Source organism: Hymenobacter sediminis (assembly GCF_003231285.1).
GTDB lineage: Bacteria > Bacteroidota > Bacteroidia > Cytophagales > Hymenobacteraceae > Hymenobacter > Hymenobacter sediminis.
This window is the reverse complement of the sequence record NZ_QKNS01000007.1, coordinates 115,344-173,014: the sequence shown is the minus strand read 5'-3', so window position 1 is coordinate 173,014 and position 57,671 is coordinate 115,344. Positions and strand designations below refer to the sequence as shown.

Sequence of the window (57,671 nt, the reverse complement as noted above, 5' to 3'; positions counted from 1 at the left end):
GTCCTGGAAAAAGTGGCGGGCTTTGGCCCCGTCGCCAAGGCGGGCGTAGAGCAAAGCAAAGATGGCCTGGGTCATGGCGGGGGTGCCTTCGTTCGGCACGCGCGTTTCGTAGTAAGCTAAGTCCTTTCGAATCTGGGCGGGGTCGGTGATGACGCCGAGGGGGTAGGCCAGCAGGTTCACGTCGCCTTGCTTGATTCCCTCGCCGCGGTAGCTGGCGTGCTCCTGGGTTACGCCGTCGGGCAGGCGCAGGATGGGGATGTTCTGGGCCACCTGCTGCCAGTCGGGGTTGGCACGCAGACCTAGTAGGCGGGCCGCGGCGGCGGCATTCTGCAGGTTCACACGGGCCGCGGCGTTAGTGAAGGCGTCGTTATCCACGTTTTCGGCCCACTCGTCGGCCGCCACCACATTCTTAATGTCGTAGTGGCCCGGGCCGTTGCGCTCCACCCGGCTAGCCCAGAAATCAGCGGTAGCCGACAGGATAGGCCAACCTTTTTCGCGCAGCCAGTCCTTGTCCTGGGTCACGCAGTAGTACTGCCAGGCAGCCAGGGCCACGCAGGCGGAAATATGGTGCTCAAAGGGCCCGCTCAGCGCCCACACGGGCGTTTCCTCCACGCCGGTATCGGCACTTTCCCAGGGGTACATGGCACCCTTATAGCCGTGAGTAAAAGCGTTGCGGCGGGCCAGCTCCAGGCGGTTGAACCGGTACTCCACCAGCGACTTCGCAATTTCCGGGTGCAGCACAGCCAGCACCGGAAACATCCATACGTCGGTATCCCAGAATACGTGGCCGTTGTAGCCCAGGCCCGAAAGGCCCATAGGCGAGGGGGAGTAGTCGGTGCCGGCGCGCGAGAAGCTGTAGAGGTGGTAGAGCATGCTGTGCACGTCCTGCTGGGCCTGGGCGTCGCCGGTTATCTGAATGTCGCTCTGCCATAGCTCCTGCCAGGCTTTGGTATGGAAGTCCAGCAGGCGCTGGCGGCCTTCCAGGCGGGCAAAAATGGTCAGGCGCTCGGCCTCATTCAGCGGGTCGGGGTGGTGGGCCGAGGTGATAGAGGAACCCGCCACGGCGTAGGCGTAGGTCTGCCCCGCCTTCAGCGCCTTGCCGAATTTCATGAGGTGCATGTTGTTGTCCCACATCTCATGAATAATGCGCGGCCCCTGCCCGTGCGGCTCCTCAAACAGAAAGCTGGTGCTGGCGCAAAGCAGCAGCTTGCCCGTAGGACTCCGGGCCGATGAAGTGAGCAAACTCAAGGTGGTGTGCGGCCGGTCAATTTCGTTGTAGTAGTTCTGCACCTCGCGCAGGGCGTCGGGCGCTTCCATTACACTGGCTGCCGTAAGGGCCACGTCCTTTTTGGCCGTAATGGACACGTCCAGCAACACCGTGTGGGGCAGGTGGCGCAGGGCGTAATAGGTGTAGCTGATGGTGGCTTTGTCGGCGTAGTCGAAGGTAGTGGTTAGGGCAGCCCGCTGCATGTCGAGCTGCTGGCGGAAGTTGCGCGCATCCTGGGGGCCGAGGCGGTGGCCATCCACCTCCAGGTACATATTCAGCAGGTTGAAGCTGTTGAGAAAGTTGCTCACCCGCCCGCGCCCGTACTGGTCGTAGGCCCCGGCCAGCACCACGCTCTTCACCTGAAACGGCCCCGGTGCCGATACAATGCCCAGCATGCCGTTAGCCACCGTGACGCCGTAGTAGTTGCTTGGCTCAATCCGGTCGGCGGTAATCCGCCAGGGGTCCGGGGTTTGAGCCGCCAGTGGGAGGTAGCAGGTGAGCAGCAGCCAGGTACAAAGCAGGATTTTCAACGGGCGAGGGGGTAGAAAGAAGGAATAGGAAGAGACACGCCGTTGCCCGCCAGCCCCATCTTCGCTAGGGCTGAACGCGCGGGCAAAATGGCACCCAGCTAGGTAGCCTGAATGGCCAGTACCCGGGCCTCGAAGGCTTCGTTGGGCAGGAAAGAACGGTTCTTGACGCGAGTTTTGTAGGCGTACACCGTATGAATAGAATAGCCCAAAATACGGCTGATTTGCTCACTATCGTTGATGCCTAGCCTGATTAGGGCGAAAATGCGCAGCTCCGTGGTAAGCAAATGCTCATCGGCCAGCTGAATTCGGTCGGCCTCCGTGAATAAGGCGTTGAACTCGCTTACAAAGCTGGGAAACAGGTGAATAAAGGCCGTGTCGAAGCCCTTGAACAAGGCCGTGCGCTCCGATTTAATATCAATGTCTTTTACCATCTGCTGGGCAGCCGCTACCTGCTTGGTTGTGAGCAGGGTAGTTAGTTTCTTCTGCAAGACTTCCAGCTTATCAATATAGCGGGAGGTGTTGTTGAAGTAGTAGCCGATGTACTCTTCCTTGATGTGGTTGGCGTAGTTCAGTCCTTGGTTAAGCTCCCGAAGCTTGCCGTTCAGTTCTTGCTCTTTTTGGTGGAGGATGTGGAGTTGCGCATTGTTTTGGTGCAGCTCCTGATTGGCTTGGGCCAGCAGGCGGCCGGTAGCCTGTAGCCGCCGCAGCTGAAAGTAAATGATAAAGGCCGTGCCCAGCAGCAGCGTAGCCAGCACGCCAATAGCCAGGGCCGATTGCTTGGCCTGCTGACGCTGCTTTTCCACGATGGATATTTTCTGCCCGTCTATTAGCGTCGATAGCGGCGAAATTTGGAACAGGCGCTGCCGGGCTTGGTAGAAGTTGGCTGTTTTGCGGGCCTCGCCGATGTACCAGAAGGCCCGTTGCAGGTCGCCGCGCTGGTAGCAGTAATCCGCCACCTTAAAAAGCGCAATTCCCTCCTTCGTAGCCGATTTAATATCGTTAATGGCCGCCAGCGTCATCAGTTGCAGGGCCTTTTCGCGCTGTCCGGCATCATCGTAGAGCTTAGCCAGGGCACTAGCGTTGACGGCTATCTGGTGGGGAGAGAGGGGTAGGCGCTGCAGCCGGGCAAAAATGGCCTGGCCTGTTGGCAAGTCGTCTTGCTGCTTGGCTCGGTACAGCTGCTGTGCTAGATGTGCGTAGGAGCCTGATCGGCTAAATCGGGCTGCCGTATCGGCGTAGGTGTAGGATTTGGCCGTGTAGTAAGGCTGGTAGTAAGTGTCCTGATCGTACTCGGCCAGCTCAATGCATACAATGCTATAGATTTCGTAGAACTCGGCCTTGTAGCGAGGACTCAGCAGCCGCACATTAATGCTTTCGAGCGTGTCAAAAGCATCTTTAAACAAGCCACCTGAGCGCAGTGTGTAGGCTAGTTTGGTTCGGGCAATCTGCAGCTTGGCCGGGCTCTGGAGCCGCCGAGCCAGCGTCCCGAGTTTAAGGCTGTATATAAAAGCTGAATCGTAGGTAAATACTTGGTATTCATCGCAGATGCGTAAAGCCAGGTTGAAGCTGGCGGCCGCGTTGTCCTGATTTGCGCGCAGCTCCGACTTAAGCATGAACAAGCGGTCGAGCCGCTGCTTGTCATACTTGGCTTGGTGAACCAGGGTTTGATCGAGTACCCGGAGCAGGCTATCAGTTTGACTAGGGCTGGCCCAGCCGGTTAGCGCGCGCAGTACAAGGCCGCAGAGAATAATAAGCCGGACACTATTTACAACACAGCGAGGTAGCATAGATCAAGAAGCCGGGCGGGTGGGAAAGACGCAGTTCTTCGTACGGGGTAGCCGACGTCTTCCATTAGAAGGCGCGGGGCTGCTATTGCTATAGGGTGTCGGGTAAGGGGAGGGCGGAGTATACTTCGGCGCGAGGAAGTTATGGATAGTCTTGATAAGTTACAAAACTCAGCCATATAGATTTCTAAAACGATACAGCTCGACAGTAAACTAGCGACTCAAAATGAGCAATAGCTGATGCTTAAACGAGCTACTAACACGAAAACGACTAATACACCACTAACAAGATGATTATATTCTTGATGATGTTGTGGTTATATAATATTTTGATAATTAGGTATTTATCATAAAGCTTGAATTGAGAATTTTGATATTTGGTTGATACACATTTTCAGAAAGGGGGGGAAGCAGATTCATTTGCCAAACACCGCCCTACCGCCTATTGCAACCGATTGCGGAACTGGAGCTTGACTGAGCCCGATTTTTCTGCTCCACATCTTAGCAGATCCAAGTTTTGGGTAGGCTATAAGGGGTTTGCAAGTGACCACAGCGCTGAAATTCAGCACTAATAAACCTGCTTCAGCTACCAGGACCCTGATTGAACAAACGTGAAGAATGGACTGCGGTGAGAAACAGCAGCCACCTAACTGGTGGCCCTCCTGTCCTCACCTGAGTGGCGAGCCCTAGCTCAATAACAATCCAGCGCTAGCCATTAGCACCCAGTCTTAGCAGACTGGAGGTTCTTAAGCAGCAATACATACTGGGTGACTATGAAAAAGTTGAGCGTGAATGATTTAGCCTTGGGAAATACCAAGCCTAGTTAGATAAATAAGTTTTTGCCGCTAGGGCTACCCTAGGCCATTACCAAATACTGTCGGCCACGAGCCAGAAACCACTGCATCCCACGGCAACGCGGTCCAGTTCTTACCTACTTCCTCCCACTTTATTCTTTCACTTATGAGCAAAAACGGGTACAAATGGTATACCTCCCACAAGCAGTTGGGAGGGGCTACAACAGGTAGCAGCCAGCTCGGGCGGCTGGCGTTACTGGCCCCCAGTGTGATGCTGAGCCTGCTACCCCTGCTGGCTCAGGCACAAGCTACGCGGGCAGTTTCCGGCAAAGTAGTTGATGCGACGGGGGCAGGCCTGCCGGGCGTAACGGTGATTGTGCCCGGCTCAACCGTCGGAACGAGCACCGGCTCCGATGGCTCCTTTCAACTGGAGGTGCCTACTACCGCCACGGCACTTTCCTTCTCGTTTGTCGGCTTCACTACTCAGCGGGTTGACATTGCGGGCAAATCCTCGCTGCAGGTTACCCTCCGCGACGACGCCAAGGCCTTGGAAGAGGTAGTAGTAGTAGGGTACGGAACTGTGAAAAAAAATGACGTGACCGGGGCCGTGGCCGTTATCGGGGAGAAAGACTTCAACCGAGGCACTTTCACCTCGCCCGACCAACTTATTCAAGGCCGCGTGTCGGGGGTGCAAGTAGGCAACAACAGCGGCCAGCCGGGCGGGCCAGCTACCATTCGCATTCGGGGCAACTCAGCCGTAACCGGCACTGGCCAGCCTCTGTACGTGGTGGATGGCGTTCCGCTTGATGGGCGCTCGGCCCGGCCCGGGCTGGTGGCCTCCACCGATATTGGTGCTGGTGCCGATAGTAACCCGCTCAATTTTCTTAACCCCGATGATATTGAGACGTTCACCGTTCTCAAAGACGCCTCGGCTACAGCTATTTACGGTTCGAGGGCGGCGTATGGGGTAGTACTCATCACCACCAAGAAAGGCCAACTAGGCACGCCGGTGCTCACGGTGGGCGTATCCGGTGGCTTTTCAAGGCTGTTGCGCCGGCCAGATTTTCTGGATGCCGGCCAGTACCGGGAGGCCATATCCTATTACGGGGTGCCGACTTCCACTGATAAAGGTGGTGATGTGGATGCCCTGGATGAAATCCTGCGCACCGGCTACTTGCAGAACTACAACTTGGCCGTGAGCGGCGGTGGCGAAACCGGCCGGTATCGCATCTCACTCGGGTACCTCGATCAGGATGGTATTGTGCGCAAAACCGGATTTAAGAAGTACAGCGCCAACCTCTCCACCAACCTACAGTTTCTGCAAAGTAAGAAGCTGGGGCTCGATGTGAACCTGAACACCAGCCAGTTCCGGGAGCAGCTGGCCCCCATCACGACCGATGCCGGCTTCCGGGGCAGCCTCATCGGGCAGGCCTTGCAGTGGAACCCAACCCAACCCCTGCGCAACCCCGATGGCTCGCTGTTCGTGCAGGCCGGCGACGTGGTGAATCCGCTGGCTAACCAGGAGTATTTCAACGACAACTCCCGCGTAACCACTGTTTTGGCTAGTATCGCGCCGTACTACAAGTTTACCGACTGGCTGGAATATCGGGCGCTGTTGAGCGTAAACTATAACACGGGGCAGCGGCGCACTTCCATCGACCAGCGCCTTATCAACTTTCCGGATCTGATTGACAAAGGCTTCGCCGCCATCAGCGGCAATGAACTAGTGACGCAGCAAATTGCGCATACACTCAGCTTCAACAAGTCTTTGGCCGATGCCGTGAGTTTGAACGCATTGCTGGGGTACGAGTACACGAAGTTTGCCAACTCGGGCTCCAACACGAATGCGTTTGGCAACCCGGCGGTAGGGGGCTTTGGGGTGTTTGGCCTCGACTACACCAACTACATTCAGTATTCGGCTACTGGAGCCCGCAACATCTCCTCGTTCGTTGATCCGTCGTCGCAGCTACAGTCGGTGTTTGGGCGCGCCATCCTCAACTTCAAAGACCGCTACGTGCTGACCGGCACCCTGCGCCGCGATGAGAGCAGCAAGTTCGGCCCCAATAACCGGGTAGGCTACTTTCCCTCCTTTGCCATTGCCTGGGACCTGAGCCGGGAGGCTTTCTTCCCGGCCGAGCAGCTTACCCAGCTCAAGCTACGGGCCGGCTACGGCCGCACGGGCAACCAGGAGTTTCCGGCGGGTGCAGCTCAGTTCCGCTACACCCTCGACAACAACGGGGCTCAGTCGCCGCTCAATGATGAAAACGCCGACCTGAAGTGGCAGTCGGATGCCCAGTTCAACGCCGGCATCGACGTAGGGGCCCTTGACAACCGCCTCCTGTTCACGGCCAACTACTTCTACAAAACCACTACCGACCTGCTGTTCCCGACTACCCCGGGCGAGCCTAGGCCCTCCAACGCGGCCATCCGCTGGGAAAACCTCGACGGTAAAATCGTGAACAAGGGGGTAGAGCTGGACCTAGGAACCGTGCTGGTACGCAACGACAAAGTTGAGGTAGGCTTTAACGCCAACGCCACGTTCATTCGCAATGAAGTGTCAGACTTAACCGGTGCGGCTATTCCCACAGGTGCCATCAATGGGCAGGGCCTTACAGGAGCACTGTCGCAAAGTATTCGCAACGGATACCCTATCAACGCTTTCTTCCTACCCCAGTACACTGGCCTAAACGAACAAGGACTGTCCAATGCCTTCGGACCCATTGCGTACTCTGGCAGTCCTAACCCGCGCACGCTGCTAGGCTTGAGTGCTAATGCCCGCTACGGAAAGTTGGCCCTGATTGCGAATATGACCGGCGTATTCGGTCAGTATATCTACAACAATACCCTCAACGCGGTGGGCAACGTGGGCCAGATTGGGGCAGGTAAAAACATTGCCCTCTCCACCTTTGAAAACTCCATCAAGGAAGCAACGGGTAATCCATCGGCGGCTTCTACGCGCTACCTAGAGAAGGGCGACTACCTGAAAATGTCCAACGTTACGCTCTCCTACGAGTTTGGCAACGTGGGCAGTTTTGTGAAAGGAGCGCGGGTGTACGTGACGGGGCAGAACCTGTTTGTGATTACCGACTACGATGGGTTTGACCCAGAAATCAACACGGTGAAGCGGGGGGCTAATCAGGTGCCTTCTATTGGCATTGACTATCTGCCTTATCCTAGTGCGCGCACCTTCACGTTCGGCGTCAACTTCTCCTTGTAGGCTCTAATTTCTTCCCACCATGAACTACTCTAAGATTGTTTGCACGGCTGCCGTTTTGGCATTGCTACAGGTGGCCAGCAGCTGTGAGCTAAATGAAACTCTGGAAGGACAGCTCACGCAGGACCAGATTCCGCGCGGCAACCCGGCGGCCCTACTCATCGGGGTGTACAATTCGCAGCGCGACCCTATTCAGGGCTGCGTGAGCGTGTTCGCGCTGCAGGAAGTGTCCACGGATGCCCGTATTATGCCTACCCGCGGCCCCGACTGGGATGATAATGGCAAGTGGCGTGCTCTGTACAACCATACCTGGGACCCTAACAACGAGCGGGTACGTGACACCTACACCCAGCTTAACGGCATCATTTACGCCGCTACCGACATACTGCGCTTCGATCCTACGGTGCAGCAGCAGGCCGAAGCGCGGTTTCTGCGGGCTTGGGCTAGCTACCTGGTGCTAGATCTGTACGACCAAGTGCTGTACCGGGAGCCGGGCGAACGGCTTAGCGAACTGGCCCGGGTGCGCAAAGGCACAGAGGCGCTCAATTACATTGTCAGTGAAATTACGGCGGTGCAGAAAGACTTGCCCGACGGCCCTGCCGGTCGGGCCTCTAAAGATGCTGCCCGGGTGCTGCTGATGAAATGCTACCTTAACAAGGGCGTGTACGCTAACCGGCAGGCTCCCACCTTCGCGGCGGCCGACATGAACCAAGTGGTAACGCTGGCCGACGAAATCATCAATAGTGGCAAGTACTCCTTTACGGCCAACTTCTTTGATAATTTCGCCCCCAACAATGGCGCCATCGGCCGCGAAAACATCTTTACCCAAGAAAATACATTCGGCAACAGCGGCCCCACCCGCGACTTCTGGAAGTTTATATCGCACTACAACATGCGGCCAGTAGACGGCTACAACGGTCCGGCCACTACAGCTTCCTTCTACGACCTGTTTGAGACTGCCGACAAGCGCCGGGGCGTAGCCTATGATATTGAAGGCGGCCCCGCTAACCCTGGCCGGCGCATCAACGTGGGCTTTTTAATTGGACAGCAGTACAACCTGACCACCGACGCTGCTCTTACCACCCGCGGCGGGGCACCACTGGCTTTCACCAAGGAAATTAATCTGTTCGAAACTGGTGCCGACCTCGAAGCCAAAGGTATTCGGCCCCTGAAATATCCCGTCGATTATGTGAGTGAAGGCAAAGGCGGTAACGGGTGCGAAAACGACCACGTGAGCTTCCGGCTGGCCGATGTGCTGCTGATGAAGGCCGAAGCCATTCTGCGGGGAGCTACGCCTACCAGCGCCGGCACGTACGGAGGCACGCCGCTGGCCATTGTCAACTCGTTGCGGACGCATCCTTCGCGCGGGGCCAGTGCCTTAAGCTCGCTCAACCTCGATGTGTTGCTCGATGAGCGGGGGCGGGAATTATACGGGGAATCGTGGCGGCGGCAAGACATGATCCGGTTCGGTAAGTTCCTGCAAGCCCGCAAAGACAAGCCCCAGAGCGACCCGAAATACCTGATTTATCCTGTACCACAAACCCAGGTGGATGTAAACCGCAACATCACCCAAAACCCTGGTTACTAACCCGAAACCTACGGGCGAAACAGGAACAGCGGCTGGCGTCAGCGGGCCGCTGTTCTTGCTTTGAGGGGGTAGGGTAACGGCGCCCGCCGTTACCCCCACACCTAGTCACCTCGTAGTACCGGGGTAGGCGAGGGCCTAGCTGCGCCTCCACTCTTCCAACCAGCTTTCTTTATTGCTTATTCCATGTCCTTGCCTTCCGCTTTTGCTCCGGCCCAGCATCCAGTCGCTCAAAAACCACCCTTCACAGAGAAGCGCTACGTACCCACGCTCATGTTCGTCACGTCGTTGTTTCTGCTCTGGGCCATTGCCATAACCATGGGCGACGTGCTCAATAAGCACTTTCAGAATGTGTTGCATGTGAGCAAGGCCGATTCCGGGCTGGTGCAGTTCTCCATCTTCGGGGCCTATGCCGTGATGGGCATTCCCGCGGGCTTGTTTATGAAGCGGTTTGGGTATCAGAAGGGGGTGTTGCTGGGACTGGGACTGTACGCGCTGGGGGCCTTTCTGTTCGTGCCCGCGGCCAACGCCGCATCCTTCGGATTCTTCCGGGGGGCGTTGTTTGTACTGGCTTGCGGACTGGCTACTTTAGAAGCCGTGGCGCACCCGTTCATGGCTGCGCTGGGTCCCCAGGCTACCAGCGACCAGCGCCTGAACTTCGCCCAGTCGTTCAACGGGCTGGGAGCTGTGCTGGGGCCACTCATCGGCGGGCATTTCATCCTGAGCGGGACGCACCCATCCGGTGATCTGACCTCCGTTAAAACCCTGTATATTTTCATCGGTAGCGTTATTCTGGCTATTGCAGTAGCCTTTGCTTTTGTGCGGGTGCCTGTTTTGTCAGTAGAACACACTCCCGAGTTGCCCGCCGAAACCGAGGCCGGTTACTACGGCGGCACCGCCGAGGCACTGAAGACACCGCCGGCCCGGCAGCTGTGGCAGCACCGACACTTCATCTGGGCTTGGCTGGCACAGTTTCTCAACGTAGCGGCGCAGGGTGGCACCTGGGCATTCTTTATCAACTACGGCGTTGAGAAAATGCACCTCACTGATGCGGTGGCGGCTGGTTACTTCGCAGTTTTTATGCTGCTGATGATGGTGGGGCGCTTCACGGGGACGGTTTTGATGCGGTTTATTGCGCCCAGTAAGCTGCTTGCCGCTTTTGCGCTGGCCAATGTGGTCATGTGCCTGCTGGTAGCTCAGGGTTGGGGGTGGCTCTCCTTTGGGGCTTTGCTGCTGATCAACTTCTTTTTCAGCATCATGTTCCCAACTATCTTCTCGCTGGGCATCAAAAAGCTGGGCTTCCTGACACCGCAGGCCTCTTCTATTATGGTTATGGCAGTGGCAGGCGGAGCATTATTCCCCTACCTGATGGGTAAAGTGGCCAACCACGACGTAGCTGCAGCGTACTATTTGCCCATCCTGTGTTACGGCTTTATTGCCTTGTTCGGGCTTCGGCTCTACCGGGTGCGCCCGCCCCGGCCTGCAGAGGTAAGTGCCCACCCATTTCCTTAGTGCTATGCTGAATCTGAAGAAAGTCTGCACTGGTATTGTGCTGGTATTGCCCCTGTTGGCTTTAGGGCAGCCTACGCCACGCCAGCTCTACCCGGGGCTGTTCGAGGCCGTGCAGATGGGGCAGGTGTACCCCGATGGCAAAACTTTCGTGGATATGCTGCCCACCGTGGCCCCAAGTGTGGTGCTGGCCGCCTACCAAAAGGAAAAAAGCCGCCCGGGGTTTGATCTGAAGGCCTTCACTAAGCGCTACTTCTACCTGCCCGCCGCCGATACAGCCGTGTACCATAGCAACGTGCAAGCCGGCATTCGGGCCCACCTCGACACACTCTGGACGGTGCTGCGCCGCCCGGCCCAGCTGCAAGCCCCCCAGTACTCCTCCCTGATTCCGCTGCCGCACCCCTACGTGGTGCCGGGTGGCCGCTTCCGTGAGGTATATTACTGGGATTCGTACTTCACTATGCTGGGCCTGCGGGAAGCTGGCCGCCAGGACATGGTCCGCAACATGGTGGACAACTTCGCCTACCTGCTGGATAAGCTGGGCTTTATCCCCAATGGCAACCGTACCTACTACCTCACTCGCTCACAGCCGCCCTTCTTCGCCCAGATGGTAGGCTTGCTGGCCGAGGGCCCCGACTCCGTGGCCGTACTGGCCCGCTACCAACCTGCCCTGGCCCGGGAATACGCCTACTGGATGGCCGGATCCGAAGCTCTTACCCCCGGGCAAGCCGACCGCCGCGCCGTGCGCCTGACCGGGGGCGAGGTGCTAAACCGGTATTGGGATGACAGCGACCTGCCACGCGAAGAATCGTACCGCGCTGATGTGGAAGCGGCCCGCCTTACCAAGCAGCCGCTCCCGCAGTTCTATCGCAACGTGCGAGCCGCTGCCGCTTCAGGCTGGGACTTCAGCACGCGCTGGTTTGGGCCCGATGGGCAGCTAGGCTCCATTCGCACTACCGACTTGGTACCCGTGGATCTGAACTGCTTGCTGCTGAACCTGGAGCAAGCCCTAGCTCGGGCCCACCGCGTTGCCGGGCAAACTGCCCAGGCCAATAGCTACCGGCAAAAGGCCCTGGCTCGCGCCGCCGCCATCCGTCGCTACTGTTGGGACCCGGATGCAGGCTGGTTTATGGATTACGACTGGCGCCAGCGCCGCCTGGCTACGGCGCGCACCCTGGCCGGAACCTTCCCGCTCACCTACGGGGTAGCCACCCCGGAGCAAGCCCGTCTAGCGGCCCGTCGCCTCGAAACGGAATTTCTGGCCCCCGGCGGCCTGCTCACTACCACCCGGGCCAGCACCCAGCAGTGGGACGCCCCCAACGCCTGGGCGCCCCTGCAGTACATGGCCGTGACCGGCCTGCGCCGCTACCAGCAAACCGGCTTGGCCGAAACCGTTTCCCGCCGCTGGATTGAGCTGAACGTGCGCGTATTCAACCAAACTGGCAAGCTGATGGAGAAATACAACGTCAAGGATCTGAACCAGCCCGCCGGGGGCGGCGAATACAAGCTCCAGGACGGCTTTGGTTGGACCAATGGCGTGTTGCTGAAAATGCTGAATGAGCAGAAAGCACAGTAGAGTAGCTTGGGCATCACCTCTAGTAATAGTTTTCGCTGCAGCAAGTCGGTTTAAATAACCAAAAAGGAGCCGTTCACTACTGGTTCAGGTGTTGAGCAGGGGTAGGAAGCTCTGGAACATCGGGTCTGTTCTACTGATATGCATCTGGGACAGTGCTTTAGGAGCGGTAGGCTGGGGTGGCCAGCAACATGGGCGTTATGGTTGCGAGGCATGCGAGGGGTAGGGAAGAATACAGGGTAGGTAAATGCTGTGGGGCTGGAGAAATACCAGTTAATTTGAGCACCCCTGCACTATCCCATCCTTTCTCCCATTCCATGCAAACTCGTCTGTTACTTCCTCTGCTTGCCCTTACCGCTACCGTCGCCACGGCCCAAACCAAGCCTGTTAAAGTAGAAGTCCGCCAAACCCAGGGCCGCTATGAGCTGCTGCGTGGTGGAAAGCCCTACTTTATCAATGGGGCTGGCGGCGGTCAGTTTCCGGAGCGCGTGAAAGCCTACGGTGGCAACTCCATCCGGACCTGGAGCACCCACAACGCCGACAAAGTGCTGGCCGAAGCCCAGAAAAATGGCCTCACCGTGATGCTGGGCCTCGACGTGGCCCGGGAGCGGCACGGCTTCGACTACAACAACCCCCAGGCCGTGGCCGAGCAACTGCAGAAGCTGCGCGCCGAGGTGCTCAAGTACAAAGACAGCCCAGCCCTGCTGTTCTGGGGCATCGGCAACGAGCTGAATCTGGAGTACACCAACCCTAAGGTGTGGGACGCCGTGCAGCAGATTGCCCAGATGATTCATGAGGTGGACCCCAACCACCCCACCAGCACCGTGCTAGCCGGCCTCAACCAGAAGGAAGTTGACTACATCAAGGCCAAGTGTCCGGCCGTGGACATCATCAGCATCAATACCTACGCCGGCCTGGGCGAAATTCCGCAGCAGGTGCGCACCACCGGCTGGACTGGCCCCTACGTGGTAGCGGAGTGGGGTCCCACCGGCCACTGGGAAAGCCCTGTTACGCCTTGGAAAGCCTCTGTAGAGGAAACGAGCAGCCAGAAAGCCGCTGTGTACCAGAGCCGCTACGAGGCCTCCGTGGCCAAAGACAAAACCCAGTGCCTGGGCACCTATGTGTTCCTGTGGGGCCAGAAGCAGGAGCGCACGCCCACGTGGTATGGCATCTTCACCGAGGATGGGAAGGAGTCGGAAGTGGTGGACGTGATGCAGTACCTCTGGAGCGGCAAGTGGCCCCAGAACCGCGCCCCGCACCTGACCAGCTTCAAGCTCGATGGCAAGCAAGCCACCGACAACGTGCAGCTGCAGCCCGGCCAGAGCTACCCCGCCGTAGTGGCTGTATCTGACCCCGATAAAGACCCACTAACCTACCGCTACGAGCTGCTCCCGGAAAGCACCGACCTCAAATCCGGCGGCGACCGGGAAAGTCGGCCCGTCGCCATTCCGGGCCTCATCCCAGCCGGTGCCAAAGCCCAGACCACTCTTAAAGCCCCCACCAAGGAAGGTGCCTACCGCCTGTTCGTGTACGCCTACGACGGCAAGGACAACGTAGCAACGGCCAATATTCCATTTTATGTGAAGGGCAAGTAGGCCGAAAGCGCTTTATTACAACCGCCTGTCATTCCGAGCGGAGGGAGGAATCTCGCGTGCCGGCGTCAAAGCTAGTTTTGCAACATCAGCACGCGAGATTCCTCCCTCCGCTCGGAATGACAGGCGGATTAATAATTATAATCTCGATAACAACCACGTATGATGCCTTTCACCCTCCGCCCCTGGGCTCCGGCCGATTTGCCTAGCCTCGTCCGCTACGCCAACAACCCGGCCATTGCCCGGTACATGAACGACCAGTTTCCGCACCCCTACACGGAGGAAGACGGCCGCGACTTTATCGCCCTGGCTACCGAGGAAAACCCGGTAAACATCATGGCAATTGAGGTAGGCGGCGAAGCGGTGGGCGGTATTGGGCTGCATGTGCGCGCCAACATTGAGCGCAAGAATGCCGAGCTAGGCTACTGGCTGGGCGAGCCATTTTGGGGGCAGGGCATCATCACGGAAGCCGTGCGGCAGATGGTAGACTACGGCTTCCGCACCTTCGATATCACCCGCATCTTCGCCCGGCCCTTCGGCACCAACCCCCGCTCACAGCGGGTGCTGGAAAAGGCCGGCTTCGTGCTGGAAGGCCGTTTCGAAAAGACATTCTTCAAGCACGGCGAATACATCGACGAGCTGATTTACGCCGTGCGGCGCCCATGATTCGCTTGGAAACGCCGCGCCTGCTGCTGCGCGACCTCACCTTGGCTGATGCGCCCGGCATTCTGGCCCTGGATTCTACCCCCGATGTGCTGCGCTACGTGCCCAATAAGCTCATCAGCACCCTTCCCGAGGCGGAGGCCATCATCCGCTACATCCGGCAGCAGTATGAGCGCAACGGCATAGGGCGCTGGGCCGTGGTGCGTCAGGATACGCAGGAGTTTATCGGCTGGTGCGGCCTCAAGCTAGTGAACGACAGCGAGGTGAACGGCCGCACCAACTACTACGACATTGGCTACCGCCTGCTACCCCCGCACTGGGGCCAAGGCTTCGCCTCCGAAGCCGCCCACGCTACCCTGCACTACGGCCTGGAAGTGCTGCAACTCCCGGAAATCAATGCCACCGTGATGCACGAAAACACCGCCTCCCGCCGGGTGCTGGAAAAGCTGGGCATGCGGCTGCAGGAGGAATTCACGGAGCCTGATGGCAGCTTGTGGTGCTGGTATGGAGTAAAGAATGCTTAGGTACGGAACTCTGTAAGAGCAAAAAAGAACTGTCATGCTGAGCGCAGTCGAAGCATCTCTACCGCTTCGTCCTCACAGAAAGGAGTAAGCTAGCGGTAGAGATACTTCGACTGCGCTCAGCATGACAGTGCCTTTACTAGCGTGACAGAGGCATTACCTACCTACATCCGCTCCAGCAACTCATCGAAGGTGCGTAGCAATTCGGCGCGGTGGTCTTCGGGTTCGGCTTCCAAGCGCTGCTCGAATACCTCGCGCTCCGTGTAGTCGTGGAGGCTGCGGGTGAGGGGCGTATCGTCGGTTTCCTCGGCCTCGCCGAGGGCGCGGAGCTTCACGAGGCGGAAGTGGCGGCGGGCCAGCACCTCCAGGTGGCGGCGGTCCAGTTCCTGAATCACTTTGAGCAGGGCTTCGGCTACTTCCAGTTGGGTCAATTCGGAGTGAATCTGCACGTCGGCCCAGGCGGGGAGGGGGTAGCCGGTGTTATCGTAAGTAGTCAGGCCCTGAGTTACCTCATCAAGGGTGCCGTGGAAGCGCACCAGCCGCCGCGCCCCCGGCACCGGTAGGCTTTGCAGCTCCGCCAGCTTACCTTCCCGGAAGTCGAGCAGCAACACCTCCTTGGGGTGGTCGATTTCGGAAAACGACAGCGGAATGGGGGAACCCGAATACCGGATATGCTCCCGTCCGCCTACCCGCTGCGGGCGGTGCAAGTGCCCCAGGGCCACATAGTCGAATACGGCAGGGAAGTGGTCGGCAGTAATCTGGCCTAGGTTGCCGACGTGAATAGTCCGCTCTGAATCGGAAGGGGCGGCACCGGCGGCGTAGAGGTGGCCGGTAGCCAGCACGGGCAGGCCCAGGTCCTTGAGCTGCCACACCTGCTCTACCTCCGCGCAGCGGGTATAGTGATCGGCAATGCCTTGCTTGATGCGCGCCTCCCGCTCCTCGGCCGTTTCGCCGGGCACCGAGAGTCGAATGTCCCGGTCGCGCAGGAAGGGCACGGCGCACACTACCAGGCCGGGCTTGCCCTGGGCATCGTCTAGCACCAGCACCTGGTCCTCGAAGCAATCGGGCACGCAGCCCACTACGTGCACCCGCAGGTGGCGCAGCAGGCGAGCCGGGGCGTTGAGGGTAGCGGGTGAGTCGTGGTTGCCGCCTACCACTACAATGTCGCGGCAGGTGGTGCCGCGCATGCTCAGCAGAAAGGAGTAGTACAGCTCCAAAGCTTGGTTGGAAGGCGAGCCGGTGTCGAAAATGTCGCCGGCTGCTACCAGCACTTCTACTTGCTGCTCGCGCACGGTTTGCACCAGCCATTCCAGAAAATGACGATGCTCCTCGGTTCGCTCGTGGCCCTGAATAAACCGCTGGCCCAAGTGCCAGTCGGCGGTGTGTAGTACGCGCATGACTACGAAGATACTCCTGTCAGCCGGAAGAAGAAAGGCTGTTCTGCGCGGTTTGAGCTAGCAAGCGAGCTAGCAGTAGAGGCTATTCTGTTATATTCTTTTCCCAAATCGTACGCCTGAACTCGGCCGTGCTAAAAAATACCTGACCATCATTTACCGTATTGCCCCCGAAACCACCTAGAAACCCCAACCTATTGCAGTCCGCATCCAGCACCTCGGAGCTACCATCGGCTATGCAATTGCCGGGGTTAAATACGTACACCGTCTTACCCTGAAAGAAGTATTCATTTACACTAACTCCGTCATCACAAACGGATTCTCTTTCCAGGTTGATAACGCTCTGCCGAATGCAGCTAGGAGTACCTTTGGCAATGTCTGTTTCATCACAGGCAGATAAAAACAAGTCCGCGGCCAGCATGGGGTATAATGCTTTTTTCATTAGGAACTGTGGGTTAGATGAAAACAGCAAGACCAAACTCGCCGGGGCTGGTCTTGCTCGGCGTATTAAGTGTGCCGAAAGGTTGTAGTAACTCAGGCCTCGCACGGAGTCTGCCATAGGCAAAGCATAACGCCAGGCTTATTGCTCCCAGATAGTGCGCTTGTACTTGGCATTGCTGAACGGCTCCCCATTGATTTTGAGGTTAACAACAAATCCTCGGCCTCCTATGTAACCCAGGGTATTGCAGTTCTCATCGGTGATTTCTGCGCCGGATACAGCGCATTTGTCGGGGTTGAAGGAGTATACCGTCTGGCCCTGAAACGTGTACTCCAGCACGCTGGCCCCTCCTTCCTTGCAGGTAGAGATTCTGGCTAGGTTGATGATCTTCTGCCGCACGCAGCTGGGTGTTCCCTTTTCTATATCGGTTTCGTCACAGGCAGATAGCAAAAGTGCTGTTGCCAGCATCGGGTATACCGCTTTTTTCATCGGGGCTTATTATTTGATAAACAGAAAGACCGAACCTAGCGGGTCCGGTCTTTCCGAGAGTATTAGCCTAACCAAAAGGTTGCACTACCACCTATACCGTTGCCGACTGGGGCTGGAAGGTACTGATGGCTTCGCCTAGGTCATAGATGGGTGTGCCCGCGGGTAGAGCTGCCTGCAGAATGCTGGCACCGGCCGCCGAGCGGTAGCCGCCGGCGCAGTGCACCAGCACGGGCTTATTCGTCGGAACTTCCTGGACCCGCTCCCGCAGCTCGGGCAGCGGAATCAGCAGGGCATTCTCGAAGATGGGCTGCTGGGCTTCAGTGCGGTTGCGGATGTCCACAATGGTGTAGTCTTGGGGGTGCTGGCGCACGTGCTCCACGTCGGTATCAGGGCTGGTGACGGGCAGTTCCCGCGGGGCCAACAGAGCACCTTTGATGTTGCCTTCATACCCGATTTTCGCTGTTTTGCGGATAACTGTATCCAGGGCAATCTGCGAATCGGCTATGAGGTAGAACGGCTCTTGCGGACCCACGATGGAGCCCAGCCAGGTTTCAAACTTGCCACCGTCCATGAGGTTGATAGCACCGGGAATATGGCCGGCCCGGAACAGTTCAGCCGGGCGAGTATCAATAACTACTACCCCTGGCTCCAAAGCAACGCCCGAGTGCAGGCGCGGTACGGCCCGTACGCTGTCCTCGAACGAAGGTGCACCGTTCTTGTTCAGCAGCACGTCGTGGCCGAAATATTTGGGCATGAAGGGCTGATCTTCCAGCAAAACCTTGATGAACTCCTCCTCCGACATGGGCTGCAGGGCGTAGTTGGTTTTCAGCTCCTTGCCAATGGTGCTGTCGAGGTCGGGGCTGGTGGTTTTGCCGCAGAGCGAACCAGGGCCGTGGGCCGGGTACACGCGGGTAGTAGCCGGCAGCGTCATCAGCTTCTGGCGAGTGCTCTGGTAGAGCTGGGCCGCCAAATCCTCGCGGCTGTGGCCGCCTACGTTGTCGTCTTCGCGCAGGTCGGGGCGGCCTACGTCGCCTACAAATAGGGTGTCGCCGGTGAATACAGCGCGGCTCTGGCCCAACTCGTCCATCAACAGAATGCTGATAGAATCAGGCGAGTGGCCGGGGGTATTGAGGGCGTGCAACTCCACCGTGCCCAGCGTAATGCGCTGGCCGTCATCAAACGGCTGGTGGGGGTAGCTGGCCTTTACCAGCTTGCTGGAATAAATGGTAGCGCCGGTTTCCCGGGCAATTTCCAGGTGGCTGCTGACGAAGTCGGCGTGGGGGTGCGTTTCGATGACGGCAATGATCTTGGCATCATGCTCGTCGGCGAAATCGTAATACTGTTGAGGGTCGCGGGCCGGGTCGATGATGGCCACCTGGCGGCCGCTGCGGATGGCATAGCTCGCGTGGGCTAGGCCTTTGTCGTAGAACTGCTGAATCTGTACCGAACCGGTACTACTAGGCAGAGGACTCATGGGGTGTTGGATGTGGTGGTGCCCCCGAGCTGGCTCAGCCGTTGCTCGGGCGCATATTTTCAAATATAAGCAAGAAGAAAAGCCTGCCTATTGGTTCCGGAAAATATTAGGGGTAGCGCATAAACGGCCGAGCTTGGCTTTGGCCCTGAGCGCGGGGTAGTAACCTGGTTGATCCTGAAAAGGTTGGTGGCCCTGTTTTGCCGCACCGCCAGGCCTACCCGGCACGCAACCACCAACCCCAGCCCGACCTAGGTGTGCTTGCAGTAAGCGGAAGCTTTGGCTGAATAGCTAGGGTAGGGATGAGGGCTTGATGGGCAGAATAGGCCAGTGGCGCAAGCATCTATTTTGTTAGTGAGGAGTCTTTGCCGATAAGTACCGTTGGGCTGAGCGCCTAACTTCATCTAGGTTTCATCACGCTGCCCAAATCTTTCTGTTGGCATCCGAGCCAAGTCCCGCTGTCCGGATAAAGGGCTATATTCGGCCCACGTAGCTGCTTGCAGGCGGCTTTTTTTGCAAATTTCATAATCCCCGTCTCACCTCTTTCTTTTCTCTCATCAACCTGTATGGCAAATATTTTCGCCAAAAAACCGCTGGCCCAGCTGCTGGGCGAAGCCAACTCCTCGGGGGAAGGCTCGCTGAAGCGCACTTTGGGCGCGGGTAACCTCGTGGCGCTGGGCGTCGGGGCTATTATTGGGGCTGGTTTGTTTGTGCGCACGGCAGCTGCCGCCGCGCAGGCCTCAGGCCCGGGCGTTACGCTGGCCTTCATTGTGGCCGCTATTGGCTGCGCTTTTGCCGGCCTCTGCTACGCCGAATTCGCTGCCATGATTCCGATTGCCGGTTCGGCCTACACCTACGCCTATACCACCATGGGCGAGTTTGTGGCCTGGATTATCGGTTGGGCCCTGATTATGGAATATGCCCTGGGGGCCGCTACGGTAAGTATTGCCTGGAGCGAATACCTGAACAAGCTCTTAGAGGCGTTCCATCTTTCGCCTATATCCTACGAGTGGAGCCACTCGCCGTTTGAAAGCGCCGCTGTAGATGGCGTGATGCACACGGGCGTCATCAACCTGCCTGCGCTGCTGGTTATTGTGGCCCTTTCGCTGCTGCTCATCAAGGGCACGCAGGAGTCGGCTATGTTCAACGCCATTGTGGTGTTCCTGAAAGTGGCTATTGTATTGGTATTCATTGCAGTAGGCTGGCAGTTTATCAACCCCACTAACCACGAGCCCTACCTGATTCCGGAAAATGCAGAGCCAGTGAAGAATGCGGCTGGTGCCGTAGTACGTGAGTACACAGGCTGGAACAAGCACGGTTGGGGCGGTATTCTCGGCGGTGCGGCTATTGTATTCTTCGCCTTTATTGGGTTTGATGCTGTATCGACGGCCGCTCAGGAAGCGAAGAACCCTAAGCGCGACATGCCCATTGGCATCCTCGGCTCTTTGGCCGTTTGCACCGTGCTGTACATTCTGTTCGGCCACGTACTGACCGGCGTAGCCAACTGGCGCGAATTTGCTGACCCTGCAAAGGGCGGCGAGGCTTCCGTAACGTATGCCATTAAAGCCCACATGCCCGGCTACGAGTGGCTGGGAACGGCCGTGACTATGGCTATTCTGCTTGGTTTCTCCTCTGTAATTCTGGTAATGCTGATGGGGCAGAGCCGGGTGTTCTTCTCCATGGCGAAGGACGGTCTGATGCCTAAAGCCTTCTCCGACCTGCACCCTAAGTTCCGTACCCCTTACAAGTCGAACTTGGCGCTGCTGATTTTCGTGGGCGCTTTTGCTGCCTTTGTGCCTGGCTCTTTGGCAGGTGATTTGACCTCCTTCGGTACACTGCTGGCCTTCGTGCTGGTGTCGGCGGGCGTTTGGATCATGCGTAAGTCAGATCCCGCGCAGCCTCGTCCGTTCCGTGCGCCGCTGTCGTCGCCGTCGTTCCCCTTCGTGCCCATTATGGGCATGGTGGTATGCCTGGGCATGATTGCCGCCCTGGATGAGTTCACCCTGAAAGTGGCCATGGGCTGGATGCTGCTCGGCTTCATTGTGTACTTCATTTACGGCAAGCGCAACTCCAAGCTGCAGCAGGGCATTGTAGTGGTGCCCACCGAAATGGAGGAGCAGGCTTTCATCGAGCCCGACCCCAAAAACGCCTAGTACTTTCTGCATTGAAACAAAAGCCCCGCCGAGTTTTCGGCGGGGCTTTTTCTTTGTCTCCTATCGGGGAATAAGTTATTTGGCTGGCTTCACTTCGCTTTGCAGCTTCAGCACCTTGTCGCCATTATCCTGCACAATAAGAAAAGCGGGATTATCAGGGGTGCCGTGGCGCGTGATTTCAGCGCCCTGCAGCTTGCGGGTAACCGACTCTTTGTGCGTTTCCTCAATCTTGCCGGTGGCCGTGCCGGTGCCGTATTTCCAGGTTACTTGGGTGCCTTTGCGCATAATGGTATGGGAAATGTCGGGTTTTGGTAGTTAGTTGAGCTTCATCTTCAACATACTGAACTGGTGCAACTCCGGTTGCCGAAGTGGTTCTTTGCTGCGCCTGGGGTAGGGCTTTGCTCATTCCGGGTAGTTTTCTCGCGTCACATCCTACCTATTCCACATACCTCTACCACATGCGCATTGACCTTCGCCGGCTGGGCCTGGCCGGCGGCTTGCTGACGGGCAGCCTCACGGTAGCCTATGCCCAGCAGCCAGCTACCTTTCCCCGCAACGGCGTGTACGACCAACGGCCGGGCCTGTACGCCTTCACCCACGCCACCATTTTCACCGATTACAAAACCCGGCTCAATGATGCTACCCTCCTGATTCGGGATGGCAAAGTGGAAGCGGTGGGCACCAAGGTGAAAATTCCGGCCGGAGCTGTAGTTCAGGACCTGAAGGGCCGCTTCATTTACCCGGGCTTCGTGGATTTGTACGCCGCTTACGGAGTCCCCGAGGTGAAAGCCCCTGAGCGCCAGGGCCGCCGCAGTGGCCCCCAGATGGAAAGCACCAAAGCTGGTGCCTACGACTGGAACCAGGCTATTCATCCGGAAGTAAACGCGGCCGAGCTATTCCGCGCCAACGCTGAGCAGGCCGATGCCTACCGTCGCCAGGGCTTTGGGGCGGTGCTCACCCACCAGCCCGATGGTATTGCCCGCGGTACGGCCGCGTTGGTAAGCTTGAACACCAGCCGCCGCGAAAGTGAAGTGCTGCTCCAGGACCGTGCTGCCGCCGCTTTCAGCTTTGATAAGGGTAGCAGCACGCAGGATTATCCGTCGTCCTTAATGGGCAGTATTGCGTTGCTGCGCCAGAGCTACCTCGATGCCGACTGGAACCAGCGCAACCCCACACGGGAGCAGAACCTGTCGCTCAGAGCCCTGAACCAGCAGCGCAGCTTACCGGCTATTTTCGAGGTGCGCGACAAGCTAAATGCCCTGCGGGCCGATAAGCTGGGCGACGAGTTTGGGGTGCAATACATCATCAAAGGACACGGCGACGAGTACCAGCGCATTGCCGACATCAAGGCCACCAAGGCCCCACTTATCCTCACCCTCAACTTCCCCGACGCCTACCAGGTAGATGACGTGTACGACGCCGCGCGGGTAAGTCTGCAGGAGCTGAAGCACTGGGAAATGGCCCCGGCTAACCCCGCCATGCTGGCCAAAGCTGGTGTGCCCTTTGCGCTTTCCACCGCCGACCTCAAGGATAAAAAGAAGTTTCTGCCCAACCTGCGTAAAGCCGTGCAGTACGGCCTCACGGAGGAACAGGCCCTGCAGGCCCTAACTGCCATTCCGGCCACCCTGGTAAAAGCCGAGGATAGGGTAGGAGCCCTCAAACCTGGCATGGAAGCCAACTTCCTGGTATGCTCCAACCGTCTGCTGGCCGAAGACAATGTGCTGCTCGACAATTGGGTGCAGGGCGAGCGGTATCAGCTCAGCACGTTGCCCGCCGACTACCGGGGCGTGTACACCTTGCAGGTTGGGCAACAGCCGGGGGGTAGGCTGCTGCTGGCCGGCAAGCCCGAAGCTCCGGAACTGAAGATTGTGGGCGCAGCCGGCGACACCGTGAAGGGAACGATGAGCGTGAATGGGGAACTTGCTACCCTCGTCTTCAACCCGAACCCTAAAGCCAAAGGCAGCGGCGCCATCCGGCTGAGCGGCTATTACACGGCCGAGAGCCGCACCTTCCAGGGCGACGGCCAACTGCCCGACGCTACCACCGTGAAGTGGAGTGCTCAGCGCCTGGAGGAAGCTACCCGCACTGCCCGCCGCGACTCCATCAAAGCGCCCGTGCCGCCCCAACTGGGTGCAGTACAGTACCCCTTCGTGGCCTATGGCCGGGCGGAGGTGCCAACTCAGCAAACCATTCTGATCAAGAATACAACCGTGTGGACCAGTGAGGCGGCTGGGAAGCTCGAAAACGCCGATGTGCTGCTGCAAAACGGTAAAATCGCCCGGATTGGGCGCAATCTTTCCGTTCCCAGCGGCGGCCGCAGCATCGATGGCACCGGCAAGCACCTAACGCCCGGTATCATTGATGAGCACTCCCACCTGGCTATTTCCGGCGGCGTAAACGAGGGCACCCAATCTGTAACTTCCGAGGTAAGCATTGCCGACGTGGTAGACCCCGAGGACGTGGACGTGTACCGCGACCTGGCCGGCGGGGTAGTAGCCGCACAGCTGTTGCACGGCTCGGCCAACCCCATCGGCGGGCAGTCAGCTCTGATTAAGATGCGTTGGGGCATGACTCCGGAGCAGATGAAGATTCAGGGCGCGACGGGCTTCATTAAGTTTGCGCTGGGCGAAAACGTGAAGCAAAGCAACTGGGGCGAATTGAATACTGTGCGTTTTCCGCAAACGCGCATGGGCACCGAGCAGGTGTTTGTAGATGCCTTTACCCGCGCCAAGGAGTACGAGCAGGAGTGGAAAGCCTGGAATAAGCTCAGCAAGGCCAAGCGCAAGAAAGGCGAGGCCCCGCGCCGCGACCTGGAGCTGGAGGCCCTAGTGGAAATCCTGAACAAGCAGCGCTTTATCACCTGCCACAGCTACGTGCAGTCAGAAATCAATATGCTGATGAACGTGGCTGACCGCATGGGTTTCCAGGTGAACACGTTTACCCACATTCTGGAAGGCTATAAAGTGGCCGACAAGATGAAGGAACGCGGCATTAACGCCAGCACTTTCTCTGATTGGTGGGCTTACAAAAATGAGGTGCGCGACGCTATTCCCTACAATGCCAGCATCATGCACGATGTAGGCCTGAACGTAGCCATCAACTCCGATGACGCTGAAATGAGCCGCCGTCTCAACCAGGAAGCCGCCAAAACGGTGAAGTACGGCGGTCTTTCGGAGGAAGAAGCGCTGAAGCTGGTGACCATCAACCCCGCCAAAATGCTGCACCTTGATAAGAACATGGGCAGCATCAAGGAGGGCAAAGACGCCGATGTGGTGCTCTGGACCGATCATCCGCTGAGCATTTACGCCCGCGCGGAGCGCACCTTCGTGGACGGCCGCGAGATGTTTAGCCTGGAAACCGACCAGCAGCTGCGTCAGCAGATGCAACAGGAACGCTTGCGCATTGTGCAGAAAATGCTGGAAGCCAAGAAAAGCGGTGCTACTACCCAAATGCCTACCGCTCGGCCCAATAAGCACTACCACTGCGACACCATGGGCGAGGAGAAAGAGCTGGATCAGTAAAGGCTCCTTGTTCAGCTTACCATCGTCAGTTCTGCTGTGCTTGCTGACTTCGTTGCTACCCCCCTTTAATTAGCCAAAGGCAAAAAGCTCGCAACGGTATGGGCTCCAACTCAAGCGGGACGCTTGGAACTACCACGACATAACTTCATGAAACGTATACTTCTTTCTCTGGCCTTGCTCGCGGCTACCCCCGCACTGGCCCAGGTACCTGCCCCGGCGCCGGCCCAAAGCAAGCCGGTCCTGCTGCTGGGCGGTACTCTGCACGTAGGCAACGGTACCGTAGTACCCGATGCCGCCGTGGCCTTCGATAAAGGCCGTATTACCTACGCTGGCGCCCAAGGCGGCTTCAGCCAAGACCGCGCTGCTTACGACGTGATTGACGTGCAAGGACAGCAAATCTACCCCGGCCTAATTCTGCCAAACTCCACGCTGGGTCTCACGGAGGTAGAATCGATTCGGGCGACGGTGGATGCGCGCGAGGTAGGCGAGTTCAACCCTAACGTGCGCAGCCTTATTGCCTACAACACCGATTCCGACATCATCCCGACGGTGCGCACCAATGGCGTGCTGCTGACCCAAGTGACGCCCCGGGGTGGTATTCTCTCGGGCCAAAGCAGCGTGGTGCAGCTCGATGCCTGGAACTGGCAGGATGCCCAAGTGAAAGCCGATGACGGGCTGCACCTGAATTGGCCAGCCATGATTATCAAGACCAGCCCTAACGAGGATGCCCAAGTGCTGGAGCGCCGCGAAAAAGCCCGCCAGGAGCAGCTGCGCCAGCTGGAAAGCCTGCTCACCGAAGCCAGCGCCTACCGCCAGCAGCCTGCGGGCCGCAAGGAAAACCTGCGCCTCACTTCCCTGGCCGGCCTGTTCGATGGCTCCAAAACCCTGTTCATTCACGCCGATTATGGCAAGGAACTGCTCGAATCGGTGCGGTTTGCCAAGCGGTTGGGCGTGCAGAAAGTGACCATCATCGGGGCCCGCGACGCCTGGATGATGCTGGACTTTCTGAAGCAGAACGACGTAGCCGTAGTCCTCTCACGCATTCATGCTCTACCTCGCCGCGACGGCGACGACTACGACCAGCCCTACCGCCTACCCAGCCTGCTGCAGCAAGCCGGCGTGCGGTTCTGCCTAGATTACGAAGGCGACCAGGAAACCTCCGGTGCCCGCAACCTGGCCTTTATTGCGGGCACCGCGTCGGCCTACGGCCTTACCAAAGAGCAGGCCCTAGAAGCCGTAACCCTTAGCCCAGCCCGTATTCTGGGGGTAGAAAAAGATTATGGCTCGGTAGAAGCTGGCAAAAGCGCTACCCTAGTGGTTAGCCGCGGCGACCTGCTTGATATGCGCACCAACGACGTTACCCGCGCCTGGATTGACGGCCGCTCTTTCCGCCTCGATACCAAGCAAACCTACCTGCGCGACAAATTTCGCGGTAAATATGGCCTGAAGTAGGCAGGCCTACCGGTAGAGCCCGGCTGTGTGCAGTTGGCCTTATCCAGTGGGGTAGGGCCACGCATGCAGCCGGGCTTAGTGCATTTATAAGGGTAGGTTTCACGATGGATTTGGAATATATGATATGACTTATATTGAGGAACAGGCAGGATTATGGTATCTTTCTTTATAGGCCCGCGGCTATGAAACGGGTATATCTGTAATCATCTGTAATACAAGTATGTATGAGTGAGTCATTGCCAGAAGATGAGTTGATTTCCCTTTTGTTGGTTGATGATCATCCGGTGGTAGTGGAAGGCCTAAAAGCTATGCTGTTCCCGGAACCCAGCCTGCGGGTGGTAGCACAGGCGTATAGCGGCCCCGAGGCGCTAGATATTCTGGCCACCCGGTACCCGGAGGTGCAGGTAGCCGTGCTCGATTTAAACATGCCAGAGATGTCGGGGATTGAGCTGACTCGTATTATCCGGACCCGATGGCCTAACATCAGGGTGCTGATTCTGAGTATGTTTCATGACCACGCTACGGTTGCGGAAATGCTGGAAGCGGGCGGCTCGGGCTACGTGCTTAAAACCGCTACCCGCACTGAACTGACAGAGGCCATTCGGCAGGTAGCCCTCGGCCGCAACTACTTCAGCCACGATGTAGCGGCTACCCTGCTGCAAAACCTGCACATTCCGGCCACGCTGGAAGCCAACCGCCCCGCCGACCTAACCAACCGGGAGCGGGAAATTCTGGGCCTGATTGCCCAGGAGTATTCCAACCAAGCCATTGCTGAAACGCTTTTCATCAGTGAGCGGACCGTGGAAACCCACCGTCGTAATCTGTTTGCTAAAACCAACTCCAAGTCGGTGGTGGGTCTTATTCAGTATGCCTTACGGCATAAGTTAATATCTTGACTGCTAGTGGTATGTAATAAATAAGGTGCAATATTCCTGTCAGGTTACCACTGGCAGGGAAGGAGTTGCGATAAGGTGGGCAGGGAAGAATTCAGTGGGTAGGGCGAGGAAGAAAAGCGTACGGAGAGAAGAGAAGTCGAAGGAAACAGCTCAGTTTATTGGGCAACTAGGTGCAGGTAGGTAGAGGGATAGAAAAACAGGGTTTAAAACGTCCTGGAAGTCGTTTTCTGATGATTTAGAAACAGAAATGGACTGTTGAGCAGGAAGCTGATGCTGAAGATTTCGAGGGGCAAGGAAATATCCGTACCAGTACGTAGATAAAATCAGGGGTGCTACTGATTTACATTTAACGAAGAAAAAATATACCTTAGCATCGTTCAATCAAATGATAATATGTTTATATTTGATCTGGGCAAAAGGCGCTATGTAGCGTTTAAATGCAGTTTTTTCTCACTTAACCACCGCGTTGCCAGTGTCAAAACATCTTACTACTAACGAGAAACACGCCATGCCTTCGAAGATCCTCTCCTTCATCTGCCATGTGCCCGGTATGATTCCCGGGGCGTATCCTTCCGTTCCAACCAGCTCAACTGCCAGCCCCAAAGCGGCGGAGCGAAAAACCGAAACCAAATCGGGGGGCGGTCATTTCACGGCTATTTATGAGAACGACCGGTTCGTACGCTTTAAGTACATCAATAACAACTAGCGGCCTAGTATAGGCACTCCTTCTCCACTCTATATTCTACCGCCGTCGGCTACCCTGGTGCCGGCGTGCAGCCTGGTATGCAACTCCACACGAAAAGGCGCCGCTCTCCGTTCAGGGGGGCAGCGCCTTTTGGCTTTCTGCCCGTGGCAGCCCGGATTTCGGGCTAACTTGCGCTCCTGTCCTTCCGTTTTGCGTGCATGATAAATTTGTTGTTTCGCCGTGTGCTGCTTCCGCTCACGCTGCTTTTTTCGACTACCTTCTCACTACAAGCTCAGGTAAATTTCATTCCTGATGAAAATGCGTGGTATGGGGTTATTGCCCGCAGCAGTGGCCGCTCCTTGGATATTACCAACGCTTCAGCCGAGGCCGGCGCTACCGGCATTCAGTGGGAGTTTACCCACGCCAACAGCCAGCAGTGGCGCTTTGTGCCTGCCGCTAAGGGTAGTGATTTTTACCGCGTAGAGGCCCGCCACAGCGGCAAATGCCTGACCCTGGAAAAGCCCGATGAGGGAGCCGCTATTGTGCAGCGCCCCTGGACCGGCAGCTTCTACCAGCAATGGAAACTGATTCCTTCCGGTCCCATCGGCAGCTTTATGCTGGTGAGCCGCGGCAACGATAAGTGCGCTGCCTTGGCGGCAGCCGATAAGTTCAACGGCACACCCGTGGTCGGGCAGCGCATCCAGAACCGGGCTACCCAGCAGTGGAAGCTATTCAAGCTCCGTCTCAACGTAGACAGCACCCAGCTGGGCTTTGGGTTGCCCGCACCGCTTTCGGCCCTGAACACGCCCACCGGTAACGAGTTGCAGCCCGTCTTGTCGCCGGATAACCGCACGCTGTATTTTGTGCGCACCCGCTACGCCGGCAACACGGAGGGTGTTACAGAATCTGGCGACATCTGGACCAGCACCTCCGCCGACGGGGGGCGTACCTGGGGGCCTGCTACTCGCCTCGATGCCCTGAACACTACCCAGCACAACGGAGTTATGGCGGTAACCAGCGAGGGGAAAACCCTGCTGGTGCGCGGCCATTATGAGCGGGACGGCACTTTCCGCGACGACGGAGTGAGCCAGGTGCCGCGCGGAGCTACCGGCAAACAGGCCCAACCTGCACCCCTGACCATTGCCAACTACTACTCGGCCGGCCCGGCTACGTCGTTTTTCATGACTCCTGACGAGAAAATACTGCTGCTTTCCCTGGAGCGCGGCGACTCGCAGGGGGGCAACGACCTGTACATCAGCCGGCAGGGTGCTGACGGAATCTGGAACGAGCCAGTGAGTTTAGGACCGGTGATTAACTCGCCCGGCTTCGATTTCGCGCCTTGGCTGGACCCCGATGGCAAACTGCTGTACTTCAGTTCTTACGGCCACGCGGGTTACGGCAGCTCCGATATATTTGTGAGCCAGCGCCTCGACGAAACCTGGACCCGCTGGAGTGAGCCTCGCAACCTGGGCGCCCCGCTGAACGGCCCCGGCTTTGATGCCTACCTCAGTCTGACGGCCGATGGCAAGCAGGCGTACTACGTGTCGTCGCAAACGGCCAATGGTCCGGCCGACCTGTTCCGGACCGTAACGGGGGTAGCCCCCAAGCCTGACTCCCTACGGCCCGTACCGCCCGTGGTATCGCCCACTGTGGCGGCTCGCTCTTTATTGAGAGGCCGGACGCTGGATGCTAAAACCCGGCAGCCCCTGGCCACGGAGGTAAAAGCCATTCGCCTGGGCAACGACCTGGCCTTCAACGCCACCGCCCGCACCGACGTGGCTGGCGGCAACTACCAGCTTACGCTGCCGCCCGGCCGCTACCGGCTGCTGGCTTCCCGCGTGGGCTACCTCACAGCTACTGATACCATCACGGTGAGCGGCTCTCAGAACCTGGAGTTGCTGCTGGTGCCGGCAGCGGTAGGCTCTAGTCTGGAGTTGCCTACCCTCATCTTCGCGCAGGGCAAATACACCTTGCTGCCCGCTTCCTACACCGAGCTGAACCGCCTGGCCCGCACCCTGCAGGACAACCCTACTGTGAACATCCGGCTGGAAGGCCACACCGATAATCAGGGACGGGCCGACCTGAACGTGAAGCTCTCGGAGGAGCGCGTAACGGAGGTGAAGCGCTACCTGGTAAAGCGCGGCGTACCGGAAAACCGCATCAGCACCGTGGGCTACGGGGGCAGCAGGCCGCGCGCTTCCAATGATAAGGAGGAAACCCGCAAGCTGAATCGGCGCGTAGAGTTTACGATTGTGAAGTAGAGGCTAAGGTACCTGACCTCTGGTTGCTGAAAAGACCGTGTTCAGAACGGCGGTAGTCTGATTCAAAAAGAACAGGACGTCAGGTACCCCAACGCCATCAAAAAATATATACCTAAGCTCTCAAACCAGCATGCAGGCCCTTATTCGTAGCGAAGTAGTACTGCCCAACCTGCCTTCTGCCTCGGGAGTAGAGGTAGTCGGCAGCGTGGCCTACGTCATCGGCGATGATGCTCCGTTCCTCTACCAGCTGAACGCCGCCACCCTGGCCGCCGGTGAGCCCACTCGCCTTTTTGAAACGGCCCACTTCAGCACCGGCCGCATCCCGAAAGAGCTGAAGCTGGATCTGGAGTGCATGACGGCCCTTACTACCCCCGCTGGCGAAACCGGCCTGCTGGCGCTAGGGTCGGGTGCCACGGCGGCGCGGGAGCAGGGCTTTTGGGTGCCCTTATTGAAAACCGGTGGGGTAGGGAACGTGTACCCAGTATCATTGAGCGGACTGTACGCTGCCCTCCGGGCTTTGCTATCCCCCGGCATCGTCCTGAACCTGGAAGCCACGGCGGCCACCGCTACGGAGCTGCTGCTGTTTCAGCGCACGGTAGGCTCGGCTACTGGTAACCTGCTGTTTCGGGTGCCCCTGGCCGCTACCCTCGACTACCTGCACCACCGCATCCAGCAGGTACCGGCCGTGCAAAAGCAACTGTTCGAGCTGCCCGTAATTGACGGCAAACCGGCCGGCTTTTCGGGTGCTACTTGGCATGATGGCCACCTGTTTGTTACCGCTTCGGTAGAAGACACCCAGGATGCCGTGCAGGACGGTGCGGTGCTAGGGTCGTTTGTTGGGGTATTGGAGTTGGCCAAGCCTTCTGATAAGGTGTTGCCGGTGCGGCTGGCCCGGCTGGAACAGCCTGGCGGCAAACCGTACCGGGGCAAAGTGGAAAGCGTGACCGTGCGTCGCAAATCGGGCCCGAAAAGCTACGAGCTGCTGCTGGTAACCGATGATGATGCGGGCGGCTCTACGGCCGTAACGGTAGCGCTGAGCCTATAGGACGGGGCTAGCCACCAGTTGTATAGTTTTTGGGGGGTAGGCAACCGGTGCCAGTGAAAACGCATCCGGCAGTCTGGAAGTCATTCCGGGCGGCCGGATGCGTTTTTTATTCACCCTGAACTAGTGCTGTATGCCGTATTCCCGACTGAAACAACTATGTAGCGGGGCCCTGTTCCTGCTGGCGCTGGGCGTGTATTGGTCCACCCTGGAGCCTACTGCTTCCTTCTGGGATGCGGGCGAGTTCACGGCCAGCGCCTACAAGCTGCTGGTGCCCCATCCGCCGGGCGCCCCGCTTTACCTGCTCGTGGCTCGCCTGGCCTCCCTCTTGGCCTTCGGCGACGTGACGCGGGTAGCGGTGCTGGTGAATATGGTATCGGCGGTGGCCAGCGCCACTACAGTAGCGTTGCTGTTTGGCATCATCACCCATCTGGCCGAAAAGCTGGTGCCGGTTTCCAATAACGAGCCGTTGCCAGGAGCCTCAGTAGGGTTGGTGCTGGGCAGCGGGGTAGTGGGCGCCTTGGCCTTCGCCTTCTCCGATTCGTTCTGGTTTAACGCCGTGGAGGCCGAAGTGTATGCGCTTTCTACGCTAGGCACGGCCCTGGTGGTGTGGCTGATACTCCAGTGGGAAAAGCGGGCCGACCTCCCCGGCGCCGACCGGTGGCTGGTGCTGATTGCCTACGTTGTGGGGTTAGGAATTGGGGTACATTTGCTTAACCTACTGGCTATTCCGGTGCTGTGCCTGGTGTGGTATTTCCGCCGGACGGCCCAACCTGCCTGGCGCGGCATTCTGCTGGCGTTGGTGGCGGGCAGCCTGCTGGTGCTGGTAGTGCTGGAAGGCATTATTCCGGGGCTGCCTACCCTGGCCGGGGCCAGTGAAGTGTTCTTCGTGAATACGTTTGGGCTACCCTACAACTCGGGGCTGGTGCTGTTTCTGCTGCTGTTTGGTGGATTGTTGCTGGCAGGGTTCCGCTTTGCCTACCGCTCAGGGCACGTAGGACTGCACACGGGCCTGCTGGCGCTGGTGTTCGTGCTCATCGGCTACTCCTGCTACCTGATAGTGCCCATTCGCAGCTCCTTCAACCCTACCATCAACGAAAACGCGCCCAACGAAGTACTGTCCTTTGTGAGCTACCTGCGGCGTGAACAGTACGGCGACCGGCCCCTGCTCTACGGCCCTCATTTATTTGCCCAGCCGACGGCCCAGGAAGACGGTGCCCCGCGCTACACCCGCCAAGATGGCCGGTACGTCATCACCGACCACCGCCCCGAGCTGCGCTACGAAGCCACCGATAAGATGCTGCTCCCCCGCATTTACAGCGGCCCCGCAGGCACTACCCCCGAGCTGGTGCGCCAGTACCGCAAGTGGGTTGCCGGCCTGGAAGAGGGCCAAAAGCCGACGATGGGCCAGAACCTGAGCTTCCTGTTCAAGTACCAGATGGGTCACATGTTCTGGCGGTATTTCGGCTGGAATTTTATTGGGCGGGAAAGCGACGTGCAGCACGCCGGGGTGCTGTGGCCCTGGGATGCTACCCATACCGTGCCCGCCAGCGTGGCCGAAAACCGGGGGCGGAATGCCTTCCTGGCCTTGCCCTTCCTGCTGGGGGTAGGGGGCCTGATCTGGCAGCTGCGCCGAAATCGGGAGCAGGCCCTGGTAGTCGGGCTGCTGTTCGTGCTGACGGGCCTGGCCATTGTATTTTATCTCAACCAGCCGCCCCAGGAGCCCCGCGAGCGGGACTACACGTTTGCGGGCGCCACGCTGGCTTTCTGCATCTGGATTGGGCTGGGCGTACTCGCTCTGCACGCCGCGCTCAGCCGTTTGCTTTCGGCCAATAGGCTTCGGGTAGGGCTGGCTACAACTCTCGGTTTGGTAGTGCCCACGCTGATGGCAGTAGAAGGCTGGGACGACCACAACCGGGCTGGCCGCTTTAGCTCCGTTGACTACGCCAAAAACGTACTCAATACGCTGGCCCCAAATGCCATCCTGATTACTGAAGGCGACAATGACACCTTTCCGCTGTGGTACGCCCAGGAAGTGGAAGGCGTGCGGCCCGATGTGCGGGTGATGGTGTCGAGCTACCTCAATACCGACTGGTACGTGGAGCAGATGCGCCAGCGCAGCTACCAATCGGCGCCGCTGCCCCTGTCCATCAGCACGGCCCGCTACCGCCAGGGTACCAACGACTACCTGCCCTTCGTAGAAAACCCGGCCGTGCACGAGCTGAATGTGCGGGAATTTGTGCAGTTGGTGGAGCAGAACAGCCCCTTACTGCAGGTTAGCTACGCCGATGGCTCGAAATCCTTGCTTTCCTACCCCACCAACCGCCTCGTACTACCCATCGATACGGCCGCAGTCCGGCGCAGTGGGGTGGTGCCGGCCGAGCGGCAGGGACAGGTGGTGCCGCGCATGGCGTGGGAGGTAACGAAGAGTGCGCTAGAGAAGAAAGACCTGGCCTTGCTGGATATGCTGGCCACCAACAACTGGCAGCGGCCGGTGTACTTCGCCAATACCGTAAGTCCGGGCAACCGCTTGGGTCTGGAGCCTTATCTGCAGCTGGAGGGCTTAGCGTGCCGGGTAGTGCCGTGCCGGGCGCCGGCGCAGCAACCAGAACTGCGCCTACCCGAAGAAGGCGTGGTAGCCAAAGAGTTGCTTTATGACTCCCTGATGCGCAAGTACAGCTACCGCAACCTCAACAACCCGCGGGTGTACTACGATGAAAACCAGCGCTTCACCCTGGCCGCCTACCGCCAGCAGTTTGCCCGCCTGGCCCGCGCCTACGTAGAAGCTGGCAACCAGCCCCGCGCCCGCCAGGTGCTGCAGAAGTGCCTCGCGGTACTACCTGATACGGCCTTGCCCTATGATGCCTACACCCCCGACCTGGTGCCCTCCCTGGTAGCGGTGGGTGAAACCCAGCGGGCCCGCGAAATCATGGATACCCTTACTACCCGCACCACCCAGCACTTGGCCTACTACGCCGCCCGCCCCGATGCCGCCCTCTTCGACCGGGAAATCGGGATGCAGCTCTTCACCCTCCAGCACCTTTACCTGGCCGCCGCTGATACCAACGACGCTGCCCGCGCCAACCAGCTGGCTGGTATTCTGCAGCAGTACGGGGGGTAGAAGAGGCGTTTCTTATGCTCCAAAAAAGCGAAGTGGAAAATCTGAATAAATAGCAGGTTTTCAGGAATCAAGCGGGGTAGGAAAGCGTTAGCCAACCAGAACAATTTGGCTTGTTTCTCTTACCCTATGATTCTGTTCAACACTCGTTTTCTGTACCCCGTTAGTGCCGTGAAATTGCAGGAGCAGCAAGGGCTGCTACCAGCCGAGTTTCTGCAAACCATTCAGGCCTTGCAGCCTTTCCTGGAAAAGGAAAAAGCTTACGGCGACATCTGCACCACGCAGGTGACCTCGCCCCGCGGCCGCCAGTTGGTGGTGCACTACCGCAAAACCTACTCGCCCGAAAACGGCTTTGTAGTCGAAATTTTGGACGCTGAGGTGGTGCAGCCGCTGGCCAATGCTGCCTAACAGGATACGGCCTGTTCTACCGTCTGAAACACACGCAAAGGCCCGGCTGAACTCAGCCGGGCCTTTTTGTATAATTGGTAGACTAAGCGCCGCGCCGCCAGATAAAACCATCCAGCACGTAATGGGTGGCCTGGGGCAAAGCCAGCAGTGGCACTAGCAAACTAAGCCAGATGGAGTCAGTAACGGCTGGAAGCTGCTGAAACCAGCCAAAGATGGGGGCATGTTCGCGCCACACCATTCCATCCCAAATGCCTTCTTCGAGATACGCCAAGCCAAATAACAACCCCAGGAACAAGCCCACCCCATAGCGGCCCTGCCACCAGCGCCGACCAGCGCCGGAGGGCTCTGATGACGAAATGGGGGTAGGCTGGCTGGTAGTCCAGATAAGGGCCAAGTACGGAATGCCGTGGGCTACTACATTAAGCAGCGTGAAGGCGAGGTCGCCGTTGAAAAGCACAATGCCTACGTACCACGAGGCCGCCGTGCCCAACACCAGCAAGTTGCGCGGCAAGTTAAGATGGCGCGTAACCTGCCAGCTCCGGGCCTCCTTCAGCAGATACAAGCCTAATAAGCCCACGTAAAGAACCAATAGCAGCTGGCGGCCCAGTGGCCAGTCGAGCTGCACGAAGTCACCGTCGATAAACCAGTTAAAGTTGCGGGGCGGGGCCAGGTGCCACCACAGCAAAGGGTACAGCGTAGCCGCGTAAATCACTATCTGGTCTAGTAGGCGGTGGTCGGTTCGGGCAGTTTCTTGTCGGCTATAAAGGCGCAGGAAACCGTATTGCTGACGGATAAAGTGAAATACGGCCGCATACGCCAGCACCCGCCAGAACCATAGGCTTCCGGCCTGATGCAACGCCACGCCCGCCACGTAACAGCTCAGCGGCACTACCCAGAGCAGGTGCCGGAACCGACGGCGGCGTACCGGATCAAGGTAGGTGCGGAACAGCGTGCTGTATACGTGCGCTACGTCGATGAGTACTACCAGCCCGACCCAGGCCAGTACCGGCATCTGGCCTGAGGCCCGATACGTTGCCGGCAGCGCGGCCACAATAAGCAGCGCCAAAAACGGCGGACCCAGAATCCAGAGGCCATCAAACCACGCCGACCGAATCCAGGGCTGGCGAAAAAGGGTGGTTGCGGGCTGAACGGTAGCGGTGGGCATCAGGCTGAAAAACGATAGCCGAAAGTAACGTTTCGGCTACAATAGCTCACACACGAATAGGCCGCTAGTGCCAACTGCAAGGGTAGCACGCAAGCCTATGAGAGAGGTTAGTTCGATGTGGAAGTTGAAGGCTGGTAGTTAAGAGGAAGAAACTCGCCGATTTTCTCAAAGGCCCAGTACTCCTCCGTCAGGACTTCCAGCGGATTAGCCGGCTGACCATTGGCCTGCAGCAGCACGCGCGGAGCCAGCAAGTGCAGCACTGAAACCTGAGTAGTGACCGGAGGCGGCGCGGGCCGGCCCAGCGGAGCCGTGCGGGCCAAGTGCTGCGCATACATAGGGTCTGGCTTTTCCCGGGCATAGGTGACCTGCAGCAAGTCGGAGAATGCCAGTCCTACGCGGCCTGAATCTGGCAGGGTTTGCCGAAATGCAGCGGTAGGCAGCGGTTTGGTGTACAGGTATTGCAGCTGGGGTGGTACCCGCGCCAGCAGGTTAAGAGAGTCATCGAAGCGGGCTGGGTTGAGGGGGCGCCGCCACGGAGCCTGCTGCCGCATAACCGCCAGTAAACTATCGGCCTGAGTGCGGGCCGGGTTGTCTACTCGCCTCAGGCGCAGCACCTGAAAGCCTTCTTCCGTAACACGGTTTTCGTACACACTGCGCAAAAAATGCGTCAGAGAGCCTAAGTAGGCGGCGCGGCGGTTGGCTTCCCATTGGCGCTGCTGCCGGGCCGAGCGGGTACGCAGGGGTTCCATAATCGGCCAGCCGTAGAAAGCCATCCATTGGCCCCGGAAATTCAGCCGAAAGTCGAGGCCGTAGTATTTGATGCGGTAGCCCAGGGCGCGGTTTTCTACCGTCAGAAACTCGGCGCAGGTGGCGCGCAGCTCGTTGTCCTTGGCATCATACTGCACGCGCACGGCTTCCGGGTCGAGGATGCGGCACTGGCGCGAAAAGCTAGTGCTGCCCAGAAACGTTTCGGCAAACTTGCGGTAGTCATCGGGGTTGTTGGGGGTAGCCCGTACCACTACTTCGCCCAAGGCATTGGCCGCGGGCGGCAGCCGGAAGGTAAGCTGTTGCGGTGTTGTGCTGATGGTAACTACTTGGCGCCGCAGCTTATAGCCTAGGTAGGAGGCCACTACCTCGTAGGTGCCGGGCGGCACCTGTTCAAACACAAAGCGTCCTTCCTTATCGGTGCTGTTGCCCAGGGTAGTATTCGCGAGGAACACCGTACCAAAGGGCAAGGGCTGCCGTGTAAGCGAATCGAGCACTACTCCGCTTAGCCGGGCCTGCCCAGAGGCAGGCACGGCCAGCCAGCTGAGCATTACCAGCAGTAGGATAAGCAGGCTGTGCAGGAATGGGGAAGGGTGCCGCATAAAACGCCAGAAAATAAAGCCACGGAACCTGCCGCCATCCAGTTGCACCAAGAAAGCAGGGCCCTTGAGCTTCTAATTACGAAATATTCGTAATAATACGATATTTTCGTAATTAGATATCCTTGTAATGAAACGAGTAACAACTTACGCTAATGCTGCTACCTCTGCGGCGGCGCGTAACCCCTGGTAGAACCCCTCCTCGAAGATAGAAATACCGCTTAAGTCAGTATGGGCGAAGAACAACTTGCCCTGCCAGGGCTGGGCGGCTTGCCTGCGGGCGGTGCCCCACACAAAGCCGGGGGTAGGGGCTACCATGCCGTGCCCCCACACCCATACATCGGCGCGCTGCACGTGAGGCGTAAGGCCGGGGTGGGCGGTTTCCAGCTCGGCCAGAATCCGGCGTACCCATTCATCGTAGGGGGTTTGGTAGGCTTGCTGACGGGCCTCAGCGGGATTGTCGGCCGGTAGGGGAAGGTAGCAAGTAATGACTTTGGGTCCCGCCGCATTTAAACTCAGGCTTTGGTGGCTGGCATTCACGTAGCCCACGGAAGCCGTGCCATAGAGCACATTATCCCAACTCAGCGGAGCCCCCGGCCCCTGCGGCAGGCCATCCAGCGTGAGGTTGATAACCCCCCACGGGGCCCGGTGGCACGGCAACGTGCGGTGGGCCGCAACGGGCAGCGAGGTCAGCAACCGTTCCGTAATGAACAGGGGAGTAGCCAGCACCACCTGCCGAGCCTCCACGCGGGAGCTTTGCCGGGAAACCACATCATAGCAGCTCACGGCCAGACCGGTAGGCGTTTCCTGCAGGGCGTATGCTACGGTGTTGGTCAGGATAGGGGAGGTAGCCTGCCGGCGGAGCTGTTCGGCCAGAAAGCCGTTGCCCTCGGGCCAGGTTAGCACATCGGAGGCCGCCGCGTTGTGGGCGCGTCCCTTGCGGGAGGCAAAGTAGTGCAGCCCGGCCCACGCCGATACCTGGGCGGCCGTAGCCCCGTAGTCGTCCTTGCAGCTATAGTCGAGGTACCAGCGCAGGTGGGGGCTGGTGAAACCCTCCTGATCCAGATAAGCAGCAAACGGAACCTGGTCCAGCTTCCGAAACTGCTCATCGGCCGACGATTCGGCCACCGGAATCCGGAAGGCGTCGCGACCATCGGCGCCGGTAGCTAGGCGCAGCGAGTCAATCAGCTTAAAAAACCGGGCAATTTGCTGTTTCTCTTCCGGAGGTACTCCTAGCTCCGGCACCAGCCCATTCTGCCAGTGCCCGCGCAGGTAAAGGCGCTCCTCGGGGTCGTGGCAGAGGTAGTACTCGTTGTAAATAGGCAGGCCTGAAACCCCGTCAGTGCCCGTAATGACGCCTGCTTGCCGCAGAAACCCTAGTAGCTCCTGGTTGCGCGGGTCGGGGATGGGCAGGTAGTGGGCCCCCCAGGGGTAAGCGGCTACTTCGTTCTGGCCGGCGCGGGAGTTGCCGCCGGGTTGCTCATCCAACTCTATCAGTAGCACCTGCTCGGGCCGGAAGCCGCGCCGCTCTAATTCGCGCCGCGCCGTTAGTCCGGCTACCCCGCCACCCACAATCAGCACTTCCACCTGCCGGGTATGGGTAGGGGACGGCAGCCGAGAAGCGTCGCGCAGCAAATGCCCCGTGGTGTGGTTGGCTCCGTGCAAGCTGCCCCGAATGTGGCTACGGCTGGTGCCAGGCGCGCAGGAGTGCAATCCGGCCAGCGGAGCCAGTAGCAGCCCCGCGCCGCCTGCCGCGGCCTGCTTCAGAAAGTTGCGCCGGGTAGGCATGAGTGGAGAGATAGTGAAATTGTAAAATGGTGATGTTGAGGGTTCAACAAGGCTTTCTGCTTGGGCCCGACGCTGGAGACGCCTAACTAATTTGGCGCTTGCGTCACTCATAACGGCCGCCTACCCTCTGCGCCTGGCCTAACCCTCAGCAAGTATCAGGAAGAAGCCGACCGGTCAGATGGCGTAGCCTTCCATCCTGGGTAGTTCTAATGCACGTACGGGCCCCAGTCATCCTCAAAGTAGCGCACCAAGGCCTGGTTATTAAGCTGGTTGACCTCGGTCGGAATTTCACTCATGTCGGGCGGGAAGAAGCGCATGTCGCGGATGGTGGCAGGCGTGATATAGCGCAGGCCGGGGGGGAGGGGGCCGGCATCGGGGCGCCAGTGCGCGTTGCGGCCGGCCATCACGAAGCCCCATTCCCCGAACGAGGGCACGTAGCAATGGTAAGGCAGGGTAGTAAAGCCGGCCGCCTGCAGCGTATGGTTCACGCACCAGAACGACTGCCGGGCCACATAGGGCGAAGTGCTCTGCACCACTACCCAGCCGCCGGGCGCCAACCGTTTTTCCAGCTCTCGGTAGAACGCCACCGAGTACAGCTTCCCAATAGAGTAGTTGCCCGGGTCGGGGAAATCCACCACAATGCAGTTGTAGCGGGCCGTATCGTGGCGTACCCATTGGTAGGCGTCGCCATTGATGACCTCTACTTTGGGGTGAAGCAGGGCGCGCTTGTTCAAACCCAGCAGCATTTCGTTCTGCCGAAACAGCCGGGTCATGCCCGCGTCAAGGTCCACGAGGCGGATGCTTTGCAGCTGGGGGTATTTCAGCAGTTCACGCACGGCCAAGCCGTCGCCGCCGCCCAGCACCAATACGCGCCGGGCCTGGGGTAGGGCCTGCATAGCGGGGTGCACCAGGGCCTCGTGGTAGCGGTACTCATCCAGGGAGCTGAACTGCAGATTGCCGTTCAGGAAAAGCCGCAGCTCGCGCTGGTTTTTAGTAAGTACGATGCGCTGGTAAGTGGTGCTCTTAGAGTAGATAACCTGATCCTGGAACGCCATGCCTTCGGTGTAGGTCTGGATGCGCTCCGCGTAGCCAAAGCAAACCACCAGGGCGAGCAGGGAAACCACCAAGCCACCCGCCAGACTGCGCCGAAATGGGCGGGTTTCGGGGAAGCGGTACAGGGCCACGCCGGCCACTACCACGTTCAGGGCCCCGAAGAGCAGCGACGTCCGGATAAGGCCCAGCTGCGGTACCAGCACCAGCGGAAAAATGAGCGAGGCCAGCAGTGCCCCGATATAATCGAAGGTGAAGACCCGGGAAACAAGATCCTTGAACTCGAAGCGGTTCTCCAGAATCCGCATCAGCAGCGGAATTTCCAGTCCCACCAGCACCCCGGTCAGGCTCACCAGGGCGTAGAGAATCAGCCGGAAGGAGGTGACGTACTCAAACAGCACGAACAGCAGCGGAGCCGAAAAGCCGCCCACTATCCCCACCATAATTTCCAGCCGGATAAACCACCGCAGCAATGACCCGCCCAGGTAGCGCGACAGCCAGGAGCCAATGCCCATGGAGAACAAGTAGGCCCCGATGATGGTAGAGAACTGCGTTACCGAGTCGCCGAGCAGGTAGGAGGCCAGCGTGCCCGCAATCAGCTCGTAAATCAGCCCGCAGGTGGCAATAACAAACACGGAGCCCAGCAGCAGAGCCGGGTGGTAATCGGCCGGGGCGGGGGGTAGGGCCGCTGCCGGAGCAGCCCGCCGCGCCCGGCGCACGGGCACTTTATCCATGAATAGCCGAGCTGATGATCAGGGCCACGGCAATCATGAACGCCGCCGCCACAATGGCCAGAGCCGTGTTGTGCTCCTCCATAATCTCGCGCCAGAGCGTGCGTGGGGTCATCTTCTCAAAAATCACGAAGCTGATAACCAGAATAGCAATGCCGATGACGGAGTAAATAACCGAGGCGGCAATAAGCTTGAAGTTGAGGTATTCCATAAAGTGAAATGGTGAATGAGTGATTGAGGGAAGTAGGGTGACTGAGTAGAGTAGAACCGGCCTCAAGATGACAGCACATTAAAAACTCACTCATTTACTCATTCACTACTTGTGATAGAAGCTGTTGCGGCTGCCGGTGCCGGTGGTGTGGCTGTTGCCGTTCAGGTTTTCGGTGTTTTCATCGTCGGAGCCCAGCCAGCGGCTGCCATGCAGCCCCGACCACAGGAAGCCCCCGTAAATGAGTAGGGCAAACAGGGCGTAGAACTTAATTTTCCAGAGGGAGCGTAGCCAGTCCATGCAGGGGAAGGGGGTAGCAAGTGTTAAGAAGCAGCGCCAGGCCCGTAGTCGCTGTTTTCCCAGCGCTGCTGCTCGTGGTAGTGGCGCCGGACAAATTGAATGGCCGGGTAGAGCAGCAGCAGCACCAGCGCCAAAAACGCATTGGAGCCGAAAGAAGCCCGGGCCTGCACCGTGGCGTGAAAAGAAATAGGATTCTGGTTGCTGGCGTCGGCGGCCGGATAGAAATTGAGGTGGTAGCGGCCGGCCGGGACGCTGTTGAGCAGGGCATCGGTTTCGGTGCTGCCTTCGCTCCAGCTTTCCCCGTCTTCTACCCCATGGTAATATTCCATGCCCCGGGTCGCCTCAAACAGCTGCCCGGTTTGCTCGTTTACCACCGTGAAGGGCAGTTCCAGCCAGCTATTATCCACGTTGGCGCTGAGCCTGATGGAAAGGGCTCCGGTTCCGGGCACCGTAAACGAGGGCGAAACGTGCATGGGCCGGTCGGCGCTGCTGCCCACGGCCTGCTCCAGCGGTACGGTTTGCGGGCTGCTGACAAAGTCCGTGTCAAGTACCGTTTCGTTGCCCCAGGCCATCAGGAAGAGGTGGGTGGCCACCACCAGCAGGGCAACCACCAGCGAGAAAGTGCGCAGAATGGGCCAGGTACCCTGGCTTGGCCCAGGCTCAAGGGCGCCGACGCCCGTACGGAACGGAATGCGGCTGTTGACGACGCGGAAGCCGTTCTGAATTTCGAGCGGGTCGAGGTGTTGGGCCCGAAACCAGTGCACCCGTTTGGTCGCGGTCCGCTCGCGCACCAGCATCAGGGGCGGACTAATGTATTCGGAAATACTGAGGCTTTCATCGCCCAGCACATTCCAGTCGAACTCGCCCTCGGCGTGGAGCACACGCGGCGAGTAACGGTTGTAAAGCAGGAAAGTATCGTCGGCGGTTTCCACGAAGGCCCGGCGGCTGTTGCCCTGCTGCACGCGGTACTGTTCTTCGGTGGGTTCAATCAGCATCCAGTGGCCCTGGTACACAGCCAATTGGTGATAAATGCCCGTTTCTTCGTGCCGCAGCTGATACTCCTCCCAGTGCGCCGTGGATTTGGATTCGCGCCGCCACATGTAGCCCGTTACCCGGTAGGGGCGGCCCTGCAGGGTTCCCGTCGTTCCGAGGGGTAGGGTGCGCTGCAGGGAGGGCTGAGCCTTGAACTTCTGGAGTGGCTTAGGCTTGCCTATTTCCGGATACTCAAAAAACGTGTGGCACTTCGGGCAACCGAAAAAGGCGCTGTTGATGGCATCGTAGTACGGAAGCTGTTGCCAGCAGCTCGGGCACTCCACCTGGGCTGGCGCGGTGGGCGGGGGTAGGGCAGTACTCATCGGCGGACTTCCGTTTTCGACTGCTCTTCGCCCCCGAAAAAGATCAGGGTGGCGGCGTACAGCTCCCGGGCCCGGTCGGCGTTGTCGCGGCGGAAGTTGGACAGGAACACATCGAAGGTTGCCAGGCCGTGCTCGGGCCAGGTATGAATGCTCAGGTGCGACTCGGTGAGGGCCAGCACAGCCGTAAAGCCGCCTTCTGGAAAGGCGTGGTAGGCCTCGCCCACGCAGGTAAGGCCCAGCGCCGCTACCTGGTCTGTAAAAAAGGCGCGGCAGGCCGGCGCATTGAGCAGGGCAGCAGGCGGGGCCGTAAAGGTGGCCAAGATATGGAGGCCGGGTGCGTAAGAATGCATCAGATAACCAGCAGGCTGCCCACTTCACGGAAGCCTGTCAGCAATACTACGCAGGCCCTAGCTGGTATCAAAACTGGGGGCTTCTAAGGCAGGGCAGGGGGTCGGCACCGCGGAGAGAGGCCAGCAAAACGCTGCCAGGAATGGGTTGCCGGGTGGAGCATAGGCAGTTCATGTTCCCTGGTCCGGAGCAAGCTCAACTTCCGGACACTAGAAGCAGTACAGTAGCTCAACAAGGTGGTTGCCTTCTGCTATCAGACCTCAACTTTAAAACAGGCCTTCTACCTTCGTGTTTGCGTTGGGAGAAGATGCTCAGCTGTAGCGGGCATCTCAGCTTCTTTTCGCGCTTTCTTCTTGACCTCCACCCTAGCTTCTTGTTATGCAAACCACCCGGCTTGAACACGATTTCCTTGGCGAACGGGCTATCCCCGACGAAGTATATTATGGTATCCAGACCCTGCGGGCCCTGGAAAACTTCCACATCACGGGAATTCCGCTGAAATCGGAGCCGCTGTTTGTGCAGGCCCTGGCCTATGTGAAGAAAGCCGCTGCCATGGCCAACCGTGACCTGGGCGTGCTCGATTCAGCCATTGCTGAGTGCATTATCAAAGCCTGCGACCGGGTGGCCTCCGGGGAGTTGAACGACCAGTTTCTGACCGACATGATTCAGGGCGGAGCCGGTACTTCGGTGAACATGAATGCCAACGAGGTAATTGCCAACGTGGCGCTGGAGCTCATGGGCAAGCGCAAAGGCGAGTACGAGTTCTGCCACCCCAACAACCACGTCAACTGCTCCCAATCTACCAACGATGCCTACCCCACCGCCTTCCGCATAGCCCTCAGCAACAAGTTGGTGGGCTACAGCCAAGCTCTGGGGGAGCTGGCCGACGCTTTTGCTGCCAAAGGCGAGGAGTTCCGGAATGTGCTGAAAATGGGCCGCACCCAGCTCCAAGACGCCGTGCCCATGAGCATGGGCGACGAATTCCGGGCTTTTGCCACCAACCTGCGGGAGGAACTGCTGCGCATTGAAGACAGCCGCCGTCTTATCAGTGAAATCAACATGGGTGCTACAGCCATTGGCACCGGCGTAAACGCCCCCCATGGCTACGCCGACCTGGTAACCAAACACCTGCGCGAGGTAACCGGCCTCGACCTAAGCCTGGCCGGCGACCTAATTGAAGCCACCTACGATACTGGCGCCTATGTGCAGCTTTCCGGGGTGCTGAAGCGCACAGCCGTGAAGCTCTCCAAAATCTGCAACGACTTGCGCCTGCTTTCCTCAGGGCCGCGCACGGGGCTGTTTGAAATCAACCTGCCGCCCCTGCAGCCCGGCTCCAGCATCATGCCCGGCAAGGTAAACCCCGTAGTGCCCGAGGTGGTAAACCAAACGGCTTTCTACGTTATCGGGGCCGATTTGACGGTGACCATGGCAGCCGAAGCCGGCCAGTTGCAGCTGAATGTGATGGAGCCGGTTATTTCCTTCGCCCTGTTCACTTCTATCTCTTACATGACCAACGCCTGCCATACCCTGCGCGAGAAGTGCGTGGTAGGCATTACGGCCAACGCCCAGCACGCCGAGAATATGGTGCGCAACAGCATTGGCATTGTAACGCAGCTGAACCCTGTGCTAGGCTATGAAACCTCGGCCGAAATTGCTAAAGAAGCCCTCAAAACTGGCAAAACCGTGCACGACATTGCCGTGACGGACCGCCAATTGCTGAGCCAGGAGAAGTGGGACGAAATCTTCACGTTTGAGAATCTGATTCGCCCCGACTTCATTCAGTAGCCCGGTAGGGGTAGGGTAAGCGGGCAACTTCTGCTGCTGATGAGGTTGTGCGTGGCCCTTTCGCGCCCTAGCTTTCCGCTTCCTTTCCTCCCCTTACTACCCCCTATGAGGCATCCTACCCGATTCCGACAATGGCTTCTTAACCCCAGTAATGGCTATATGCACACTGATTTAAAGGTGGGAGATACGATAGAAGCTGTTGGCGGTCAAGAGTATGTCGTGACCCTGCAGGACTTGAAGGAGGTAGCGTTCAAGCGCGAAAACCGCATCATGCTGGCCAGCGGCATTTCGGATATGGAAGGCCAGGAAATTCATGAAACCGACGTGGTACAGGTGTTTCGGCAGGCCGGTGCAGCCGGTCCATCGTACTTTGCCTACGTTTTTTTTGACCCGGCTCGGGGGTTTGTGCTGCGCAATGCCCAGGATGTACCCCTGGCAGCGGTGCCGTACAAGCGCATTTGGGCTAATTTCTACGCCGAGCCGCACTGGCGGCGACAGTTTGAGCACCACGCCAACTTCATTGAAGAGCACTGGGCCTAGGCTCAGCATAATAAAAGCACGAAAGCGGATCAGGCCCCAGCTACTGCTGGGGCCTGATCCGCTTTCGTGCTTTTTACTCCAGCAGAATGTTGTTATTTTGGCTGAGGTATTTAAGTATGCTATCCGCTAGCTTCCTGGTTATGAGTCTACCCCCTGATCCAGCGCTGTCCGCAGAATATCCGGCAACTAGCACGGGGGAGCTACCGCCGGCGGCCCTAACCATGCCTACCCCTATTCGGGTTGGTAAGCGCGACAAACTGCTGAACTCTACCGCTACCCGGCTGGTGCCGCTGGTAGAGCTGCTTGACCGCATTATGCCGCACGTGGGACACAGCACCGTGTTCAGCACTCGCCGCCACAAGATTGACGCCCAAATTGCCTTGGCCTACGAGCAGTTGCGCTCCAATCAGCCCAAGCGCCAAGCCCTCACGGAAGCTTTCCATAACCTGAGCGAGTTTGTGCTAGCTGAAACCCGCGAGGTCAGCAAGGATGAGGTCAAGGAATCGGCCAAGCGCTTCGTACTGGCTACCCTCAAAAACGCCCCCAACCTCATCAGCGCCGCCAAGCAAGCCGGCCTGCTTTCCTGAAGTCAGACGCGCCGCTTTAAGTACCGCCTTGGGAGTACCCCTATTTTTGAAGCCACCGCTCGGACGAGTACGTGTCATTTCCCGGATATAGCGTCTTCGTCAAGGTCTTGGAGCGAAAGACGCTATCAAGGAAGGGAACTAGCTTCGGTGCTTCGTAGGCGCTATCGCCCGCCACTTCCCAGAGAGCCACTTCCCCCAAGGGCATTTTATGCAGGACGTGTTCACACGTATCCCGTCCCCACACGAGCACAAGTTGGTACCGACGTGTGGAGCGCCGATACCCGCCGGCTTGGACGCGCAGCGGGTGCGGGCTCAGGCCTTGCACGAGCACTTGGAACTGGCGCAACACGGCCGGATTAAGCACCTGCTTGTAGAGCAGGCGGCCCTCGTCCGCTTGCCCGACCAGGGTCATGGCCGTCGGGGTGGCCTGCTGCAGGCACATCAGGCAGGTGCGCTCGTGGGTTTTAGCAAGGGTACTTTCTTCCTGCAAGCGCAGACACCCATAGCCGATCAGGCCGGGCAAGAGCAGGAACAGACAGGTTTTTAGTGTAAATTCGTAGAGACTCATCCGCAATAGAAAATGAACGCTAGTTAGACTCTGGAAGCAAAGCGGTCGACCTTTCAGCATGCATCCGGGTACTAGACACTCTTACCTGTTCAGAAAAGGGTTAAAAAAGGATCCAAAACGGCGCTTCCGGGGCCGTTTGGCAGGTTACGGGAAGTGGTCAGGAAGCGGGCGTCTATTGAGGAGAGCTCTGCGTTTACAACACAGTTGAAACTCCTCTTCATTTCTTGATTTCTAGTTCCTTGAGCAATTACTGGTTGAGAAGCGTGTACTTGGTTTTAGCCACTTCGTTATGTCCGCTTGGATCCAAGCCAGCGACTGCCGGACCGCGGTAGCGGCTTCTTGCGTTTTGCCTTGCTTCTGCAGCAGCTTGGCTTTCCAATAGTAGCCTTCGTATTGGTCGCTGGGACTCTGCTGGTGCGCTTTCAAGAACTCATCGAGCCAGCGGACGGCGGGGGTGAGGTCAGGCTGGTTGGAATTATAGTAATAGAGTGCTGCCGTGAAATAGGACTTTTTCTCGCCCTGCATCGCTTGCTGAATCTGCTGCAGGATCTGCGGGTTTGGATCGGCCAGCAAAGGAACCGTGACCTGAGCCTGCTCCCAGGTGAGCAGCAGGTCCGCCGCGGTAGGGCGCAGGTTTTCCAGGGCGAGTGTGAAGCTTTCGTGCGGCACGGCTACCCGGGTCGCTGGAGCAGTAAAGCGTACGACGTCTAGCTGTGGGTTGCACTCATATGCTCCCCACAGGGCCGTATCCCGGTTGAGAATAATCGTCCAGTCCGTTTTACCTGGAATGGTGAACAACATATACGTTCCGGCTGGTACGAGTTGACCGCCTATTTGCACTGTTTCGCTCAAGCGAATTTTGGTAGCCGTATTCGCTCCCGTGCGCCAGACCTGGTCATAGGGTACCAAGTCGCCAAAGGCCTTGCGCCCCTTAAGGGAAGGCCGGCCATAGCTTAACTCGACAAAGGAAGTGGAAAAGCTCTGACGAATCTTAACCGTGGGGCTCGCCGACGGCAGGACGAGCTTGGTTTGAGCCTCATGAGCAGCCAGCAAGAACACGGGGGCCACGAGCAGGCCGGAGAAGAGGTGTCTCATGGCCCTAAAGATATAGGGGGAGGGGTACCAAATGACACGGCCCGAAGAACGAGCTTTAAAAGAGGTTGTCTTAGATAAGAAGGGAAGATAGAATTGACCTAGTCAATGAACAACCGCTCAGCTACGGGTAGTAAAATGAGGATGCGAATAGTGCTGGATAGAGTGGTTTAGACTAAATGCTTGCCGAGAACTTCATGAGTAAACGCTAAAAGCCAAAAACCGGCCTCTCTGATTGCTCAGAAAGGCCGGTTTTTGGCTGAAAAGTGAGTTATCTCACTCAAAAGTACCCAGAGCCGGGGTCGAACCGGCACACCTTGCGGTATTGGTGTTTGAGACCAACGCGTCTACCGATTCCGCCATCTGGGCAAGAGGAACAACTCGGTCAGTTGTTCAGGATCGGGCAGCAAACTTAGCCAGACTTTCTTGAATGCGCAATAGGTAGCGTTTTTTGAGGTAGTAGGTTCGAACCTGCTCCAGAGCCTGGGGGCGGGCATCGTGGGGTAAGCCTTCATAGCCAGCCAGTACAGGCTCAATGCCAGCATCGAGCGTGTCACTCAGGGCGTTGGCTTCCGTAGCTACCCGCTCAGCAGTTGCCGGGTCGGGCTCAAATTCCAACTCCATGAGCTGCTCATTTAGCTCCATTACTTCCATTAAAAAATCTGCGGGGAGCTCTTGTTTTCCCTCTTCCAGCAGTCCGTGGCGCCCTAAAATGTAGGCCATTCGCTGGTCTGGATTGGAGAGGGTGCGGTAGGCATTGGTGTTCAGGGTTGCTAACTGCAGAATTTCTTGCTGGCGCTCGGGGCTTTCAGTAGCGTGAAAATCGGGGTGGTACTCGCGGCTAAGGGCGTAGTAGCGGCGCTTTAGCGCGGCTTCGTCGGGCCGGAAGGTTTCGGGCAACTCGTAGAATTCGAAGTAGTCGGGCGTCATACGTTGGGAAGCGGTGGGGCTAAGCAAATAGCTTTCACCCTTTACGCGGGCTGGTGGGGTAGGGATAAGCCGGTTGGCGAAAACGGCACCGGCTATGAAAGCAATCGGCGCCGAGTAAGCTTTACGCCACGTCAACAGGTAGGCTGGCGGCATCTACCTGATGGACAGAAAAGGCCACTGGGGGAGCAGCAAACAGCGCTTTAGTAGCGGGCCACACTTGCCCAAACAGTTCGGAGCGGCGGTAGGCATTCAGCGCATCGGCTGAGTCCCAGTGGCTGTGCGTGCAGAAAATAGCTGGTTGATCTGCATCTTGCCACAGTTCCAGAAACCGGCATCCTGGCATTTGGCGGATTAGGTGCTCTGAATTCCGAAAAATCTGTAGAAATTCCGGCACGCTGTCCAGCTCAAAAGTCATTCGCACAATTCGGATCAGCATAAATCGGAAAGATTACAGAGAGTGAGACGCAGTTGAATTATGAGGTAGGCTATGCCATTATGGCGCTTGCTACTTAACATAATAAATAAACAAAATCAAAAGCTTTGTTTAGGCCTTATTAAGGCCGATTTTGGTGGTTGGATTTTGCTAGGAGAGACCGTCAGAAGGGAAGCGCACATCTACCTGCGAGTCAAAGTACAGGCCTAGCAACTCCGACGCATTTCCTTGATTGATGCCGATGCAGAGCTGGTCAGTACTATTGAACACACAGACGGCCTCGCCGGGAGGGGTAGCCTGAAAATGCACAGCAATGTCTCGGACCGTTTCGCGGGCAAAGTGGATGGTAAAGGGGCGGTTGCGCCCAATAACTTCTACCGCTGTGCGCGTAATATCTGTGACCAGGTTGCCGTAGTGGTCAACGTGCACCACATGGCCCGTAATGCGGTTGTCTTGCAGGCGCAGTTGCCGGTTCAGGAGCTGATATACTTCCGTGGCCGGAGTGCCTAAGGTAGCCAGAGCTTCGCCCTGCGCCAGGCGCACGGCAGCGGGTGCCAGCAAGTCGCGGGTGGGGGAAGGGGTAGGAACTGAGCCGGCGCTCAGCAGTACCATCTCTTCGGGCTTTCCGTCGCAGAGCAGGGGTAGGAGGCCATTGTCGGCAGAGACAAAGTAGTGGCCCTGAAAACGAGCCGCGTGCCACGCACCGCGGGGCGAGCCCTGATCGTTCACGCCAATCAAATGCACCGTGCCAGCCGGGAAATCTTGGTACACGGAGCTGAGCACATGCTGGGCATGGGCAATGTTAAATGGCTCGATGCCGTGGGTAATATCCAGCACCGGCACCTGCGGGGCCAACTGCAGAATCCGCGCCTTAACGGCCGCCACATAATGGTCGCGGTACCCAAAGTCAGACAGAAACGTTATCAAGCCCATGACCGGAAATTCGGAGTTATTCGTACTATTGCCAGGCCCCCTGCGGGGGCGGCAAAAGTAGGTGTTTTGCCGCGAAACGGGAGCGGCAACGATTCACTCGTTTTTGCTGTTACCTTATGCAGGAGGCTCCGTGGGTTCTGCCCGCTCGCTCTTTTCTTCTCCTTTCGCACTTAAATTCCCTCTAGTTTGGTCGAGAAAGTCATCACGCTCGAAAATGTGTCCTTGGTAGAATTCCTGGGGCCTGACAATCAAAATATTCGCCAGTTGGCAGCTGCCTTCCCGGGTAGTAAAATCATTTCCCGCGGCAACGAAATCAAAATCCAGGGCCAGACGGCCGTGATTAGCCGCATCAATGAAATTCTGTCGGCACTGCTGGAGCATTACCACCAGTACGGCCAGATTACCGATAAAACTGTAAGCCAATACCTGTCGACAGCTGATGAAGATCAGCAGGACCGGATGTTGGCGGCCTCGCCCGATGTAATTCTGTTCGGGGCGAAAGGTGGCGTCATCAAAGCCAAAACGGCCAACCAGCAGCGCCTGGTAGATGCCGTGCTCAAGAACGACTTGGTGTTTGCGCTGGGGCCGGCCGGTACGGGTAAAACCTACATTTCGGTTGCGCTGGCCGTTCGGGCACTGAAAAACAAGGAGGTCAAAAAAATCATCATTTCGCGTCCTGTAGTAGAAGCTGGTGAAAGCCTGGGCTTCCTACCCGGCGACATGAAGGAGAAGGTGGACCCCTACTTGCGCCCGATTTACGACGCGCTGGAAGACATGCTGCCGCCCGAGAAGTTTAAGTTCTACCTCGAGAACAAGACCATTGAAATTGCGCCTCTGGCCTACATGCGCGGCCGGACGCTTAACAATGCCTTTGTGCTCCTGGATGAGGCCCAAAACACCACGCCCAGCCAGCTGAAAATGTTCCTGACCCGCATGGGCCCGAACGCCAAGGTAATGGTGAACGGCGACCGAAGCCAGATTGACTTGCCCACTAAGCAGAAATCGGGTCTGATTCAGGCTTTGGATATTCTGCGTGATGTGAAGGACATTGGCTTCGTGGAAATGACCTCGGAGGACGTGGTGCGTCACCGCCTCGTGAAGCAGATTGTGCAGGCTTACGACAAGTTTGATGTGCAGCAGCAAAAGGATCAAGCCAACCGCCCACCCCGGGAGTATCAGCAGTCCTACCGTCGGCGCCAGGATGAGGTAGCCCACCACGACCCCGGCAAGCACCCCGACGCTCGCCGCGAGGACGATGGTACCCGCGACCTGCCCGTAAATCAAGAGCAACAGATGTAGCCTCAAGCCGCATTAAATCAGCAAAACAGCCACCCACTAGGTGGCTGTTTTGCTGATTTACAGCACTGCAATAACTAGTCAGCAGCCCTGCCTAACGATGGAGGCGGCCGGCCGATTGTCGTTCGCGCCGCCAGAACAGTGTCCGCCTACCCCTGCAACAACCCCAAACGTCAGCATGAGGCCAACTGGTCGGGCGGCTTGGGTGTCGAACCGGGGCAATGTATAGCTACTAGGTAGCAACTTTAGGCAAAGGCGAAGGGGAGTGGCTACCTTCGTCGTGAATCCGAACGTTGGCGATAGCCACGTCATAACTACCTCTAGAATATCGTTGCAATGCAGGTAAGCCGCATTTCTTCTCCACAGTCATCCGAGCTCGACGAGGCTCTGGCTGTTCGCCACACCGTTTTTGTGCTAGGCCAAAACGTGCCTGCCGACTTGGAAAACGACGCGCACGACCGCACTGATGCTACCCATTACCTGGCCCGCACCGATGATGGTACGCCCTGCGGCGCAGCCCGCTGGCGCGTGACGGAAAAGGGCGTGAAGCTGGAGCGCTTTGCCGTGCTAGAAGCCTACCGCAACCAGCAGGTGGGAGCGGCGCTACTGGCGGCCGTGGTGCAGGATGTACGGGCTAGCCACCCCCAGGCTACAGTGTATCTGAATGCCCAACTGCCCGCCGTGCGCTTCTATGAGCGGCATGGGTTTGAAAAGGTTGGCGAGAAGTTCGTGGAGGCTGATATTGAGCATTACCAAATGCAACTGAAAAAGTAAGTCTGCAACTCCGCAAGACTAGCAAAAGGCCACTTGGTTTCCTTACAAGGAAACCAAGTGGCCTTTTGCCATTTAGCTTATTTTCCTCATTTTGACTATTCAATAAGAATCCGCTTTACTACCCCGATTAACGGGCGCGCCAGTTTGTGTTTATATGGAAATCAAATGGGCCCCGAATGCCTTCGTGCGGCTGACGCTGCCGCTTATGGCGGGCATTCTTACCTACCTCTACGCCGGCGAAAAGCTGCCTGATTTGCTGCCCGCCGTAGCGGGGGTAGTCTTGTCATTTATCGTTCTGCAGCTGTGGGCGGCCCGCCGGCCTGGGCCTGCCGCCACTGATGCCGCTGGTTTGGTGGCCGTTGTTACGCTCTATGCCGCAGGCGCTGCGCTGACTCAGCAAGCCACCGAAAGCCGGGCCCCTGATCATCTGTACCGATTTGGCAACCAGGTTGAGTTTTACCGGGCTGTGGTGGACGATTATACGGTAACGCGGCCTGCCACCTACGCCACCACTGTGCGCGTATCGACGGTGCGGGTGGCAGGGCAGTGGCTAACGGCACGGGGTGGCATTCGGGTGAGTATTCCGCGGGAAGGGGGGGTAGGCGCCCCGCAGTACGGCGACGTATGGCTGGTGCGCGGAGCGCCTGCGCCAAGCAAGCCGCCCCTTAACCCCGGCGAGTTCGATTACCACCGCTACCTGGAATATCATCAGGTGTACCATCAGCAGTTCATTCACCCCGATCAGTACCAGAAAATAGCCACTGACCCGCCTAGCATCATGCGGGCTACGGCCATGCGGGCAGCTCGCGTGCTAGATGGCGTATTTCGGCAGTACATGCACGCCAAGCGCGAATACGCCCTTGCCTCGGCGCTGGTGTTGGGTATTAAGGATGAGGTAGATCAAGAAACTAAGCAGGCCTACGCCAATACCGGCACCACCCACATCATGGCAGTTTCGGGGTTACAGGTGGGGCTTTTGTTTGGGGCCGTAACGTGGTTGTTAAGCCGCCTGCCGGGTAGGCGCGGACCCTGGTTTCGGCTGGTAACGGCGCTGTTGGGGTTGGCTACTATCTGGAGTTACGCTTTCCTGACGGGGTTGTCGGCTTCGGTGCTGCGGGCGGCGGTGATGTTCTCGTTCATCATTGCCGGGCAGACCAGCGGTCGGCAGACCTCTATGTATAATCTGCTGGCCGTGGCAGCCTTCTTTCTGCTGTGCTATGACCCTTACCTGCTCTGCGACGTAGGGTTTCAGCTTTCGTTTTTGGCCGTGCTCAGCATCGTGTACCTGCAGCCGCGCATTGCCCGCTGGCTGCAGCCAAAAGCGTACTTTTTGGGCAGGCAGCGGCCCTGGCAGTCGATAGGCGTAAAGAAATCGTGGAAGTGGTTGGGTACCGGGCTGGAGTACGTGTGGCAGGCCACGGCGCTATCGTTGGCGGCCCAGGTAGCCACGTTTCCCTTGGGGTTGTTCTACTTTCATCAGTTTCCACTCAGCTTCTTGGCGTCAAACCTGGTGGCCGTCCCTATTTCAAGCCTGGCGGTGTACGTGGGGCTGGGGTTGCTGGTCCTGAAGGGGGTAGTGGCTCTGTTGGGGTTGCTTTCAGCTGGCGTTGCTGCTGCTGCCCTGGACTGGCTGCCGCACCTCGTAGCCGGGGTGTTTGAGTGGATGATCTGGCTGTTCAACGAGTACATTTTCTCCATCGGCCGCCTGATGCCGGGTGCTCTAATTTCGGGCATTCACCTCACCGCTCCGCAGACGTGGCTACTCTTTGCCTTCCTTCTGGCCGGGCTAGTGTTCTTGCGCTTGCGCCGTTTGCCATGGCTGGGCATAGCCTGTGCGCTACTGGCCGTGCTGGAAAGCAGCCGGGTGTGGGCCGCCCACCAACTGGCCCCCGATGCCCGCCTGATTATCTACAGCATTCCACGCCGCTCGGTGGTGGGTTTCTGGCAGGGGGCGGCCGCCGAGGTGGTTACCGTTGATTCGTTGCCCCTGACCGAAACGGAACGTACTTACCGCATTGTACCGGGTAGTATTCAGCGCGAAGCCCGGCGGGTCACTCACTCGGTAGGCTGGAAGGGCTGCCCAGTGCCCGCACGGGTAGCCGAGCCAGGCCTTACCCTGGCCGCGTGGCGCGGGCTGCGGGTGGCCTTTGTAAGCAGCCGCCTAAGTCCGGCCAGCCAGCCATTGCCTAGTCCGGATGCCATTGTGCTTCGCCGCAACGCCCGCGTGAAGCCCCAGGAGCTGGCCGATATTTTCGGGAAGAAGGCACCGGTAATTTTCGATTCTTCGTGCAAAAGCTGGTACGTAGCTCGGCAGGATTCTGTGTTGCAGGTAGCTGGTTTTCAGACGTATGACGTAACTACGCGCGGTGCATTCACCGTTCAGGTACGGCAGTAGGTGGGGTAGTAGGCGGGGTTGGACGAAACTTGTAGGCCTCCGCCTACGCTATAGCATGTATCGTAGCATCAATTTTGTTACGTTTGGTTTTCGCGTCCTTTGGCTTTAGCTGCTCCACGAGGGGTAGTTCTCTGCTTGGGAAGCCTTCCTCTCACCGATTGCAACGTGCCGGACTATGGAAAACATGCCCACTCAGGAGTTGGAAGACCTCCGTTTCATTCGCTATGAGGCGCAGGATCTTATCGGATACATTACCCTCAACCGCCCGGAAAAGCGCAACGCCCTCAGCGCCGATATGGTGACCGAGCTGAAGCAAGCCTTTGAGTTTGCCGAGGAGGACGAGGCCTGCAAAGTAATTGTGCTGCGGGCCGAAGGCGACGTGTTCTGCGCGGGTGCCGACCTCGGCTACATTCAGGAGCTGCAGGGCTTCGGCTACACTGATAACCTGGCCGACTCTACCCACCTCATGCAGCTCTTCCACCAGATTTATACTCTCAAAAAGGTGGTAATTGGGCAGGTGCAGGGCCACGCGCTGGCCGGCGGATGCGGACTTGCTACTATCTGCGACTTTTCCTTTGCCGTGCCCGAAGCCAAATTTGGTTATACCGAGGTGAAAATCGGCTTTTTACCTGCTATTGTAAGTGTGTTTCTGCTGCGCAAAATAGGGGAGGCCCGCACTAAACAGCTACTGCTCACCGGCGATGTAATTTCGGCCCAACTGGCTCTAGAATACGGTCTGGTGAACTTTCTGGTGCCCAAGGCCGAACTGGCCGACAATGTGTATCAGTTTGCGCGCCGCCTCTGCGTTGAGAACTCAACCCAAAGCATGGAAACTACTAAGGAAATGCTGGCCCGAATTCCGGAAATGCCCCTGGAAGACAGCCTGCGCTACGCTGCCCGCATGAACGCCGAAGCCCGCGGCTCCGACGACTGCCGCCGTGGCATTGCTGCTTTCTTGGCCAAAGAGAAGATAACCTGGGAAAACTAGGGGCTCTTTTCCTACCTAAAAAAGCAACAGCTACCTTCTAGCAAGGTGGCTGTTACTTTTTTTAGGACACCTGCGGGAAGAATACGCCCCGAAAATCTTAGAGGATAGTAAGCTCGAACGACGGTTTCCGGGAAGATTAGTAACTTTCTCCTTTCATTTTTTTCAAACTTCTCAACATTCCGGCGGTTTTAGCCCCATGACAACGCTGGCAGCCGTGGCCGTTACGACGGCTACCTTTCTCGGAATGGAGTTCGTGGCCTGGTTTATGCACCGTTTTGTGCTGCACGGGCCGCTATGGTTTTTGCACCGTTCGCACCATGTGCGGCACCCGCACCGCTTCGAGCGCAACGACTTCTTTTTTCTGTTCTATGGCTCGCTGTCGATGCTGCTCATCATCTATGGCTCCGATGCCAAGGACTTTCGGTTCTGGATGGGGGTAGGCATTGCTGCCTACGGTACGCTCTATTTTTTCGTGCACGATGTGCTGATTCATGGCCGGCTGCGGTTCTGGCGGAAGTCGCGCAATACCTACCTGCGGGCTCTAAACATGGCGCACAAAATGCACCATAAAACCACCGGCCGCGACGGCTCCGAAGAATTTGGCCTGCTGTGGGTGTCGCCGAAATATTTTGCCCTGGCCCTGCGCAAGCCCGCCCCAACGCGGGTGCTTCGGTCGCAGTCAGGCGCAGTAAGTAATTAGTTGAGAGGGAGAACAGAATAGTGGGACATTTTTCTATCAGCGACCTGGAGCAGCTTTCGGGCGTCAAAGCACACACCATTCGCATCTGGGAGCAGCGCTACGGTATTCTTCGGCCTGTACGTACTGCCACCAACATCCGCACGTACTGCGACGACGACCTGCGCCGTTTGCTGAATGTTGCTACCCTGTGTAACCGAGGCTACCGTATTTCGCAGGTGGCCAAGCTCACGGAGCAGGAACTGACCAAAGCTGTTATTTCCTGCGATGATGCCTCCCATAATTACTGCCAGCAAGTAAACGGGCTGCTGGCCGCCATGTTGGAAATGAATGAGCTGCAGCTGACGAATCTGCTCAACCAAGCAATTCAGCAAAGCGGCTTTGAGCAGGCCATTCTGCACGTTGCCTACCCCTTTCTGCAGCGCATAGGCGTAATGTGGCAGACCGGTACCGTAAATCCGGCGCAGGAGCATTTGGTTACTAACCTGCTGCGCCAAAAGCTGCTGGCCGCCACCGATGCACTGCCGCCCGTACAGCCTGCCACCGCCCGGCGCTGGGTGTTATTTCTGCCCGAGGGCGAAATGCACGAGTTGGCCTTGCTGTTCATGAACTACATCCTGCGGGCCCGTGGGCACCATGTGCTGTACTTAGGTCAGAACCTGCCCGTGTCGGAGCTGAAAGCTGTGTGCAGCGCCTATCAACCATACGCCGCCCTCACTGTCCTGACGGCTGTTCCGGAACGTGATGAGGTACAGGATTTTGTGAATGAACTGCACCAGATTTGTTCTGATATCACGCTGTTTCTCTACGGTCCGCTGGCGCAACTGAACTTCAAAATGCCTGCTAATGCGGTCCGCCTGCGTTTAATCACTGATTTTATTGCTTTGGCAGAAGGCATCTGCGCTTGCGCCTGCGACCGACAGGTGGAGCTACCCACCGAAGCTTCATAAAAGCGTAACCTATTCTTGTTCAACAAACCCGCCGCCCGGCCGTAGGAGTAACATCCGTTCGGCCGGGCGTTTGTGTAGGTCAAAAGCATCGTTTCTGACAGGCAGTAGGGGTAGTAAGGCTTTCGGTTAGAGCGAAAGATGTATTTGTTATATATTGATTATCAGATTGTTATTTCAAACAAGCTGATTTTTGCGACGGGAGAGGGTAGAAGGAAAAATAAATTGATGTAGGTACTGATACATTCAGATACGCTCGTATATTTGTTTAACTTTTTGCCACGAAAAGCTAAACAGTATGACCTCTTTGGAATTCACCAACCAAGTACAGAAGATTTCTTACTCTCTAAAGCCCGTGGCGATGAACCTGACCCGCGACGCTGACGATGCTAAGGACCTGGTACAGGAAACCCTGCTCAAAGCGCTGCTGAACAAGGACAAGTTCAAGGCGGGCACCAACCTGAAGGCGTGGTTGTACACCATCATGCGCAACACCTTCATTAACAACTACAATAAGATTACCAAGCGCAATAGCAATATTGATAGCACAGAGTATTTCCAATATTTTAATACCGACGAAAATTACATTACGCACAACGGTGCTACCTCCGATTTCGTAGTAACAGATATCAACGAAGCCATTGCCGGTCTTTCCGCCGACTACCGGACTCCGTTCATGATGTACTACATCGGCTACAAGTACCTGGAAATTGCAGAGAAGCTGCAGATTCCGATTGGAACCGTTAAGAACCGTATTCACATCGCCCGCAAAGAACTCAAGCAGGCGCTGAAGACATACGCCCCCGGCGTGTAGGGAATAGGGAGAGAGTACAGACCCGCCCCGGGCGTATCGCGGGCCGCGGACGACGTTAGCTTCTGGCGGCGTGGTTCGCGGCCCGTCTGTTTTTGCGGGGTAGGAGCTAGGGTAGCCTGTTCTCTGAAACATCTGCCGAGCTCCGCAGTATGTAGATGAGGAAGCGACCGGCTACTATCTGGATACTTCTCATCTTCGCGTACCAACCCCACCAATACCCTG

The 57,671-nt window shown here is 57.9% G+C and carries 46 protein-coding genes and 1 tRNA gene (1 of these 47 only partly in view); 26 read left to right on the top strand and 21 right to left on the bottom strand.

From position 1 onward, the window contains the following. Positions 1-1,797: the 5' portion of a kojibiose hydrolase gene (locus DNI29_RS18295; RefSeq protein WP_110979576.1), read on the bottom strand. Its footprint begins 240 nt before the window's first position; only the first 1,797 of its 2,037 coding nucleotides appear in the window; its start codon is at positions 1,795-1,797; its stop codon lies beyond the left edge, outside the window. Positions 1,798-1,895: 98 nt separating this feature from the next. Further along, positions 1,896-3,584, bottom strand: a complete 1,689-nt coding sequence (susR, locus tag DNI29_RS18290) for a SusR family glycan utilization regulator (RefSeq protein ID WP_110979575.1) — start codon at positions 3,582-3,584, stop codon at positions 1,896-1,898. Between the two features lie 957 nt (positions 3,585-4,541). Between susR and DNI29_RS18285 the strand changes: the two genes are divergently transcribed. From DNI29_RS18285 to DNI29_RS18255, 7 genes are all read left to right on the top strand, one after another. Continuing rightward, positions 4,542-7,592, top strand: a complete 3,051-nt coding sequence (locus DNI29_RS18285; RefSeq protein ID WP_202910521.1) for a SusC/RagA family TonB-linked outer membrane protein — start codon at positions 4,542-4,544, stop codon at positions 7,590-7,592. A gap of 19 nt (positions 7,593-7,611) precedes the next feature. Then, positions 7,612-9,177: a RagB/SusD family nutrient uptake outer membrane protein gene (locus tag DNI29_RS18280; RefSeq protein ID WP_110979574.1), complete on the top strand. Its 1,566-nt coding sequence runs from the start codon at positions 7,612-7,614 to the stop codon at positions 9,175-9,177. 183 nt (positions 9,178-9,360) lie between these two features. Then, positions 9,361-10,686: a sugar MFS transporter gene (locus DNI29_RS18275; RefSeq protein ID WP_110979573.1), complete on the top strand. Its 1,326-nt coding sequence runs from the start codon at positions 9,361-9,363 to the stop codon at positions 10,684-10,686. Positions 10,687-10,690: 4 nt separating this feature from the next. Continuing rightward, positions 10,691-12,259, top strand: a complete 1,569-nt coding sequence (gene treF / locus DNI29_RS18270) for an alpha,alpha-trehalase TreF (protein WP_110979572.1) — start codon at positions 10,691-10,693, stop codon at positions 12,257-12,259. Between the two features lie 314 nt (positions 12,260-12,573). Beyond that, on the top strand, positions 12,574-13,851 hold the full coding sequence (locus DNI29_RS18265; protein WP_110979571.1) for a glycoside hydrolase family 2 TIM barrel-domain containing protein: 1,278 nt from the start codon (positions 12,574-12,576) through the stop codon (positions 13,849-13,851). Between the two features lie 159 nt (positions 13,852-14,010). Continuing rightward, positions 14,011-14,514, top strand: a complete 504-nt coding sequence (locus DNI29_RS18260) for a GNAT family N-acetyltransferase (protein ID WP_238388139.1) — start codon at positions 14,011-14,013, stop codon at positions 14,512-14,514. Beyond that, positions 14,511-15,035, top strand: coding sequence for a GNAT family N-acetyltransferase (locus DNI29_RS18255; RefSeq protein WP_110979570.1), 525 nt, complete (start codon positions 14,511-14,513; stop codon positions 15,033-15,035). Before DNI29_RS18260 ends, DNI29_RS18255 begins: the two co-directional genes overlap by 4 nt. A 161-nt stretch (positions 15,036-15,196) precedes the next feature. Here the strand turns inward: DNI29_RS18255 and sbcD are convergent, their stop codons facing one another. The 4 genes from sbcD to DNI29_RS18235 all read right to left on the bottom strand — a co-directional run bounded on the left by sbcD (position 15,197) and on the right by DNI29_RS18235 (position 18,828). Further along, positions 15,197-16,429 carry an exonuclease subunit SbcD gene (sbcD, locus tag DNI29_RS18250; RefSeq protein ID WP_110979569.1) on the bottom strand — a complete coding sequence of 411 codons (1,233 nt, stop codon included), beginning with the start codon at positions 16,427-16,429 and terminating at the stop codon, positions 15,197-15,199. A gap of 82 nt (positions 16,430-16,511) precedes the next feature. Beyond that, positions 16,512-16,868, bottom strand: coding sequence for a DUF6970 domain-containing protein (locus DNI29_RS18245; RefSeq protein WP_110979568.1), 357 nt, complete (start codon positions 16,866-16,868; stop codon positions 16,512-16,514). A 138-nt stretch (positions 16,869-17,006) separates the two neighbouring features. After that, positions 17,007-17,315 carry a DUF6970 domain-containing protein gene (locus tag DNI29_RS18240; RefSeq protein ID WP_123823312.1) on the bottom strand — a complete coding sequence of 103 codons (309 nt, stop codon included), beginning with the start codon at positions 17,313-17,315 and terminating at the stop codon, positions 17,007-17,009. Between the two features lie 130 nt (positions 17,316-17,445). After that, positions 17,446-18,828, bottom strand: coding sequence for an MBL fold metallo-hydrolase (locus tag DNI29_RS18235; RefSeq protein ID WP_110979566.1), 1,383 nt, complete (start codon positions 18,826-18,828; stop codon positions 17,446-17,448). Between the two features lie 563 nt (positions 18,829-19,391). Here DNI29_RS18235 and DNI29_RS18230 point away from each other — a divergent pair. Then, positions 19,392-20,978 carry an amino acid permease gene (locus DNI29_RS18230; RefSeq protein WP_110979565.1) on the top strand — a complete coding sequence of 529 codons (1,587 nt, stop codon included), beginning with the start codon at positions 19,392-19,394 and terminating at the stop codon, positions 20,976-20,978. A 75-nt stretch (positions 20,979-21,053) separates the two neighbouring features. On the opposite strand, the gene DNI29_RS18225 is transcribed toward DNI29_RS18230, so the two are convergent. Beyond that, entirely contained in the window at positions 21,054-21,263 is a 210-nt protein-coding gene (locus DNI29_RS18225) for a hypervirulence associated TUDOR domain-containing protein (protein WP_202910519.1), read from the bottom strand. Between the two features lie 173 nt (positions 21,264-21,436). Here DNI29_RS18225 and DNI29_RS18220 point away from each other — a divergent pair, with 173 nt between their 5' ends. From DNI29_RS18220 to DNI29_RS18185, 8 genes are all read left to right on the top strand, one after another. Beyond that, entirely contained in the window at positions 21,437-24,499 is a 3,063-nt protein-coding gene (locus DNI29_RS18220) for an amidohydrolase family protein (RefSeq protein WP_110979563.1), read from the top strand. A 147-nt stretch (positions 24,500-24,646) separates the two neighbouring features. Next, a complete protein-coding gene (locus DNI29_RS18215; RefSeq protein ID WP_110979562.1) occupies positions 24,647-25,951 on the top strand; it encodes an amidohydrolase family protein in 1,305 nt (434 codons plus the stop codon). A 224-nt stretch (positions 25,952-26,175) separates the two neighbouring features. Continuing rightward, positions 26,176-26,847 (top strand): response regulator, encoded by a 672-nt coding sequence (locus DNI29_RS18210; protein ID WP_110979561.1) that lies wholly within the window; start codon positions 26,176-26,178, stop codon positions 26,845-26,847. 508 nt (positions 26,848-27,355) lie between these two features. Then, positions 27,356-27,553, top strand: a complete 198-nt coding sequence (locus tag DNI29_RS18205) for a hypothetical protein (RefSeq protein ID WP_110979560.1) — start codon at positions 27,356-27,358, stop codon at positions 27,551-27,553. A gap of 197 nt (positions 27,554-27,750) precedes the next feature. Further along, positions 27,751-29,793 (top strand): OmpA family protein, encoded by a 2,043-nt coding sequence (locus DNI29_RS18200; protein WP_110979559.1) that lies wholly within the window; start codon positions 27,751-27,753, stop codon positions 29,791-29,793. 130 nt (positions 29,794-29,923) lie between these two features. Beyond that, complete coding sequence (locus DNI29_RS18195) at positions 29,924-30,838, top strand: DUF6929 family protein (protein WP_110979558.1); 915 nt, start codon at positions 29,924-29,926, stop codon at positions 30,836-30,838. Positions 30,839-30,968: 130 nt separating this feature from the next. Continuing rightward, positions 30,969-33,956 (top strand): glycosyltransferase family 117 protein, encoded by a 2,988-nt coding sequence (locus DNI29_RS18190; RefSeq protein WP_110979557.1) that lies wholly within the window; start codon positions 30,969-30,971, stop codon positions 33,954-33,956. Between the two features lie 126 nt (positions 33,957-34,082). After that, complete coding sequence (locus tag DNI29_RS18185) at positions 34,083-34,361, top strand: hypothetical protein (protein ID WP_110979556.1); 279 nt, start codon at positions 34,083-34,085, stop codon at positions 34,359-34,361. Positions 34,362-34,443: 82 nt separating this feature from the next. Here the strand turns inward: DNI29_RS18185 and DNI29_RS18180 are convergent, their stop codons facing one another. The 8 genes from DNI29_RS18180 to DNI29_RS18145 all read right to left on the bottom strand — a co-directional run bounded on the left by DNI29_RS18180 (position 34,444) and on the right by DNI29_RS18145 (position 42,672). Then, complete coding sequence (locus tag DNI29_RS18180; protein ID WP_110979555.1) at positions 34,444-35,526, bottom strand: hypothetical protein; 1,083 nt, start codon at positions 35,524-35,526, stop codon at positions 34,444-34,446. Positions 35,527-35,633: 107 nt separating this feature from the next. Then, complete coding sequence (locus tag DNI29_RS18175) at positions 35,634-36,893, bottom strand: carboxypeptidase-like regulatory domain-containing protein (RefSeq protein WP_110979554.1); 1,260 nt, start codon at positions 36,891-36,893, stop codon at positions 35,634-35,636. Between the two features lie 144 nt (positions 36,894-37,037). Next, the gene (locus DNI29_RS18170) at positions 37,038-38,678 is read right to left on the bottom strand and encodes an NAD(P)-binding protein (RefSeq protein ID WP_110979553.1); all 1,641 of its coding nucleotides are present in this window, start codon (positions 38,676-38,678) and stop codon (positions 37,038-37,040) included. Positions 38,679-38,884: 206 nt separating this feature from the next. After that, a complete protein-coding gene (locus tag DNI29_RS18165) occupies positions 38,885-40,462 on the bottom strand; it encodes a polyamine aminopropyltransferase (protein WP_110979552.1) in 1,578 nt (525 codons plus the stop codon). Then, the gene (locus tag DNI29_RS18160) at positions 40,455-40,670 is read right to left on the bottom strand and encodes a DUF350 domain-containing protein (protein ID WP_110979551.1); all 216 of its coding nucleotides are present in this window, start codon (positions 40,668-40,670) and stop codon (positions 40,455-40,457) included. The genes DNI29_RS18165 and DNI29_RS18160 overlap by 8 nt, the downstream gene beginning before the upstream one ends. Positions 40,671-40,775: 105 nt before the next feature. Beyond that, a complete protein-coding gene (locus DNI29_RS18155; RefSeq protein WP_110979550.1) occupies positions 40,776-40,967 on the bottom strand; it encodes a hypothetical protein in 192 nt (63 codons plus the stop codon). 23 nt (positions 40,968-40,990) lie between these two features. After that, positions 40,991-42,322, bottom strand: a complete 1,332-nt coding sequence (locus DNI29_RS18150; protein WP_110979549.1) for a DUF4178 domain-containing protein — start codon at positions 42,320-42,322, stop codon at positions 40,991-40,993. Next, complete coding sequence (locus tag DNI29_RS18145) at positions 42,319-42,672, bottom strand: S-adenosylmethionine decarboxylase family protein (RefSeq protein ID WP_110979548.1); 354 nt, start codon at positions 42,670-42,672, stop codon at positions 42,319-42,321. Before DNI29_RS18145 ends, DNI29_RS18150 begins: the two co-directional genes overlap by 4 nt. Positions 42,673-43,048: 376 nt before the next feature. Here DNI29_RS18145 and aspA point away from each other — a divergent pair, with 376 nt between their 5' ends. The 3 genes from aspA to DNI29_RS18130 all read left to right on the top strand — a co-directional run bounded on the left by aspA (position 43,049) and on the right by DNI29_RS18130 (position 45,582). Beyond that, positions 43,049-44,455 (top strand): aspartate ammonia-lyase, encoded by a 1,407-nt coding sequence (aspA, locus tag DNI29_RS18140; protein ID WP_110979547.1) that lies wholly within the window; start codon positions 43,049-43,051, stop codon positions 44,453-44,455. 159 nt (positions 44,456-44,614) lie between these two features. Next, on the top strand, positions 44,615-44,995 hold the full coding sequence (locus DNI29_RS18135; RefSeq protein WP_110979546.1) for a hypothetical protein: 381 nt from the start codon (positions 44,615-44,617) through the stop codon (positions 44,993-44,995). Positions 44,996-45,135: 140 nt separating this feature from the next. Continuing rightward, positions 45,136-45,582: a hypothetical protein gene (locus tag DNI29_RS18130; protein WP_123823310.1), complete on the top strand. Its 447-nt coding sequence runs from the start codon at positions 45,136-45,138 to the stop codon at positions 45,580-45,582. A 40-nt stretch (positions 45,583-45,622) separates the two neighbouring features. Here the strand turns inward: DNI29_RS18130 and DNI29_RS18125 are convergent, their stop codons facing one another. The 6 genes from DNI29_RS18125 to DNI29_RS18100 all read right to left on the bottom strand — a co-directional run bounded on the left by DNI29_RS18125 (position 45,623) and on the right by DNI29_RS18100 (position 49,538). Beyond that, positions 45,623-46,150: a hypothetical protein gene (locus DNI29_RS18125; RefSeq protein ID WP_110979544.1), complete on the bottom strand. Its 528-nt coding sequence runs from the start codon at positions 46,148-46,150 to the stop codon at positions 45,623-45,625. A gap of 231 nt (positions 46,151-46,381) precedes the next feature. Further along, entirely contained in the window at positions 46,382-47,245 is an 864-nt protein-coding gene (locus tag DNI29_RS18120) for a DUF2911 domain-containing protein (RefSeq protein WP_110979543.1), read from the bottom strand. A gap of 284 nt (positions 47,246-47,529) precedes the next feature. Then, a tRNA-Leu gene (locus DNI29_RS18115) sits at positions 47,530-47,611 on the bottom strand. A 24-nt stretch (positions 47,612-47,635) separates the two neighbouring features. Beyond that, on the bottom strand, positions 47,636-48,307 hold the full coding sequence (locus DNI29_RS18110) for an iron-sulfur cluster co-chaperone HscB C-terminal domain-containing protein (RefSeq protein ID WP_238388138.1): 672 nt from the start codon (positions 48,305-48,307) through the stop codon (positions 47,636-47,638). After that, complete coding sequence (locus DNI29_RS18105; RefSeq protein WP_110979542.1) at positions 48,294-48,608, bottom strand: putative quinol monooxygenase; 315 nt, start codon at positions 48,606-48,608, stop codon at positions 48,294-48,296. The genes DNI29_RS18110 and DNI29_RS18105 overlap by 14 nt, the downstream gene beginning before the upstream one ends. A 147-nt stretch (positions 48,609-48,755) precedes the next feature. Next, entirely contained in the window at positions 48,756-49,538 is a 783-nt protein-coding gene (locus DNI29_RS18100; protein WP_110979541.1) for an SAM hydrolase/SAM-dependent halogenase family protein, read from the bottom strand. Between the two features lie 186 nt (positions 49,539-49,724). Here DNI29_RS18100 and DNI29_RS18095 point away from each other — a divergent pair, with 186 nt between their 5' ends. The 7 genes from DNI29_RS18095 (at position 49,725) to DNI29_RS18065 (ending at position 57,449) form a co-directional block, all read left to right on the top strand. Further along, a complete protein-coding gene (locus tag DNI29_RS18095) occupies positions 49,725-50,837 on the top strand; it encodes a PhoH family protein (RefSeq protein ID WP_110979540.1) in 1,113 nt (370 codons plus the stop codon). A gap of 333 nt (positions 50,838-51,170) precedes the next feature. Further along, positions 51,171-51,608, top strand: coding sequence for a GNAT family N-acetyltransferase (locus DNI29_RS18090; RefSeq protein WP_110979539.1), 438 nt, complete (start codon positions 51,171-51,173; stop codon positions 51,606-51,608). A 154-nt stretch (positions 51,609-51,762) separates the two neighbouring features. Continuing rightward, entirely contained in the window at positions 51,763-54,003 is a 2,241-nt protein-coding gene (locus DNI29_RS18085) for a ComEC/Rec2 family competence protein (RefSeq protein WP_110979538.1), read from the top strand. Between the two features lie 175 nt (positions 54,004-54,178). Further along, positions 54,179-54,991 (top strand): enoyl-CoA hydratase/isomerase family protein, encoded by an 813-nt coding sequence (locus DNI29_RS18080; RefSeq protein ID WP_110979537.1) that lies wholly within the window; start codon positions 54,179-54,181, stop codon positions 54,989-54,991. A gap of 196 nt (positions 54,992-55,187) precedes the next feature. Further along, the gene (locus DNI29_RS18075) at positions 55,188-55,691 is read left to right on the top strand and encodes a sterol desaturase family protein (protein WP_110979536.1); all 504 of its coding nucleotides are present in this window, start codon (positions 55,188-55,190) and stop codon (positions 55,689-55,691) included. Positions 55,692-55,711: 20 nt separating this feature from the next. Beyond that, positions 55,712-56,638: a MerR family transcriptional regulator gene (locus tag DNI29_RS18070; protein ID WP_110979535.1), complete on the top strand. Its 927-nt coding sequence runs from the start codon at positions 55,712-55,714 to the stop codon at positions 56,636-56,638. A 295-nt stretch (positions 56,639-56,933) separates the two neighbouring features. Further along, the gene (locus DNI29_RS18065) at positions 56,934-57,449 is read left to right on the top strand and encodes a sigma-70 family RNA polymerase sigma factor (protein ID WP_088843003.1); all 516 of its coding nucleotides are present in this window, start codon (positions 56,934-56,936) and stop codon (positions 57,447-57,449) included. Positions 57,450-57,671 lie beyond the last annotated feature (222 nt).

What these genes read in the sequence shown, in the direction of transcription:
- DNI29_RS18080 (WP_110979537.1), top strand. Translation starts at nt 54,179, where the DNA reads ATGGAAAACATGCCCACTCAGGAGTTGGAAGACCTCCGTTTCATTCGC.
- DNI29_RS18135 (WP_110979546.1), top strand. Translation starts at nt 44,615, where the DNA reads ATGCACACTGATTTAAAGGTGGGAGATACGATAGAAGCTGTTGGCGGT.
- DNI29_RS18275 (WP_110979573.1), top strand. Translation starts at nt 9,361, where the DNA reads ATGTCCTTGCCTTCCGCTTTTGCTCCGGCCCAGCATCCAGTCGCTCAA.
- DNI29_RS18120 (WP_110979543.1), bottom strand. Translation starts at nt 47,245, where the DNA reads ATGAGACACCTCTTCTCCGGCCTGCTCGTGGCCCCCGTGTTCTTGCTG.
- DNI29_RS18260 (WP_238388139.1), top strand. Translation starts at nt 14,011, where the DNA reads ATGATGCCTTTCACCCTCCGCCCCTGGGCTCCGGCCGATTTGCCTAGC.
- DNI29_RS18215 (WP_110979562.1), top strand. Translation starts at nt 24,647, where the DNA reads ATGAAACGTATACTTCTTTCTCTGGCCTTGCTCGCGGCTACCCCCGCA.
- DNI29_RS18245 (WP_110979568.1), bottom strand. Translation starts at nt 16,868, where the DNA reads ATGAAAAAAGCATTATACCCCATGCTGGCCGCGGACTTGTTTTTATCT.
- DNI29_RS18105 (WP_110979542.1), bottom strand. Translation starts at nt 48,608, where the DNA reads ATGCTGATCCGAATTGTGCGAATGACTTTTGAGCTGGACAGCGTGCCG.
- DNI29_RS18230 (WP_110979565.1), top strand. Translation starts at nt 19,392, where the DNA reads ATGGCAAATATTTTCGCCAAAAAACCGCTGGCCCAGCTGCTGGGCGAA.
- DNI29_RS18145 (WP_110979548.1), bottom strand. Translation starts at nt 42,672, where the DNA reads ATGCATTCTTACGCACCCGGCCTCCATATCTTGGCCACCTTTACGGCC.
- DNI29_RS18075 (WP_110979536.1), top strand. Translation starts at nt 55,188, where the DNA reads ATGACAACGCTGGCAGCCGTGGCCGTTACGACGGCTACCTTTCTCGGA.
- DNI29_RS18235 (WP_110979566.1), bottom strand. Translation starts at nt 18,828, where the DNA reads ATGAGTCCTCTGCCTAGTAGTACCGGTTCGGTACAGATTCAGCAGTTC.
- DNI29_RS18155 (WP_110979550.1), bottom strand. Translation starts at nt 40,967, where the DNA reads ATGGACTGGCTACGCTCCCTCTGGAAAATTAAGTTCTACGCCCTGTTT.
- DNI29_RS18180 (WP_110979555.1), bottom strand. Translation starts at nt 35,526, where the DNA reads ATGCCCACCGCTACCGTTCAGCCCGCAACCACCCTTTTTCGCCAGCCC.
- DNI29_RS18170 (WP_110979553.1), bottom strand. Translation starts at nt 38,678, where the DNA reads ATGCCTACCCGGCGCAACTTTCTGAAGCAGGCCGCGGCAGGCGGCGCG.
- DNI29_RS18200 (WP_110979559.1), top strand. Translation starts at nt 27,751, where the DNA reads ATGATAAATTTGTTGTTTCGCCGTGTGCTGCTTCCGCTCACGCTGCTT.
- susR (WP_110979575.1), bottom strand. Translation starts at nt 3,584, where the DNA reads ATGCTACCTCGCTGTGTTGTAAATAGTGTCCGGCTTATTATTCTCTGC.
- DNI29_RS18100 (WP_110979541.1), bottom strand. Translation starts at nt 49,538, where the DNA reads ATGGGCTTGATAACGTTTCTGTCTGACTTTGGGTACCGCGACCATTAT.
- DNI29_RS18265 (WP_110979571.1), top strand. Translation starts at nt 12,574, where the DNA reads ATGCAAACTCGTCTGTTACTTCCTCTGCTTGCCCTTACCGCTACCGTC.
- DNI29_RS18130 (WP_123823310.1), top strand. Translation starts at nt 45,136, where the DNA reads ATGAGTCTACCCCCTGATCCAGCGCTGTCCGCAGAATATCCGGCAACT.
- DNI29_RS18225 (WP_202910519.1), bottom strand. Translation starts at nt 21,263, where the DNA reads ATGCGCAAAGGCACCCAAGTAACCTGGAAATACGGCACCGGCACGGCC.
- sbcD (WP_110979569.1), bottom strand. Translation starts at nt 16,429, where the DNA reads ATGCGCGTACTACACACCGCCGACTGGCACTTGGGCCAGCGGTTTATT.
- DNI29_RS18175 (WP_110979554.1), bottom strand. Translation starts at nt 36,893, where the DNA reads ATGCGGCACCCTTCCCCATTCCTGCACAGCCTGCTTATCCTACTGCTG.
- DNI29_RS18150 (WP_110979549.1), bottom strand. Translation starts at nt 42,322, where the DNA reads ATGAGTACTGCCCTACCCCCGCCCACCGCGCCAGCCCAGGTGGAGTGC.
- DNI29_RS18065 (WP_088843003.1), top strand. Translation starts at nt 56,934, where the DNA reads ATGACCTCTTTGGAATTCACCAACCAAGTACAGAAGATTTCTTACTCT.
- DNI29_RS18090 (WP_110979539.1), top strand. Translation starts at nt 51,171, where the DNA reads ATGCAGGTAAGCCGCATTTCTTCTCCACAGTCATCCGAGCTCGACGAG.
- DNI29_RS18220 (WP_110979563.1), top strand. Translation starts at nt 21,437, where the DNA reads ATGCGCATTGACCTTCGCCGGCTGGGCCTGGCCGGCGGCTTGCTGACG.
- DNI29_RS18285 (WP_202910521.1), top strand. Translation starts at nt 4,542, where the DNA reads ATGAGCAAAAACGGGTACAAATGGTATACCTCCCACAAGCAGTTGGGA.
- treF (WP_110979572.1), top strand. Translation starts at nt 10,691, where the DNA reads ATGCTGAATCTGAAGAAAGTCTGCACTGGTATTGTGCTGGTATTGCCC.
- DNI29_RS18190 (WP_110979557.1), top strand. Translation starts at nt 30,969, where the DNA reads ATGCCGTATTCCCGACTGAAACAACTATGTAGCGGGGCCCTGTTCCTG.
- DNI29_RS18165 (WP_110979552.1), bottom strand. Translation starts at nt 40,462, where the DNA reads ATGGATAAAGTGCCCGTGCGCCGGGCGCGGCGGGCTGCTCCGGCAGCG.
- aspA (WP_110979547.1), top strand. Translation starts at nt 43,049, where the DNA reads ATGCAAACCACCCGGCTTGAACACGATTTCCTTGGCGAACGGGCTATC.
- DNI29_RS18195 (WP_110979558.1), top strand. Translation starts at nt 29,924, where the DNA reads ATGCAGGCCCTTATTCGTAGCGAAGTAGTACTGCCCAACCTGCCTTCT.
- DNI29_RS18085 (WP_110979538.1), top strand. Translation starts at nt 51,763, where the DNA reads ATGGAAATCAAATGGGCCCCGAATGCCTTCGTGCGGCTGACGCTGCCG.
- DNI29_RS18205 (WP_110979560.1), top strand. Translation starts at nt 27,356, where the DNA reads ATGCCTTCGAAGATCCTCTCCTTCATCTGCCATGTGCCCGGTATGATT.
- DNI29_RS18280 (WP_110979574.1), top strand. Translation starts at nt 7,612, where the DNA reads ATGAACTACTCTAAGATTGTTTGCACGGCTGCCGTTTTGGCATTGCTA.
- DNI29_RS18210 (WP_110979561.1), top strand. Translation starts at nt 26,176, where the DNA reads ATGAGTGAGTCATTGCCAGAAGATGAGTTGATTTCCCTTTTGTTGGTT.
- DNI29_RS18185 (WP_110979556.1), top strand. Translation starts at nt 34,083, where the DNA reads ATGATTCTGTTCAACACTCGTTTTCTGTACCCCGTTAGTGCCGTGAAA.
- DNI29_RS18125 (WP_110979544.1), bottom strand. Translation starts at nt 46,150, where the DNA reads ATGAGTCTCTACGAATTTACACTAAAAACCTGTCTGTTCCTGCTCTTG.
- DNI29_RS18255 (WP_110979570.1), top strand. Translation starts at nt 14,511, where the DNA reads ATGATTCGCTTGGAAACGCCGCGCCTGCTGCTGCGCGACCTCACCTTG.
- DNI29_RS18160 (WP_110979551.1), bottom strand. Translation starts at nt 40,670, where the DNA reads ATGGAATACCTCAACTTCAAGCTTATTGCCGCCTCGGTTATTTACTCC.